The 56,765-nt window shown below is 72.0% G+C and carries 53 protein-coding genes; 26 read left to right on the forward strand and 27 right to left on the reverse strand.

Annotated elements, in window-relative coordinates; genetic code table 11:
- Positions 1–428 precede the first annotated feature (428 nt).
- From FL583_RS41075 to FL583_RS22930, 4 genes are all read left to right on the forward strand, one after another.
- Positions 429–1,208 carry a pseudouridine synthase gene (locus FL583_RS41075; RefSeq protein WP_240746774.1) on the forward strand — a complete coding sequence of 260 codons (780 nt, stop codon included), beginning with the start codon at positions 429–431 and terminating at the stop codon, positions 1,206–1,208.
- On the forward strand, positions 1,208–1,570 hold the full coding sequence (aroH, locus tag FL583_RS22920; RefSeq protein ID WP_142706857.1) for a chorismate mutase: 363 nt from the start codon (positions 1,208–1,210) through the stop codon (positions 1,568–1,570). Before FL583_RS41075 ends, aroH begins: the two co-directional genes overlap by 1 nt.
- On the forward strand, positions 1,567–2,259 hold the full coding sequence (locus FL583_RS22925; protein ID WP_142706858.1) for a TVP38/TMEM64 family protein: 693 nt from the start codon (positions 1,567–1,569) through the stop codon (positions 2,257–2,259). Before aroH ends, FL583_RS22925 begins: the two co-directional genes overlap by 4 nt.
- 116 nt (positions 2,260–2,375) lie before the next feature.
- Positions 2,376–3,017: a class I SAM-dependent methyltransferase gene (locus tag FL583_RS22930; RefSeq protein ID WP_205752371.1), complete on the forward strand. Its 642-nt coding sequence runs from the start codon at positions 2,376–2,378 to the stop codon at positions 3,015–3,017.
- 9 nt (positions 3,018–3,026) lie between these two features.
- On the opposite strand, the gene FL583_RS22935 is transcribed toward FL583_RS22930, so the two are convergent.
- Both FL583_RS22935 and FL583_RS22940 read right to left on the reverse strand, forming a co-directional pair.
- Entirely contained in the window at positions 3,027–4,064 is a 1,038-nt protein-coding gene (locus FL583_RS22935) for an alpha/beta fold hydrolase (protein ID WP_142706860.1), read from the reverse strand.
- On the reverse strand, positions 4,061–4,525 hold the full coding sequence (locus FL583_RS22940; protein WP_142706861.1) for an NUDIX hydrolase: 465 nt from the start codon (positions 4,523–4,525) through the stop codon (positions 4,061–4,063). Before FL583_RS22940 ends, FL583_RS22935 begins: the two co-directional genes overlap by 4 nt.
- A 174-nt stretch (positions 4,526–4,699) precedes the next feature.
- Here FL583_RS22940 and FL583_RS22945 point away from each other — a divergent pair, with 174 nt between their 5' ends.
- The 5 genes from FL583_RS22945 to arfA are packed head-to-tail and all read left to right on the forward strand — an operon-like array spanning position 4,700 to position 10,352.
- Positions 4,700–5,695 carry a LacI family DNA-binding transcriptional regulator gene (locus tag FL583_RS22945; RefSeq protein WP_142706862.1) on the forward strand — a complete coding sequence of 332 codons (996 nt, stop codon included), beginning with the start codon at positions 4,700–4,702 and terminating at the stop codon, positions 5,693–5,695.
- 18 nt (positions 5,696–5,713) lie between these two features.
- On the forward strand, positions 5,714–7,045 hold the full coding sequence (locus FL583_RS22950) for an extracellular solute-binding protein (protein ID WP_142706864.1): 1,332 nt from the start codon (positions 5,714–5,716) through the stop codon (positions 7,043–7,045).
- A 12-nt stretch (positions 7,046–7,057) separates the two neighbouring features.
- Complete coding sequence (locus FL583_RS22955) at positions 7,058–7,960, forward strand: carbohydrate ABC transporter permease (RefSeq protein WP_142706865.1); 903 nt, start codon at positions 7,058–7,060, stop codon at positions 7,958–7,960.
- A 2-nt stretch (positions 7,961–7,962) separates the two neighbouring features.
- On the forward strand, positions 7,963–8,841 hold the full coding sequence (locus FL583_RS22960; RefSeq protein ID WP_142706866.1) for a carbohydrate ABC transporter permease: 879 nt from the start codon (positions 7,963–7,965) through the stop codon (positions 8,839–8,841).
- Entirely contained in the window at positions 8,838–10,352 is a 1,515-nt protein-coding gene (gene arfA / locus FL583_RS22965; RefSeq protein WP_142706867.1) for an arabinosylfuranosidase ArfA, read from the forward strand. The genes FL583_RS22960 and arfA overlap by 4 nt, the downstream gene beginning before the upstream one ends.
- An 87-nt stretch (positions 10,353–10,439) precedes the next feature.
- Here arfA and FL583_RS22970 read toward each other — a convergent pair whose 3' ends face one another.
- The gene (locus FL583_RS22970; protein ID WP_142706868.1) at positions 10,440–11,177 is read right to left on the reverse strand and encodes a hypothetical protein; all 738 of its coding nucleotides are present in this window, start codon (positions 11,175–11,177) and stop codon (positions 10,440–10,442) included.
- A gap of 459 nt (positions 11,178–11,636) precedes the next feature.
- On the opposite strand from FL583_RS22970, the gene FL583_RS22975 reads away from it, so the two are divergent.
- On the forward strand, positions 11,637–12,155 hold the full coding sequence (locus FL583_RS22975) for a hypothetical protein (RefSeq protein WP_142706869.1): 519 nt from the start codon (positions 11,637–11,639) through the stop codon (positions 12,153–12,155).
- Here FL583_RS22975 and FL583_RS22980 read toward each other — a convergent pair.
- The 5 genes from FL583_RS22980 to FL583_RS23000 all read right to left on the reverse strand — a co-directional run bounded on the left by FL583_RS22980 (position 12,152) and on the right by FL583_RS23000 (position 18,142).
- Complete coding sequence (locus tag FL583_RS22980; RefSeq protein WP_142706870.1) at positions 12,152–13,465, reverse strand: AAA domain-containing protein; 1,314 nt, start codon at positions 13,463–13,465, stop codon at positions 12,152–12,154. The two genes, FL583_RS22975 and FL583_RS22980, sit on opposite strands and share 4 nt — an antisense overlap.
- On the reverse strand, positions 13,462–14,856 hold the full coding sequence (locus FL583_RS22985; RefSeq protein WP_205752372.1) for a hypothetical protein: 1,395 nt from the start codon (positions 14,854–14,856) through the stop codon (positions 13,462–13,464). The genes FL583_RS22980 and FL583_RS22985 overlap by 4 nt, the downstream gene beginning before the upstream one ends.
- 26 nt (positions 14,857–14,882) lie before the next feature.
- Positions 14,883–15,977: a hypothetical protein gene (locus FL583_RS22990; RefSeq protein ID WP_142706872.1), complete on the reverse strand. Its 1,095-nt coding sequence runs from the start codon at positions 15,975–15,977 to the stop codon at positions 14,883–14,885.
- Positions 15,977–16,804, reverse strand: coding sequence for a hypothetical protein (locus FL583_RS22995; protein WP_142706873.1), 828 nt, complete (start codon positions 16,802–16,804; stop codon positions 15,977–15,979). Before FL583_RS22995 ends, FL583_RS22990 begins: the two co-directional genes overlap by 1 nt.
- Positions 16,805–17,569: 765 nt before the next feature.
- Entirely contained in the window at positions 17,570–18,142 is a 573-nt protein-coding gene (locus tag FL583_RS23000) for a TetR/AcrR family transcriptional regulator (protein WP_142706874.1), read from the reverse strand.
- A gap of 84 nt (positions 18,143–18,226) precedes the next feature.
- Here FL583_RS23000 and FL583_RS23005 point away from each other — a divergent pair, with 84 nt between their 5' ends.
- The 6 genes from FL583_RS23005 (at position 18,227) to FL583_RS23030 (ending at position 25,993) form a co-directional block, all read left to right on the forward strand.
- Positions 18,227–19,189, forward strand: a complete 963-nt coding sequence (locus FL583_RS23005; protein ID WP_142706875.1) for an aldo/keto reductase — start codon at positions 18,227–18,229, stop codon at positions 19,187–19,189.
- Between the two features lie 356 nt (positions 19,190–19,545).
- On the forward strand, positions 19,546–20,265 hold the full coding sequence (cmk, locus tag FL583_RS23010) for a (d)CMP kinase (RefSeq protein WP_240746775.1): 720 nt from the start codon (positions 19,546–19,548) through the stop codon (positions 20,263–20,265).
- Positions 20,262–21,683: a ribosome biogenesis GTPase Der gene (der, locus tag FL583_RS23015; RefSeq protein WP_142706877.1), complete on the forward strand. Its 1,422-nt coding sequence runs from the start codon at positions 20,262–20,264 to the stop codon at positions 21,681–21,683. The genes cmk and der overlap by 4 nt, the downstream gene beginning before the upstream one ends.
- Positions 21,680–22,276 carry a sulfite oxidase-like oxidoreductase gene (locus FL583_RS23020; protein ID WP_142706878.1) on the forward strand — a complete coding sequence of 199 codons (597 nt, stop codon included), beginning with the start codon at positions 21,680–21,682 and terminating at the stop codon, positions 22,274–22,276. The genes der and FL583_RS23020 overlap by 4 nt, the downstream gene beginning before the upstream one ends.
- A 1-nt stretch (position 22,277) precedes the next feature.
- Positions 22,278–23,000, forward strand: coding sequence for a ferredoxin reductase (locus tag FL583_RS23025; RefSeq protein ID WP_142706879.1), 723 nt, complete (start codon positions 22,278–22,280; stop codon positions 22,998–23,000).
- Between the two features lie 29 nt (positions 23,001–23,029).
- On the forward strand, positions 23,030–25,993 hold the full coding sequence (locus FL583_RS23030; RefSeq protein WP_142706880.1) for a glycosyltransferase family protein: 2,964 nt from the start codon (positions 23,030–23,032) through the stop codon (positions 25,991–25,993).
- A gap of 14 nt (positions 25,994–26,007) precedes the next feature.
- Here FL583_RS23030 and FL583_RS23035 read toward each other — a convergent pair whose 3' ends face one another.
- The 6 genes from FL583_RS23035 to FL583_RS23060 form a co-directional block, all read right to left on the reverse strand.
- A complete protein-coding gene (locus FL583_RS23035; RefSeq protein WP_142706881.1) occupies positions 26,008–27,408 on the reverse strand; it encodes an SCO2521 family protein in 1,401 nt (466 codons plus the stop codon).
- Positions 27,409–27,421: 13 nt separating this feature from the next.
- Entirely contained in the window at positions 27,422–28,387 is a 966-nt protein-coding gene (locus FL583_RS23040) for an SCO2522 family protein (protein ID WP_142706882.1), read from the reverse strand.
- A 69-nt stretch (positions 28,388–28,456) separates the two neighbouring features.
- Positions 28,457–29,167, reverse strand: a complete 711-nt coding sequence (locus FL583_RS23045) for a GNAT family N-acetyltransferase (protein ID WP_142706883.1) — start codon at positions 29,165–29,167, stop codon at positions 28,457–28,459.
- Complete coding sequence (locus FL583_RS23050; protein WP_142706884.1) at positions 29,164–30,501, reverse strand: NtaA/DmoA family FMN-dependent monooxygenase; 1,338 nt, start codon at positions 30,499–30,501, stop codon at positions 29,164–29,166. The genes FL583_RS23045 and FL583_RS23050 overlap by 4 nt, the downstream gene beginning before the upstream one ends.
- Positions 30,498–31,658, reverse strand: coding sequence for an LLM class flavin-dependent oxidoreductase (locus tag FL583_RS23055; protein WP_205752373.1), 1,161 nt, complete (start codon positions 31,656–31,658; stop codon positions 30,498–30,500). Before FL583_RS23055 ends, FL583_RS23050 begins: the two co-directional genes overlap by 4 nt.
- 79 nt (positions 31,659–31,737) lie before the next feature.
- A complete protein-coding gene (locus FL583_RS23060; RefSeq protein WP_142706886.1) occupies positions 31,738–32,928 on the reverse strand; it encodes a monooxygenase in 1,191 nt (396 codons plus the stop codon).
- Positions 32,929–33,036: 108 nt separating this feature from the next.
- Between FL583_RS23060 and FL583_RS23065 the strand changes: the two genes are divergently transcribed.
- Positions 33,037–33,447, forward strand: coding sequence for a hypothetical protein (locus FL583_RS23065; protein ID WP_142706887.1), 411 nt, complete (start codon positions 33,037–33,039; stop codon positions 33,445–33,447).
- Here FL583_RS23065 and FL583_RS23070 read toward each other — a convergent pair.
- A complete protein-coding gene (locus FL583_RS23070; protein ID WP_142706888.1) occupies positions 33,444–34,460 on the reverse strand; it encodes a medium chain dehydrogenase/reductase family protein in 1,017 nt (338 codons plus the stop codon). The two genes, FL583_RS23065 and FL583_RS23070, sit on opposite strands and share 4 nt — an antisense overlap.
- 119 nt (positions 34,461–34,579) lie before the next feature.
- Between FL583_RS23070 and FL583_RS23075 the strand changes: the two genes are divergently transcribed.
- On the forward strand, positions 34,580–35,755 hold the full coding sequence (locus tag FL583_RS23075; protein ID WP_240746776.1) for a serine hydrolase domain-containing protein: 1,176 nt from the start codon (positions 34,580–34,582) through the stop codon (positions 35,753–35,755).
- Here FL583_RS23075 and FL583_RS23080 read toward each other — a convergent pair.
- Complete coding sequence (locus FL583_RS23080) at positions 35,737–36,900, reverse strand: MFS transporter (RefSeq protein WP_205752374.1); 1,164 nt, start codon at positions 36,898–36,900, stop codon at positions 35,737–35,739. The two genes, FL583_RS23075 and FL583_RS23080, sit on opposite strands and share 19 nt — an antisense overlap.
- Positions 36,901–36,955: 55 nt before the next feature.
- On the opposite strand from FL583_RS23080, the gene FL583_RS23085 reads away from it, so the two are divergent.
- The gene (locus FL583_RS23085; RefSeq protein ID WP_142706890.1) at positions 36,956–37,693 is read left to right on the forward strand and encodes a hypothetical protein; all 738 of its coding nucleotides are present in this window, start codon (positions 36,956–36,958) and stop codon (positions 37,691–37,693) included.
- A gap of 58 nt (positions 37,694–37,751) precedes the next feature.
- Here the strand turns inward: FL583_RS23085 and FL583_RS23090 are convergent, their stop codons facing one another.
- From FL583_RS23090 to FL583_RS23105, 4 genes are all read right to left on the reverse strand, one after another.
- A complete protein-coding gene (locus FL583_RS23090) occupies positions 37,752–38,531 on the reverse strand; it encodes an LLM class F420-dependent oxidoreductase (RefSeq protein ID WP_142706891.1) in 780 nt (259 codons plus the stop codon).
- A 51-nt stretch (positions 38,532–38,582) separates the two neighbouring features.
- On the reverse strand, positions 38,583–39,041 hold the full coding sequence (locus FL583_RS23095; protein WP_142706892.1) for a hypothetical protein: 459 nt from the start codon (positions 39,039–39,041) through the stop codon (positions 38,583–38,585).
- Between the two features lie 186 nt (positions 39,042–39,227).
- Positions 39,228–40,169: an NADP-dependent oxidoreductase gene (locus FL583_RS23100; protein ID WP_142706893.1), complete on the reverse strand. Its 942-nt coding sequence runs from the start codon at positions 40,167–40,169 to the stop codon at positions 39,228–39,230.
- 249 nt (positions 40,170–40,418) lie between these two features.
- Complete coding sequence (locus tag FL583_RS23105) at positions 40,419–41,165, reverse strand: ArsR/SmtB family transcription factor (RefSeq protein WP_205752375.1); 747 nt, start codon at positions 41,163–41,165, stop codon at positions 40,419–40,421.
- A gap of 67 nt (positions 41,166–41,232) precedes the next feature.
- Here FL583_RS23105 and FL583_RS23110 point away from each other — a divergent pair, with 67 nt between their 5' ends.
- Positions 41,233–42,456, forward strand: coding sequence for an MFS transporter (locus FL583_RS23110; RefSeq protein WP_170323829.1), 1,224 nt, complete (start codon positions 41,233–41,235; stop codon positions 42,454–42,456).
- On the opposite strand, the gene FL583_RS23115 is transcribed toward FL583_RS23110, so the two are convergent.
- Both FL583_RS23115 and FL583_RS23120 read right to left on the reverse strand, forming a co-directional pair.
- Positions 42,380–43,015: a response regulator transcription factor gene (locus tag FL583_RS23115; protein ID WP_240746780.1), complete on the reverse strand. Its 636-nt coding sequence runs from the start codon at positions 43,013–43,015 to the stop codon at positions 42,380–42,382. The genes FL583_RS23110 and FL583_RS23115 overlap by 77 nt on opposite strands.
- Entirely contained in the window at positions 43,015–44,922 is a 1,908-nt protein-coding gene (locus FL583_RS23120; RefSeq protein ID WP_142706896.1) for an ATP-binding protein, read from the reverse strand. The genes FL583_RS23115 and FL583_RS23120 overlap by 1 nt, the downstream gene beginning before the upstream one ends.
- 130 nt (positions 44,923–45,052) lie before the next feature.
- Here FL583_RS23120 and FL583_RS23125 point away from each other — a divergent pair, with 130 nt between their 5' ends.
- The gene (locus FL583_RS23125) at positions 45,053–45,607 is read left to right on the forward strand and encodes a hypothetical protein (RefSeq protein ID WP_142706897.1); all 555 of its coding nucleotides are present in this window, start codon (positions 45,053–45,055) and stop codon (positions 45,605–45,607) included.
- Here FL583_RS23125 and FL583_RS23130 read toward each other — a convergent pair.
- The 4 genes from FL583_RS23130 to FL583_RS23145 all read right to left on the reverse strand — a co-directional run bounded on the left by FL583_RS23130 (position 45,574) and on the right by FL583_RS23145 (position 48,413).
- Positions 45,574–46,728, reverse strand: a complete 1,155-nt coding sequence (locus FL583_RS23130) for a S8 family peptidase (RefSeq protein ID WP_142706898.1) — start codon at positions 46,726–46,728, stop codon at positions 45,574–45,576. The two genes, FL583_RS23125 and FL583_RS23130, sit on opposite strands and share 34 nt — an antisense overlap.
- Before the next feature lie 19 nt (positions 46,729–46,747).
- Complete coding sequence (locus FL583_RS23135; RefSeq protein ID WP_142706899.1) at positions 46,748–47,461, reverse strand: GAF and ANTAR domain-containing protein; 714 nt, start codon at positions 47,459–47,461, stop codon at positions 46,748–46,750.
- A 14-nt stretch (positions 47,462–47,475) separates the two neighbouring features.
- The gene (locus FL583_RS23140) at positions 47,476–47,766 is read right to left on the reverse strand and encodes an STAS domain-containing protein (protein WP_205752376.1); all 291 of its coding nucleotides are present in this window, start codon (positions 47,764–47,766) and stop codon (positions 47,476–47,478) included.
- Between the two features lie 92 nt (positions 47,767–47,858).
- A complete protein-coding gene (locus FL583_RS23145; RefSeq protein WP_142706901.1) occupies positions 47,859–48,413 on the reverse strand; it encodes a GNAT family N-acetyltransferase in 555 nt (184 codons plus the stop codon).
- A 150-nt stretch (positions 48,414–48,563) separates the two neighbouring features.
- Between FL583_RS23145 and FL583_RS23150 the strand changes: the two genes are divergently transcribed.
- From FL583_RS23150 to FL583_RS23160, 3 genes are read left to right on the forward strand one after another with little or no spacing between them, the layout of a single operon-like run.
- Positions 48,564–48,989 carry a CBS domain-containing protein gene (locus tag FL583_RS23150; RefSeq protein WP_205752377.1) on the forward strand — a complete coding sequence of 142 codons (426 nt, stop codon included), beginning with the start codon at positions 48,564–48,566 and terminating at the stop codon, positions 48,987–48,989.
- Positions 48,989–52,780, forward strand: coding sequence for an FHA domain-containing protein (locus FL583_RS23155; RefSeq protein WP_142706903.1), 3,792 nt, complete (start codon positions 48,989–48,991; stop codon positions 52,778–52,780). Before FL583_RS23150 ends, FL583_RS23155 begins: the two co-directional genes overlap by 1 nt.
- Positions 52,781–52,785: 5 nt before the next feature.
- Positions 52,786–53,652, forward strand: coding sequence for an RNA polymerase sigma-70 factor (locus tag FL583_RS23160; protein WP_142706904.1), 867 nt, complete (start codon positions 52,786–52,788; stop codon positions 53,650–53,652).
- Between the two features lie 184 nt (positions 53,653–53,836).
- Here the strand turns inward: FL583_RS23160 and FL583_RS23165 are convergent, their stop codons facing one another.
- Complete coding sequence (locus tag FL583_RS23165; protein WP_142706905.1) at positions 53,837–54,868, reverse strand: lysylphosphatidylglycerol synthase transmembrane domain-containing protein; 1,032 nt, start codon at positions 54,866–54,868, stop codon at positions 53,837–53,839.
- 150 nt (positions 54,869–55,018) lie between these two features.
- On the opposite strand from FL583_RS23165, the gene FL583_RS23170 reads away from it, so the two are divergent.
- Positions 55,019–56,029, forward strand: coding sequence for a hypothetical protein (locus FL583_RS23170; RefSeq protein WP_205752378.1), 1,011 nt, complete (start codon positions 55,019–55,021; stop codon positions 56,027–56,029).
- A 41-nt stretch (positions 56,030–56,070) separates the two neighbouring features.
- Entirely contained in the window at positions 56,071–56,754 is a 684-nt protein-coding gene (locus FL583_RS23175) for a TetR/AcrR family transcriptional regulator (RefSeq protein WP_142706906.1), read from the forward strand.
- The last annotated feature ends 11 nt before the right edge of the window (positions 56,755–56,765 follow it).

Genomic DNA, 56,765 nt, shown 5'->3' on the forward strand with positions numbered 1-56,765 from the left:
GCGAAGGCGCCGGCCGCTGGTCCGCCGCGCGGAGCGGTGACGGCGCCGGCCGGAGCGGCGGCGCTCGGGGCGGCGACCGTCTGCGGGCGGCCGGTGGTGGCCGGGACGGTGGTGGCCGCGGTGGCTCGTCGCGGGATGGCGACGGCGGCGGCCGCGGTGGCGCGCCCCGCACCGGAGGCTCCGGCGGTGCGTCGCGCGGCGGTGGCGCATCGCGCGGCGGTGGCGCATCGCGCGGCGGCGTTTCGGGCGGCGGTTCGCGCGGAGGAGGAACCGGCGCTTCGCGGTCGGGCGGGACCCGCGGTGCTGACCAGTCGCGGCGCAGTGCCTCCTCGGAGCCGCTGGGCCGCGACGGGGCACCCGCCCCGCGGCGGGCGTCGCGCACCGTCGGCTACGGGAAATCCGCTACGGACGACCGTCCGTATCAGGACGTGTGGGAAGAAGAAGAGGGCGACCCGAACTGGGCCGCCAAGCTCGACGAGCCCAAGGAAGGCGAGCGCCTGCAGAAGGTGCTGGCGGCCGCGGGCATCGGGTCCCGCCGGGCCTGCGAGGACCTGATCGAGCAGGGGCGGGTCAGCGTCGACGGCAAGGTCGTCACCGTGCAGGGCAAGCGGGTCGACCCGCTGACCGCGGTGATCCACGTCGACGGCCAGCGGGTCATCGTCGACGACCGCATGGTCTACATGGCGTTCAACAAGCCGACCGGCGTGCTCTCGACGATGAGCGACGACAAGGGCCGGCTGAACATCGGCGACTACGTGCAGGACCGCGAGGTGCGCGTGTTCCACGTCGGGCGCCTGGACGCCGAGTCCGAGGGCCTGCTGCTGCTCACGAACGACGGTGCGCTCGCCCACCGGCTCACCCACCCGTCGTACGGCGTGCTGAAGACGTACCTGGCCGAGGTGCCCGGCCCGATGCACAGCGACGTGAAGAAGCGCCTGCTGGAGGGCGTCGAGCTCGAGGACGGGCCGGTCAAGGTCGACGACTTCCGGGTCGTCGACAACCTGCCGGGCCGGCTGCTCGTCGAGGTCACGATCCACGAGGGGCGCAAGCACGTCGTCCGGCGGCTGCTGGAGGAGGTCGGGCACCCGGTGAGCCGGCTGGTCCGGACCGCGATCGGGCCGATCCAGCTGGCCAACATCAAGCCGGGCAAGGCCCGGCACCTCAGCCAGGCCGAAATCGGCCAGCTGCACTCGCAGGTCGGGCTCTAGTGGCGGTCAGGGCCCTGCGGGGGGCGATCCAGATCGACGAGAACTCGCGGGACGCGATCCTGGAGGGCACGACCGAGCTGATCAACGCGGTCATGGACCGCAACACGATCACGACCGACGACCTCATCAGCGTCATCTTCACCGCGACGCCCGACCTCGACGCCGAGTTCCCGGCCTACGCCGCGCGGCAGCTCGGGTTCACCGACGTCCCGCTGCTGTGCACGACCGAGATCGGGGTGCCCGGGGCGATGCCGCGGGTGCTGCGGTTGATGGCCCACGCCGAGATCGACCGGCCCCGGTCGGAGCTGCACCACTGCTACCTGCGGGGCGCCGCCGCGTTGCGGAGGGACCTGCCTCAGTGACCTCCCCGGCCATCCGGGCGGTGACGCTCGGCGTTCTGCTGCTGGTTCTCGTGGGGTTCCTGCTCACCTACGGTGTGCCTGAGCCGTCCGCGTTGCGGTCCTTCGTGGCCGACGCCGGGCCGTGGACGCCGATCGGGGTGGCCGCGGTGGCGGTGGTCACGTCGGTGGCGATGGCGCCCCGCGGGGTGCCCGCGCTGCTGGCCGGGTTGCTGTTGCCGCCGGTGGTCGCGGTGGGGGCGGCGCTGTGCGGGATCGTGGTCGGGGCGTCGGTGGCGTTCCTGCTCGGGCGGTGGCTCGGGCGGCCGTATCTGTCCGGGCGGACGGCGGCGGCCGGGCCGGACGCGCGGCTGGCCCGCTTGCAGGCGTGGCTCGATCGGGACGGGACCCGGGCCGTGGTGTACGCGCGGATCCTGCCGGTGTTTCCGTTCGGGTTGCTGAACTATCTGTTCGGGGCGACGACCGTGCGGATGGTGCCGTTCGTGTTCGGGACGGCGGCGGCGATCGTGCCCAGTACGACGGCGTACGTGCTGGTGGGGGCGTCGGCGTCGGATCCCGGGTCGCCGGCGTTCTTCTTCTCGGTGGGGTTGGTGGCGTTGGTCGGGGCGCTGGGGCTGGCGCACGCGTGGTGGGCGCGCCGCCGCGCGCGAGCGACGCCCGAGGCGCAGCTCGCGCTCACCGCCGCCGAGTAGCGGCGGGGTGGCCGGGATCGGCCATTGGGGTGGATGGCCGGTTGTGGCGATGCGGTGGGGGCCCGCGAGTTCTTACAACTGAGGGGTCAGGAAGTCCGACCTCGCAGGAGAGCATGATGTTGGTCAATCGGGTGTTTGCGGCGATCTACGATCCGTTCCTCGCGCTGGGCGAGCGGCGGAGCATGGGGCAGCAGCGGGCCGGGCTGCTCGCCGCGGCCAAGGGCGACGTCCTGGAGATCGGGGCGGGCACCGGCCTCAATCTGCGCCACTACCCGGACACCGTGAACGCGCTGACGGTATCCGAGCCGGACGCCGCGATGCGAGCCGTGCTCCAGCGCCGCGTCGCCGGGATCGCGACGCCGTTCGCGGTGACCGTGTCGCCCGCACCGGCCGAAGCGCTGCCCTTTCCCGACGGCGTGTTCGACGTCGTCGTGTCGACGCTGGTGCTGTGCACGGCGGGCGACCCGGCCGCGTCCCTGGACGAGGTCCGGCGGGTGCTGCGGCCGGGCGGCCGGCTGTTGCTGATCGAGCACGTGCGGGGCGCGGACGGGTCGAGGCTGGCCCGCCGTCAGCGGCGGCTCGCCCGGCCGTGGCGGGCGTTCGCCGGCGGCTGCCGGTGCGATCAGGACACGGTCCGGTTCCTGTCCGACGCCGGGTTCAGCGTCGCCTCCCTGCGGACGGAGTCGTGGGCCGGGATGCCGGCGATCGTGTCGCCGCTGGTGGTCGGGTCGATCGGCGACGACGTATGGGCGTGTTAGAACGGCCTGCTAGATCAGGCCTAGGCGGATGCCGGTGGCGGCGGCCGCGGCCCGGGACGGCTGGTCGAGCTTGCGCCGGATGTTCGCGACGTGCCGATGCACGGTGTGCGCGCTCAGCACGAGCTCGGAGGCGATCTCGGCGTCGTTGAAGCCGCGCGCCACCAGCCGCAGAACCTCCCGCTCCCGCTCGGTGAGCACCCCGGTCTCGACGGCGGCCTCGGGCGGAGCATCGGCGCCCAGGAACGGGAGCAGCGCGTCCAGGACCGGAGCCGGATCCCCCAGCCAGGGCGGGTGGACGTTGCCGTCCAGCGGCACCAGGCGCGCCCCCGCGATCCCGGCCGCCACCTCGCGGCCCAGTGCGAACGGGATCGCCCGGTCGTCCCGCCGGTGCAGCACCAGCGTCGGCGCCTCGATCGACCCCAGCACCCCGCGAATGTCGACGTCGTACACGGCCGCCAGCACCGCCGCCGCTGTCTCGGCGTCGGCCGCCGACCGCTGCAGCCGGACGAAGTCCTCCCGCACCGACGCGGGCTCACCCGGCATCCAGACGTCGGCCAGCACCCGCGACCCCGCGCCCCAGTGCGCCCGGATCGTCGCCAGGATCGCCTCCCGCAGTGCGTCCGGCGCGGTGCGGGCGCCCTCGGCGTATCCGCCGAACACGGCCAGCCGGCTCACCCGGCCGGGATGCGCGGCCGCGTAGCCGAGCGCCGCACCGGCGCCGATCGAGAACCCGAACAGCGCGGTCGTCTCGAGCCCGAGCCCGTCGATCAACGCCGACAACACCGCGGTGTCGTGCGCGACGCTCGGCGCCACCGCCCCGACCAGCTCCGGACGATCGGACAGCCCGCACCCGAGCCGGTCGTACCGGACCACCCGGTGCGTGCGGGCCAGCGCGCCCAGGAACGTCCGGTACTCCGGCGACTCCCAGTCGAGCTCGAGATGGCTGATCCACGGCGTCGGCAGGACGAGCGGCGGCCCGCTGCCGACCTCGGCGTACGCGATCCGACCGCCGGGGACGGCGACGAACCCGATCCGTTGGTCGGTCACTCCAGCGCCTCCGCGAGCCGGTCGAGGAACGCCCGCTGGCCCTTGATCAGTTTCTCCCGGGCGGTGTCCAGATCGAACCACTCGACCCGGTCGAGCTCCGGGAACTCCTGCATCCGCCCGGAGCGCGGTGGCCACTCGGTCGTGAACGTGCCCGGCACGACGTCGTCGGGGGAGAGGTCACCCTCGATCGCCCAGACCGTCACGGTCTTGCCGCCGGACTGCTTCACGTCGCCGAGCGGCAGCAGCGCGCCGTCCGGGGCCGGCAGCCCGAGCTCCTCGGTGAACTCGCGCCGGGCCGCGGCCTCGGCCGTCTCGGACTCGTCGTACTCGCCCTTCGGCACCGACCAGGCGGCCTCGTCCTTGCGGGCCCAGAACGGGCCGCCCATGTGCCCGAGCAGCACCTCCGGCCGATCCCCGGAGACCCGGTAGACCAACAAACCCGCACTACGCCTCGCCGCCATGCCCGAACGCTAGCCCGTAACCGGCCCCCGCACCGGACGACCACGTGGCGGACCCGGCCCCCATCGCCGGTGAAAGTGATCCTTGACACGCTGCCCGCGGAAGTCCCATATTGCCTTACGCGAACGTTCGCCTAACCGTTGTGAACGCTCACATGTGCGGAATGAGGTGACCCCGTGTACGTCTCACTCAAAGACGTCGCCGAGCGCGCCGGGGTCAGCTTCCAGACCGCCAGCAAGGTGCTCAACGGCAACTCCGCGGTCGTCTCCGCGGCCACCCGTCAGCGGATCCTCGACGCCGCCCGCGAACTCGGCTACGTCCCGAACGCGCTGGCCCGCGGCCTCGTCCGCCGCGACTCGCTCACCGTCGGCATCCTGGCCGACGACTTCTCCGACGTCGCGCTCTCCCGGTTCGTCGTCGCGGCCCAGCAGGCGATCGAACGGCAGGGCCACGCCGCGCTGGTGACCACGACCGGCCAGTCGAGCCAGGCCCCGCTGCGCACCCTGCAGGAGCACCGCGTCAGCGGCGTCCTCGTCATCGCCCCGAGCCTCGAGGAGGACGACGGCATCGGCGAGTACCTCCGCGGGCCGCTGCCGGCCGTGACGCTCAACCACATCCCGGGCGGCGGCGTCCCCGCCGTCGGATCCGACCACCGGCAGACCGGCGTGCTCGCCGCCGAACACCTGCTGGCCCTCGGCCATCGGACGGTCGGCACGGTCACCGGTCCGACCGGCCGGCGGGTCGTCGTCAGCCGCCTCGACGGCTTCCGGACGACGCTCGCCGCCGCCGGCGTCGAGCTTCCCGCCCACCGGATCCACCCGTCCGGCTGGGAGGCCAGCGATGCCGCCGCGGCCACCCATCACCTGCTGGACGCCGATCCCGGCGTCACCGCGATCTTCGTGCACAACGACAACATGGCGTTCGGGGTGCTGTCCGCGCTCCGGGCCCGCGGGGTCGGCGTGCCCGACCAGCTCTCGGTCGTCGGCTGTGACGACGCCCCGCTGGCCGAGTTCGCGGCCCCTCCGCTGACGACGGTCCGGGTGCCGTTCGAGGAGACCGGCGCTCGCGCCGCCGAGCTGCTCCTGACCCGGATCCGCGGCGAACCCATCGAGCGCAAGAACCTGCTCCCGGTCGAACTCGTCGTCCGCGAATCCACTGCCCCACCTGCCTGACCTCCGGGAAGGACAAAGATGACCTCTCCGCCACGTTTCTCCCGACGAACGTTGTTAGGTGGCGCCGCCGGTATCGGAGCTCTGGCCGCGCTCAGCGGCTGCGGCTCGGTACTCGACGGGCTGTCGACCGCCGGCGAATCCGCCGACACGCTCCAGTACTGGGACCTGTTCGGCGGCGGGGACGGCGTCCGCATGCAGTCGATGCTGGACACCTACCGGAAGCAGAACCCCGGCATCACGCTGAAGGGGACCACGTTCAACTGGGGAAACCCGTACTACACGAAGCTGTCGCTGGCGACGGTCGGGAACAAGCCGCCGGACGTGGCCGTCGCCCACCTGACCCGGGCCAAGTCGATGGTCGAGGGTGACCTGCTGCAGGAGCTGACGCCGGACGCGCTGGAGCGGGCCGGCCTGTCGGCCGACAAGTTCAACAGCAAGGTCTGGCAGGCCGGTCTGGTCGACGGCAAGTCGTACGTGATCCCCCTCGACACGCACCCGTTCGTGATGTTCTACAACACCGAGATCTGCAAGAAGGCCGGCCTGCTCGGCGCGGACGGCCTGCTCACGCCGTTCAAGGGCGAAGCCGCGTTCCTGGACGCGATGAAGAAGGCCAAGGCCGCGAGCGGCGGGTACGCGGGCGCGATCGCGCTCGGCTCCGAGGTCGTCACCGCCTGGCGCGCGTTCCAGTCGCTCTACTCCCAGCTCGGCGGGCAGGTCCTGGCCGACAACGGCACGAAGGTCGTCCTCGACGACGAGAAGGCGTTACGGACGCTGACGTTCCTGCGGTCGCTCACCAAGAGCGGCCTGTTCCCGGAGGCGACCGACTACCAGGGCTCGATCGCCGACTTCGCGGCCGGCCGGACCGCGTTCCTCTTCCAGGGCGAATGGGAGATCACGACGTTCCAGACGGCCAAGACGCCGTTCTCGATGACGCTGTTCCCGCACGTGTTCGATGAAGGCCCGTACGCGGTGCAGGCCGACTCGCACACGCTCGTCGTCCCCAAGAGCCCCAAGCTGACGCCGGCCCGGCTCGACCGGGCGCTGGCGTTCGTCCGCAACCTGCTCGACCAGAGCAAGACCTGGGCCGAGGGAGGCCACGTCCCGGCCTGGCTGCCGTACCGCGACAGCGCCGAGTACAAGGCCCTGCAGCCGCAGGCCCAGTACGCGGCGGCGGCCGACAGCGCGGCCTACGACCCGGCGGGCTGGTACTCCGGTTCCGGGTCGAACTTCGAGACCGTCACCGGCTCCGCGGTCGGCGCCACGATGGCGGGCCTCACCGAGCCGAGGCAGGCGCTGGACGACATGCGCACCAAGCTCGACAACCTCGCCGCCACCGCGTCGCCGATCTGACCGGAGTCAACGATGACCACACCCTCGGTGCGGCCCGGCCGCGCCCCCGGGCAGGGGCGTTCCGCCGCTGCCTTCCTCGCCCCGTTCCTCCTCCTGTACGTCCTGTTCATCGTCGGGCCGGCCCTCTACGGCCTGCTGATGAGCTTCTTCGACACGTCGATGGTGAAGGCCGGTCTGTCGACCTTCGCCGGTCTGCAGAACTATGTGGACGCGTTGGGCAGCTCGGATTTCTGGTCCTCGCTGTGGCACACGGTGTGGTTCACGATCCTGACCACCCCGCCGCTGGTGATCATCGCGCTGGCGCTGGCCCTGCTCGCGAACCGGGTCGGCCGCGGCCAGTGGTTCTACCGGCTGGCGTTCTTCCTGCCCTACGTGCTGCCGTCCGCGGTCGTCGCGCTGATCTTCATGTGGATCCTGTCGCCCGGCATCGGGCTGCTGGACACCTCGCTGGGCAAGATCGGCATCACCCCGCCGAACTGGCTCGGTGACGAGAACTGGGCGATGCCCGCGCTGGCGTTCACCACGGTCTGGTGGACGATCGGCTTCAACTTCGTGCTCTACCTGGCCGGTCTGCAGGAGATCCCGCGCGACCTGTACGAGGCGGCCGCGCTGGACGGCGCCACCCCGTGGCAGCAGATCCGGCACGTGACGATCCCGCTGCTCGGCCGCACGACCACGCTGGTGGCGGTGCTGCAGGTCATCGCGTCGCTGAAGGTGTTCGACCAGATGTACATCATGACGTCCGGCGGACCGAACTACTCCACCCGCTCGCTGCTCGAATACGTCTACGACGAGAGCTTCACGAACTACCGGGTCGGCTATTCGTCCGCGGTCTCGATGTTGTTCTTCGTCGTCGTGCTCGCGGTGTCGGTGGTCTGGTTCCGGCTCGTCCGCTCGCAGCAGAAGGAGGTCTGATCATGGCTACCGACACGCTGGCGCCTCCGCTGCGAGCCCGGGTGGTCACCGTGGAGACCGTCGATCGGCGGGTCACGATCTTCAACCGCATCTGCGTCGGGGTGCTGATCGCGTTCGCGCTGCTGTGGCTGGTCCCGATCCTGTGGGCGCTGGACACCGCGCTGAAACCGAACGCCGAGACCGTCAACACCACCTGGTGGATCGAGAACCCGACGTTCGCGGCCTTCGGCCGCGTCTTCACCGACACCGACATGCTGCGGTGGTGGGCGTCGACGTTCATCGCGTCGGCGTTGTCGACGGTGCTGACCGTGATCACCGCGAGCCTGGCCGCGTTCGCGCTGTCGCGGATGCGGTTCCGGTACCGCAACCTGGTGTTCTGGTTCATCCTGGCCGGGATCATGGTGCCGTCGCAGGTGCTGATGGTGCCGCAGTTCCGCGAGTTCCAGTCCCTCGGCCTGCTGAACACGTTCTGGGCCGTCGCGCTGCCGCAGGCGCCCACCGCTATCGCGGTGTTCATCTTCAAGCAGTTCTTCGACGGGTTGCCCGCCGACCTGGAGGAAGCGGCCCGCGTCGACGGGGCGTCGTTCTTCCGGATCTACCGGCAGATCGTGTTGCCGCTGTCCCGGCCGGCCGTCGCGGCGGTCGCGATCTTCTCGTTCGTGTGGGCCTGGAACAGCCTGCTGTGGCCGCTGCTGGTGCTGACCAACCCGGACCTGATGACGATCCCGGTGGGGCTGGCGACCGTGCAGGGCGCGTTCGGCATCCGGTACGCCGACACGATGGCGACCGCGGTGTTGGGCGCGGTGCCGCTGGTCGCGCTGTTCCTGCTGTTCCAGCGCAACATCGTCGAGGGCATCGCCGGGACGGGGATCAAGGGATGATCAGGGCGTCGCTGGCGCTGGACCCGGCGTTCACGGTCGGGGACGTCGATCCGCGGTTGTTCGGGTCGTTCGTCGAGCACATGGGCCGGTGTGTGTACACCGGCATCTACGAGCCGGGTCATCCCACTGCTTCTGATGCGGGCTTTCGGGGAGACGTGCTCGACCTGGCCCGGGAGCTCGGGGTGCCGCTGATCCGGTACCCCGGGGGGAACTTCGTGTCGGGGTACAAGTGGGAGGACGGCATCGGGCCGTCGGCCGACCGGCCGACCCGGCTCGACCTGGCCTGGCGGTCGCTCGAGACCAACCAGGTCGGCGTCGACGAGTTCGTGCCCTGGGCGTCCGGCCTCGGGGCCGAGACGATGATGGCGGTCAACCTGGGCACGCGGGGGATCGACGCGGCCCGGGACCTGATCGAGTACTGCAACATCCCGGGCGGCACGTACTGGTCGGATCTGCGCCGGAAGAACGGTGCTCTGTCTCCCTACGGGATCCGCACGTGGTGTCTCGGGAACGAGATGGACGGGCCCTGGCAGATCGGCCACAAGACCGCGTACGAGTACGGGCGGCTGGCGTCGGAGACCGCGAAGGCGATGCGGCTGGTCGACCCGTCGATCGAGCTGGTCGCGTGCGGGAGCTCGAACTCGTCGATGCCGACGTTCGGGTCCTGGGAGGCGACGGTCCTGGGGGAGGCGTACGACCAGGTCGACTACGTCTCGATGCACGCGTACTACGAGCAGCGCGGCGACGACCGGGACAGCTTCCTCGCGGCCAGCGTCGACATGGACCGCTTCATCGACGCGGTGGTCGCGACCGCCGACCACGTCCGGGCGGTGAAACGGCGCTCGAAGCGCGTCGACATCTCGTTCGACGAGTGGAACGTCTGGTACCTCAAGAAGTTCGCCGGCGAGGCGTCGCTGTCGATCACCGAGGCGCCGGCGCTGATCGAGGACGTCTACTCGGTGACCGATGCCGTCGTCGTCGGGAACATGCTGATCAGCCTGCTCAAGCACGCCGACCGGGTGAAGATCGGGTGCCAGGCCCAGCTGGTGAACGTGATCGCCCCGATCAGGACGACGCCCGGCGGGCCGGCCTGGAAGCAGTCGACGTTCCACCCGTTCGCGCTGACCTCTCGCTACGGGCGGGGGACCGTGCTGCGGGTCGAGCAGCGGTCGCCGCTCTACGAGACGAAGTGGCTGGGGGAGGTGCCCCTGCTCGACGCGGTCGCGGTCCAGGGCGAAGACGGCGTCTCGATCTTCGCGGTGAATCGCTCCCAGACCGAGCCGATGGTGGTGGACGTCGACCTGCGGGCCTGGCCGGGCTACCGGGTCGAGTCCCACACCGCGATCGCCGACGACGACCCGGACGCGGTGAACACGGCCGAGGACCCGGAGAGGGTGGTGCCGAAGTCGCTGAAGGTTCCTGACGTCGACGGCGGCCGCGTGGCGTTGGAGCTCCCGCCGTTGTCGTGGAACCTCGTCCGGCTGGGTCGATCAGGATCGGCGAGCCACTGATCGGCACTATCTGGTCTTGGTGGCCCCGCAGGGGTCACCAAGACCAGATGTGCCGTCACCACGCTCAGAATGGTGGACCGCTGGAGATCATGCTCGCTCGAGCGACCGAACGATCTCGTCAACGGTCCGGTCATCACCTTGTTTTCGCACGCACCCCGCGACGATCGCCATGATCAGGTAACCGAGAAGCGAGCGCTCTTCGACTTCGTCGATGACGCGCGGACGCCGATCGACCAGCTGACGCAGCGCTACGCCTTCCGCTGCGGCGGTCAACATATCGGCGAATCTCTCCATGGGGACGTCGGATCGCAGATGGCAGTTGTGTAGATCGAGCAGATGCTGGTAGACGTCTGTCCAGGATGAACCAATGACGTCATACAGTTCTTGGATCGCCTCGTGCAGCGCTGGCTCCTGTTGTGCGAGCACTGCGGCGATGATCTGAACTCTGAAATACAGATTGTTGCGGGCGGCGCGTAGATCCTTCAATGCGATGTCGTGCATCAGCGCCGGTAGATCGGGGTAGCCAGACACCTGCTGAAGCATCGATTCCTGCTGGACGATGTTCGCGTGCCAATTGCCCTTCCACAGCGCGTAAGACAGAAGGTCTTCGACGAAGTGATCGTGGGCCGGCCATCGCTCGCGCAGCGCGCCCATTCCCGATCGCGGCCGCTTGCCGGTCTTCATCTCTGCGACGACGGCGCGCTGAGAGAGCCACGGCAGGAGGCTGTGCGGTTCACGGCTTTCCGCGTTACCGGGGCCCATCTGTATTGCATCCACGCGTTTCGCGAGCAGTCGCAAGCCTGCGTCGAGGAATTCTCTAGTCACGTCGTCGCGGGCTAAGCGGCGTCGACTTTCGGCATGGGCTCGTTGGCTGTTGGCCGTGACCCGCCGAAGGATTACTGACCAATCCTCCGGTTCGAGCGCGCGCTCTCCCCTTGTCCAAAAATTGTTTCTCGTCACCGGATCCCCCGACGCCACAGTAGAGCCCCCCGACTCCTCGTGTTCAGCGAAGAACGGATGGTAACAGTCGCTGCACTGCCACACTCATGCACGCAGGAGTGTGCGCTAGGGCGAAAATCTCGTTTTGTGGCTCTTGTCCCCTCGCAGGCGCGCGGTCTCAGATGTAAGTACGCGTGCGCGACCCCTGTTTGGGGGCAAATTCCTGATTGGCTTGACACGCCAAATGCTCAGCCGTCGCAGGAGTGAACAAGACCAGTGGAACGTAACCCATCGACACGTTCAAGGAGCGTCGCTCGCACCACTCTGTACTGGACGGTCGCCGGCGTGGTCATTGCCGCGGCCGCGGCTGCCTGGGCCGTCTTCGTCGCGAACGACGCGGAGCCGGACTCGCCGTGCAGCATCACCGTGAGCGGACACAACGAGGGACCCATCAACGCGAACTGTGAGGAGTTCACAGACGAGGTGAGTAGCGGCACCCTGAGGGAAGCGCGTGACGCCGCTAGAAAGTACGCCGACGTGCCGCCGCCGCGCAGTGGGCCGTCGCCCTTCCTCATCGCCGGCGCGCCCCATGGACTCAAGGTGAGGACGTCCGGGACCGTCGACGGAGTACAGATCGGTGCAGTCATCAACCAATCGGTCGTCTGGGGTGAGTGCCAGACTCGCACCGATTTCGACCCTGACCGGACAGACAACACCGGCGCGGCCTGGCTTCGCATCAAATGGGGCACGAACCAGCCGAACGCTCAGGTCGGCTTCTCGGAACCGTCGGGCAAGTACTCCGGATGGGTCTACATGGGCTTCACGGTGCCGGCAGGCCACAACGGAGCAGTCCGGTCCTGCTAACCGCGGACGCGGTGGTTTTCCAGGTGGGCCATCATCGTCTGGTTGGCGGCCCATCCGTCCGGGAACTTCACCGGATCACCGAGGTGCACCGGGGCGCTCGACGGGTGGGCATCCAGCAGATCGCGGATGCCCGCCCGGGCCACCACCACACAGGCCTGCCGGTGCCGGGACGCCAGCACGCACAAGCGGCCCGCCTCCAAATGGAACGCGGTCGCGTCGCGGCGGCCCGAGAGCGGGTGCAGGAAGACCGTCACCTCGTACTCGCGGCCCTGCAGCCGGTTCGCGGTGTCGACGGTGACCGGCACCGGTCCCAGCGCCGCTCGGATCGCGGCCACCTGGTCGCGGTGGGCGGCACCGACCGCGATCCGGTCCGGGCCGACCGGCCCCGACGACGAACCCGACCGGGCCACGGCTCCGCGCTGCAACAGGCGCGTCGTCACGTCCGCTACCGCCTGGACCGCCGAGGCGTCGGTCCTCATCGTGTGCCTCGCCGGCAATTCCAACAGACCCCAGCCCGACTCGGCGGCCACCGCGAGCACCTCGTCGGCCGGCGTCCGCCCCAAGGCCGAGGCGGCGAACGTCAGTTCGCGCTCGCCCGGGCCGGTGCCGGTGCGGAACCCGGTGTACGGGTAGAACGCCGACGCGACCACGTCCTGGGCCGAGTACGGCAGCCGCCACGACACCGGCAGGCGGTGGACCGGCACCGACGGGTTGTTGCGGAGCAGCACCGAGACCGCGCTCTGCATCGGGTCCCAGAGCAGGCCCCGCCAGCGATCGTTCTCCACGGTGGAGAACGGGTCGAGCTGCCCTGGATCGCCGACGAACAGCGCCCGCTCGAACCGCGGAGCCAGCGTGAGCAGCGCGTCCGAGCGCATCTGGTAGGCCTCGTCGACGATCGCCCAGGGCCAGGTCCGATCGCGGACGTGCGCCCACTTGGCCGCGGTCGCGATCGTCACCAGCGGGTCGCCGAGGTCCGGCAGCCCACTCCCGACCACCACGTTGGCCAACGCGCCCAGCCGAGCGGGCGCGACGAACCCGGCTCGCGACAGCCGGCCGATCCGCGCCTCCGGCCGGATCACCGCGAGGTCCGGCGCCAGCCGCAGGATCAGATCGTCCACCTGCTCGTTCGTCTGCGCGACGATCATCAGCGGCTGTCCGCTCCCGGCCAGCTCCAGCGCCGCCCGCACCACGAGCGTCGACTTCCCGGCCCCCGGCGGCGAGTCCACGACCACCCCGCGATGCTCGCCAGAAAGCAGGTCGGCCAGGATCGCCGCGGTCACCGACGCCGCCGCCACCGCGGGGGCCGTCATTCCCAGTCCTCCCCGGCGTCCAAATCAGACGGCACGTACGGCGTCGGCGGGCCGCCGTGCGTCCACGGGGTCTCGTCCGCGCTCGGCAGCGCCGGTCCGCGGATCGCCGACGCCAGCACGCTGCTGTACGTGATCGGCTCGCCCGGCGACGGAAGCACGCCCGGGGCCGGCGTCTTCCCCCGCCCGAATCCCTTGTCGAGCTCGACCGTGACCAGGTCCGAGGTCACGTCGAGCACGGTGCCGCTCTGCTTGGGCCGGCTCGGCGCGCCCACCTGCGTCCCGACCGGCAGGTGCACCGGGTCCGACGACTGCACCAGCACGAGCGGCCGGGTCACCAGGTTCCCCTTGTCGTTGGTGATCCGCCGGGTCGCGTCCACCGACAACACGGTTCCGGCGAACGCCTCTCCGGTGACCCGGTACTGGGCCATCACCAGCGGATCGTCGAACGAGCGGGCCACGTCGTACGACGCCTGGGCCCGCTCCAGCTGGGCCAGCCGCCGGGCCGCGGCCACCGCGCCGTCCCGGCGCGCCTGAGGGAGGCCGTCCTCGGCCAGGTACGTCCAGAACCCCGCGTACGCGTCACAGTCCGACGCCCAGCGCGATGCCACCGACGCGCCGGCGGGTAGCGCCGACAGCGTGGCCAGAGCCCGGAACATCAGCCCCCACGTGGGCTCCAACTGCGAGGCCAGCGCCCGCTCCAGCGCCGAGACCGAGCCGCCGCGGATCAGCGGGCCGAGGACCTCGTTGTCGAAGGTCGGGTCGGTCGCCGGGCCGGCTGGCGGCCAGCGCAGCGGGTCCTCGGCCGCGCGGGCGGCGGCCGCCCCACTGACCCCGGGCGGGGGTTCGATCCACCCCATCAGAGCAGCCAGGTTGTTGTCCTCGAACGCGCTCTGGCCGGTCGCCCAGTGCAGGGTCAGTGCCTCGGTGGCGGCCAGCGCCGACGACGAGCCCGGGTGCTCGGACCGCTCGGCGAACCAGGTCAGCCAGCGGCCCAGCACCGGCACCGACGGGTCCACCGGGTACGGACCGGTCGCCCGCCGGAACCGCGTCGAGCGGCCCAGCAGTCGCACGAACGCGAGACCGGCCCGGTTGGGCACCAGCACCTGCGGGGAGTCGGCGGCGAACGGCCCGTCGTCGGACGACGACACCGGGAACGACGCCAGGTAGTCGAGAAAGACCCGCGCCAACCGGGCCGCGAACTCGAACCGCAGGGCTCGGTCCCGGGGCTGCGGCACGATCAGCAGCTCGGGCTCGTCCACCGACGTGCCGACCATCGCGGCCAGCGGCGCGTTCGCCTCACCGGCCAGCGACAGGGGCACGAACACCAGCGGGCGCGACGACAGATGGACGTGAGCGACGGTCGCGATCGGTTGCGCGACTCCCGCCTCCACCGCGCGCGCTTTGGCGTAAGCGCTTATCACGGGACCGGCGCCAGAACCACTGGACGGACGGTTCGCCGCAGAGCGTCGTCATAGATACGGGCGGACGACCGGAGGACCTCAGCGGTCTCGGCTTCCTCGGGCGGGACGGGGTGATCGCCGTGGGCGATCCGCAGGGCCTCAGCCACCGTCTCGACGCCGCCGAGCTGCTCGCGGACGCTCGTGCCGAGCGCATCGGTGCACCCCGCGGACTCCTCGCGGCAGAAGAAGCCGAGCTCGCAACTGGACAGACAGCCGGGCGCGTAGCGCGCCTCCAGCGGCCCGAGCGCGGCGGCGAGGTCGGCCGGGGGCTGGGCCGGGTCGAGGGTCAGGCCCGGGGGCAGCAGGTCGAGCAGCGCCTCGACCCGGGTCAGGCGGCTGAGCTGGTGATCGAGGATGATCAGCTGCTTGCGGACGTCGACCTTGGTCGCGACCGGACGGTTGGAGAAATTCTCCGGGCAGACCAGCACGACGTCGGGGGAGACCGCGTCGTCGCCGCGGCCGAGCAGCCGCCGCAGCGCGAGCACGTAGACCGCGGACTGGATCGCCGCCGCCGCGACCTTGCCCGGGTCGGCCTGCCCGTCGATCACCGCGAACGACTTGATCTCGACGACGTGGAACACGCCGTCGTGCTGGAACGCCACCAGATCGGGCTCGAGGTACACGTTCTGCCCGGCCACCGCGAGGCGGAGCAGCGGGTGGTCGAAGAGCGTCTCGGCGCCCCGGGTCAGCTTCTGGGCCGAGTACGCGTGCCGGATCTCCTGGCTGTCGTCGCCGCCGACGTCCTCCAGGTTCGTGTAGGCCGCCTCGGCGAGGTCGAGCCCGAGCGTCTCCCGCAGCAGTCGCAGCAGTTCGGCGCACCCGTCGGCCTTCACCTGGGCCTCGAACGCGTTGCCGCGGGTGATCGCGAACGACGACTGTCCGAACGGCGCCGGGAACCCGATCGTGCGGGCGAGCGCGTCCTTGTCGACGCCCGCGCTGTCGAGGATCGCCCGGCGCGCGCAGCCGGGGTTCGTGGTGAGCGCGGCGATCGTGCGGGCGTTGTGGCGCTTCGGCGCGGTGTTGCCGCGGAGCTGGGCGAGGCGTTGGTCCATCAGGTTCCGGTTCTTCCCCGTACGGTCTGCAGTCGGCTGCCGAACAGTTGCTGGACGTCGTCGAGCTGGGCCCGGGCCCGGGCCGCGCCGTCCTCGCGGTGGACCCCGTCGGCGTCGCAGTGGATCTGCCGCTCGGCCTCGGCGGCCCGGGCGACCGCGGCCGGATCCTGCTTGGCGCCCGGGATGTTCGCGGCGAAGCGCCAGAGCAGCCGGGTGGCGGCCGGGCCGGGGTCGGGGATGCGCTGCAACTGCTCGGCCAGGTGGATGGCCGCGGTGAGGAAGTCGACGCGCGGGCTGAGCGGCCCGATGATGCGGGTCGCCATCGGCCAGGTCGAGATCGCCAGCAGGCCGCGGGAGGGCGCGAGCAGGTCGTGGGTGAGGGCCGCGCAGAGGTAGTACGGACGCGCGTGCGGCGCCGAGCGGTAGGAGCGCTCCTCGTCCCGCCGTAGCGACGTCAGCCTCGCCGACGGCACCTCGCCGCCGGAGAACGCCTCGTGCACGGCCACGATCAGCCGCGGTGCGGCCGGCGCCCCGAGCAGCGCCAGCGCCTGGTGCACCTGTTCCCGGAGCGGAAGCAGCGGTGGTGCGCCGCCGTCGTCGTCTTTGCCGTCAATGCCTACGCCCGGCGCGGGGGCGCCGATGGGCATGTTGGCGTCCGGGGTCTGGTCTTGGAGGTCTTCGAGGGCGTCGTCCCAGGCCGCCTCGGCGGCGCGGAGGTCGGCGCGGAGGGTGCGGGCGGTCGCGCGGTCGCCGCGCACGACGGCGCGACGCACTTCGGAGCGGAGCTCGTCGATGCGCCGCTCGAGTGCCTCGGCGGACTCTCCCACGTCGGCACCGTAACGGCTTCCAGTGATCTCCAGCAATAGCCAGGGTTTGCCGGTGTGTCGAGTAACGAGTGGTGGCCACTGAAGAGACGTCAGTGGTGCGACTTCCCAACTTCTCCAGCAGATTCCAGTATTGAGGGGCGTCGGTGCACTGGAGGGGCGTGCACCGCCGCCCTACTCCGTGCGTCGCCGATTCTCGCGCCCGCCGTAGACCCCGGGTCGCGGTCCCCGGGTCGCGGATCCGGCGCCGGCCGCGTCGGACGAGGTGGCCGCGTTCGTGGTGGGCGGGCTGGAGCAGGACTGAAGGAGGGCTGGGGCCCTCGGCAGGTCCAAGGCAGGCCGGCCGAGGGTTCGTCGACCGGCCGTAGATGTGCGGTGTCCCACGACACGGTCTCAGTCCTTGTTCGTGCAGACCCGGGGGCGGCTGCGCTGCGAGCTGAGCCCGCGCCCGCGCGCCGGCGGTCGATGCGCAAGCCCCGCGCCCGGGCCCGCGCCGAGACCGCGAAGCAAAGCCGCTGATCGCGCGGTCCCGGGTCAGGGAGAACGCGACCTGATCCCAGCAAAGACGGCAGGTCGGCGATCGGGACGATCGCCGGTTCGAAGGTGCCATCGCGAATTGCCGCTGTGGTGGCCCACTGGGTCGTCAGCAACCCGCCCGGTCCGACGAGTTCCACGCCCTCGGCCCGCGCGGTGTCCATCATGTCCTGGTCCCCCCGCCAAGCCGCCTGTGCTCGGCGGGTCAGACCGGGCCGGAGCGGTGGCCCCGCACTACCTCGCAGCCGGAAAGAGGCGCTCCACTGCGGCGACGATCGCCGCCCGCCGTGCGGCGAGGAACTGCGACCGCTCGTCCGCGGGAACGGCGGCGATCAGGTCGGGCTGGTTGGCCCAGGCCATCGCGATCTCGTTGACCAGCATCAGCGCGTCGATCGGCTGGAGAGCGCCGGTGAACTGCCCGGTGCCGCCGAGCTGCTCGAGCTTGTAGGCGACCGCGCGCCGGAGCGGGTCGTCCGCCGGGATGCCGCTCCGCTCGAGCCGGCCCCAGCCGATGATGCGGGCATGCTCCGGGTGGGCCTGGTAGTAGTCGTGCACCCGGCCGGCGTAGGCGGGCAGGTCGTCCGGGTCCATCCGGGTGGCGTCGGCGACGGCCGCCAGCACGTCGCCGGAGACCTCACGGTACAGCGCCTCCTTGCTGCTGAAGTACGCGTAGACGCGTTCCTTGCTGGTGCGGGCGGCCTTGGCGATCCGGTCGACGCGGGCGCCGGCGATGCCGAAGTCGGCGAACTCGGCGGTGGCGGCCTTGACGACGCGGTCGCGCGTCGAGTCTTCGGCCCGGGGAGTCACGGAGGCAGGCTACCGAACCGGTCGGTTTGGCTGTAGCGTCGGCAGGGTCAAACCAAACGGTTCGGTTCGGAGCTAGGGGTAGTAATGGAGAGCAGGACACTCGGCAGCCAGGGTCTGACCGTCTCGGCCCTCGGCTACGGCGCAATGGGCTTCAAGCTGGCCTACGGTCCGAACGGCGACCAGGACGGCGTCGCCACGATCCGGCGCGCGCACGAGCTCGGCGTCACGTTCTTCGACACCGCCGAGCTCTACGGCTGGGGGGAGAACGAGAAGCTGGTGGGCGCGGCGCTCGCGCCGATCCGCGACGAGGTCGTGATCGCGACGAAGTTCGGCTTCACCCGGTCGTTCGGGTTCGACAGCCGGCCCGCGCACATCCGGGAGGTCGTCGAGAACAGCCTGCGCTACCTCGGCGTCGACACGATCGACGTGCTGTACCAGCACCGGGTCGACCCGGACGTGCCGATCGAGGACGTCGCCGGGACCGTCAAGGAGTTCATCGACGCCGGGAAGGTCCGGTACTTCGGGCTCAGCGAGGCCGGGCCGGAGACCCTGCGCCGGGCGCACGCCGTGCATCCGGTCTCGGTGCTGCAGACCGAGTACTCGCTGTTCGAGCGGGACGTCGAGGCGCTGTTCCCGGTGCTCGACGAGCTGGGGATCGGGTTCGTCGCGTACTCCCCGCTGGGCCGGGGGTTCAGCACCGGCAGTGCGCGCCCGGCCGGCGAGTACGACGCGTCGGACATGCGGAACACCGACCCGCGCTGGCAGCCCGGTAACTACGAGAAGAACCTCGAGGCGGTGCGGGCCCTGTCCGAGCTCGCGTCCTCGAAGGGCGCGACGGTCTCGCAGCTGGCGCTGGCCTGGCTGCTGACCCGGGGCGAGCACGTTGTGCCGATCCCGGGCACGCGCAGCGCGTCGCGGGTCGAGGAGAACGTGGGGGCGGTGTCGCTGGAACTCGGCCAGGCCGACCTGGCCCGCATCCAGGAGATCCTGCCGACCGGCGGCTACGGAGCCCGCTACGCCGGAACCGCCACCCCCACCTGGGTCTGATCCCGCAGGGGTTCGGTTTGCTGCGGTTGTAAGAGTCACCGCTCCAAGGCGCGACCTGGAGCAAAGCCATCAGCTCGGCGTAGGAGGGAAGCGCGTCGGCCGGTAAGGCGATGAGCTGATCGAGCGCTTCGCCGTCTGTCTCGACTTCGTACACCTACAGGCCCAGGCGAGACCGGGTGACGGCCCAGGATTCGGTGGGGAGGTCTGATAACGACCGGGCCGGCCGGGCGTGGCCGGGCGGTCGGGCGGGCTGCGTCGGTTCGGAGGTTGGGGTTGTAGCGGGCATGATAGGAGGGGCGTCGAGGGACGACAGCTCTGCGCCACCTGAAGTTCATGGCGCACGAGGAGGTCAGGCGTTGAGTACACCCGCCGAGGCGGCACACCCGGCTGCGGGATTCCGGGGCGTGATAGCCGTCGACGGCCCCTCCGGATCGGGTAAATCCAGCGTCTGCCGTGCCGTCGCCCGGCGGCTCGGACTGCGTTACCTCGACACGGGCGCGATGTACCGGGCCGTGACCTGGGCCGCGATCGACCGGGGCCTCGACCTCGACGACCAGCCCGCGGTCGCCGCGCTCAGTCGTGGATTGACCCTGGGCATCTCCACCGACCCGGCCGCCCCCGGCATCGCCGTCGACGGGGTCGACGTCGACGGGCCGATCCGGACGCCGAAGATCTCCGAGTCGGTCAGCGCGATCGCGACGAACCTCGACGTCCGCGCGGACCTGATCGCCCGGCAGCGGGCGATCATCGCCGACGACGGCGGCATCGTCGCCGAGGGGCGGGACATCACGACGGTCGTCGCGCCCGACGCCGACGTGCGCCTCCTGCTCACCGCCGACGAGAACGCCCGGATCGCCCGGCGGGCCCGCGAGCTGCACGGCACGGCCGACCAGGAAGCCCTGAAAGCCACGCACGCCCAGATCGCCACCCGCGACGCCCGCGACTCGACCGTCGTCGATTTCCTGGTGGCGGCCGACGGAGTGGTCACGCTCGACACGTCGGCATTGACGTTCGAGCAGGTGGTCTCGACGGTCCTGCAGATCGTCGACGAGCAGGCCGGAGCGCGGGTCCGATGACCGAGAGCAACTGGACCGCGATCGCCGACGAATACGAGATCACCGACGCCGAGCTCGCCGCGCTCGACGACGACGGAGACGGCGACGAGGGCGCGCCGGTCTCCCTCCCGGTGCTGGCCGTCGTCGGACGGCCCAACGTCGGCAAATCGACGCTGGTCAACCGCATCCTCGGCCGCCGCGAGGCGGTCGTGCAGGACGTTCCCGGCGTGACCAGGGACCGGGTCGCGTACGACGCGAACTGGAACGGCAGGCGCTTCACGCTGGTCGACACCGGCGGCTGGGAGCCCGACGCCCAGGGCCGCGCGGCCGCGATCGCGAACCAGGCCCGCTACGCGATGTCGGTCGCCGACGCCGTGCTGCTGGTCGTCGACGCCCGGGTGGGCATCACCGACACCGACGCGGCCGTGGCCCGCGTGCTCCAGCGCGGCGGCAAGCCGGTCGTCGTCGCGGCCAACAAGGTCGACGACACGAAGGGCGAGGCCGACGTGGCCGAGCTCTGGCGGCTGGGCCTGGGCGAGCCCTGGCCGGTCTCGGCCCTGCACGGACGCGGCTCCGGTGACCTGCTCGACAAGGTGCTCGAGGTGCTGCCCGAGGCCCCGGCCGAGGGTCGGTTCGGCACCGGCGGGCCGCGACGGGTCGCGCTCGTCGGGCGGCCCAACGTCGGCAAGTCGAGCCTGCTCAACGCGCTGACCAAGGAAGACCGCGCGGTCGTCGACTCGGTCGCCGGCACCACGGTCGACCCGGTCGACAGTTTGGTCGAGCTGGGCGACGAGGTCTGGCGGTTCGTGGACACGGCCGGCCTGCGCAAGAAGGTCACGTTCTCCAGTGGCGCCGAGTACTACGCGAGCCTGCGCACGGCCGCGGCGATCGAGGCCGCCGAGGTCGCGGTCGTCCTGCTCGACGCCAGCGAGCCGCTCTCCGAGCAGGACCAGCGCGTCATCACCGGCGTCGTGGAGGCCGGTCGGGCGCTGGTGATCGCGTTCAACAAGTGGGACCTGATGGACGAGGACCGCCGGGAGCTGCTCGATCGGGAGATCGACCGCGACCTGCAGCGGGTCCGCTGGGCCCCGCGGATCAACGTCTCGGCCCGCACCCGGCGCGCGGTCGACAAGCTCGCGCCGATGCTGCACACCGCGCTGGAGGGCTGGGAGCAGCGCATCCCGACCGGCCGGCTCAACTCGTGGATGTCCGAGCTGGTCGCGGCCCACCCGCACCCGGTGCGCGGCGGCAAGCAGACGCGTATCTTGTTCGCGACCCAGGCCGGCAGCAAGCCGCCCCGGTTCGTGCTGTTCACCACCGGCCCCGTCGATGTGGCCTATCAGCGGTACATCGAGCGGCGCCTTCGGGAAGACTTCGGCTTCGTCGGCACGCCGATTCAGATCTCGGTCCGTATCAAGGAGAAACGGAAGCGACGATGAGCGTCATCTCTCCCGGTTTCACCGGCCGCCGCAGACACGACCGGGACCTTCCCCCGGGCCAGTACCTCACCGACGGGTTCCCCGTCCTCACCTACGGCCCGACCCCGAAGGTCGACCTGGCCGAGTGGAACTTCGGCATCGTCACCGAGACCGGTGCGACGCACGGGTGGGGCTGGGAAGCGCTGCAGGCGCTCCCGCACGAGACCCCGCACGTCGACATCCACTGCGTCACGAAGTGGTCGAAGCTCGACACGGACTGGGAGGGCGTGTCGCTGGACACGCTGTTCGAGAACGTCGAGACCGAGGCCGAGTACGCGAAGATCTACTCCTACGGCGGGTACACCACGAACCTGCCGCTCGAGGACCTGCTCGACGGCAAGGCCTGGATCGCGTTCGGCTTCGACGGCGAGCCGCTCGAGGCCGAGCACGGCGGCCCGGCCCGGCTGCTCGTCCCGCACCTGTACTTCTGGAAGAGCGCGAAGTGGGTGCGGGGCATCCAGCTCCTCACCGAGGACGAGCCGGGCTTCTGGGAGGAGAACGGCTACCACAACTACGGCGACCCGTGGCGCGAGCAGCGCTACCAGGGGGACTGAGGTGGTTCGGAGGCTGGCCTGGCAGGTCGGCACGGTCGCGTCGGTGCGCGAGGAGACGGCTACCGCGCGGACCCTCGTCCTCGACGTCCCGGACTGGCCCGGGCACCTGGCCGGCCAGCACCTCGACGTCCGCCTGACCGCACCGGACGGGTACTCGACCGAGAGGTCGTACTCGATCGCCTCGGCGACCGCCGAGGGGCGGGTCGAGATCACCGTGCAGGTGGTGGCCGACGGCGAGGTCTCGCCGTACCTGGCCCAGGTCCTGTCGGTCGGGGACCCGCTGGAGCTGCGCGGGCCGGTCGGTGGCTACTTCGTCTGGCGTCCGGCCGACACCCAGCCGGTGCAGCTGATCGCCGGTGGGTCGGGGATCGTCCCGCTGATGGCGATGGCCCGTACCCGGGCTCAGGTCGGCAGCTCCGTCCCGTTCCGGTTGCTGTACTCGGTCCGCAGCCCCGCCGAGGCGATCTACGCCGACGAACTCGCGAAGCTCGGCCTCGAGGTCACCTACGCCTACACCCGGCGGACGCCGCCGGACTGGCCGACGCCGGCCGGCCGGGTGAACGCCGCGTTGCTGGCCGACGTCACTTTCCCGGCGGACGCCACCCCGCGGACGTACGTGTGCGGGCCGACGCCGTTCGTCGAGACCGTCGCTGACCTGCTGGTTGACGCGGGGTACGACCCGGCGGCCATCCGAACGGAGCGGTTCGGTCCCACGGGAGGATGAGTGCGTGGGGATGGTAGCGTCGCGCCCCGATGAGCGCGACGCAGGAACTCACGGACCAGGCGCCCGAGGTGGCTGACGAGCCCTCGCCGAAGGCGCGGCGCTGGTGGAGACGGCGTCCCGACGCGCTGAGCGCTGTCGTCGTGTTCGCGATCGCGCTGTTCGCGCTGGCCGGCATCGGGTCGCCGCTCTGGGGCCAGACGTCGATGACCGAGACCGGCCTGCTCGGGCGGGTCAGCCCGTACACCGACACGACGTTCCTCAATACCCCGCGGCAGACGCTCGACCTGGGTGACACGGTCGACGCGGCGATCCCGAACGCGGCGCTGTTCGGGGACGCGATCCGGGACGGCGAGTGGCCGTCCTGGAACCCGTACGTCCTCGGCGGCGGGACGCTCGGCGGCACGCCGAACGCGGGCATGGCCTCGCCGGTCGCGGTGCCGTTCTGGTTCCTGCCGGCCTGGCTCGCGCCCACGTACATGCTGGTGCTCGAGCTGATCGTGGCGATCGGCGGCACGTACCTGTTCCTGCGCCGGCTCCGGCTGGGCAAGCCGGCCGCGCTGCTCGGTGGGCTGGCGTTCGCGACCAGCGCGTTCATGGTCGTGTGGCTGAACTGGCCGCAGACCCGGGTCGCCGCGTTCATCCCGGCGCTGTTCTGGTCGCTGGAAATGGTCGTGCAGAACCGGCGGATCCGGGACATGGCGCTGGTCGCGCTGTCGGTGGCGGCCATGCTGCTCGGTGGGTTCCCGGCGGTGACCGGGTACGCGCTGGGAACGGGTGCGCTGTACGTGCTCGCCCGGTCGGGCTGGGGGCGTCGGGCGTTCGCGACCTGGGTGCGGGCTTTCGTCGCGGTGGGCGCGGGGGCCGCGCTGGTCGCGATCCAGCTGGGGCCGTGGGTGTCGGTCATGTCGACGGTGCTCGTGCGCGGCCGCGCCCAGACGCCCGACCAGCACATTCCGACGCAGGTCCTGCTGACGTCGATCGCGCCGTACGTGTTCGGCACGGTTCGTCCCGGGCAGGGGCCGGCCTGGTACGAGGCCCGGATCTTCCTGGAGGAGGTCTCGTACGTCGGGGCCGGCGTCGCGGTGCTGGCGGTCGTGGCGGTGGCACTGGCCCGGTCCGGACGGGCGACGCTGCCCCGGGGCGTCTGGTGGTTCTTCGTCGTGCTGACCGGCGCCTGGGGCGTCGTCATCTATCTGGGTGGACCTCCGCTGGAGATCCTGCAGAAGCTTCCGTACCTGTTCTCGGACAACGCGGTGGAGCGGGCGCGGAGCATCCTGGGGTTCCTGATCGCGGTGCTGGCGGCGGTGGGGTTCCAGGTTCTGCTGGACCGTTCTCGCTCGTATCGGCCGCTGGCCGACCGTCGGCGTCTCGTGTGGGGCGTCCTCGTGTGGGGCGGGGTGGCCGTCGCCGGGGCCGGGCTGTACTTCATGGCCCGGCGCTTCGCGCTGGTGCACGACGCCGGGTGGGGCTTCCCCGGTGGTGGGCCGCACCTGGGCTGGCTCAACCGGGAGCTGGCGATCGGGCTGATGTTCGTCGCGGTCGCGATGGGGGCCGCGTTCTGGCTGTGGTTCTTCCCGCGCCCGGCCCTGCTGCGCTTCGCGGCCGCGGCGCTGCTGCCGTTGCTGGTCGCCGGGCAGGGCGCGCTCTGGGTGCACAACTACTGGCCGCGCACCGACCCGAAGGACTTCTATCCGGTCACCGACGTCCACCGGTACCTGTCGGCGAACCTGGGGCACGAGCGGTTCTGGGGCTCGAACGGCGCCGTGCTCGGCGGGGTCCACCAGGTCGACGAGCTGCGTGGGCTGCAGGGGCACTCGTTCATCGAGACCCGGTTCGCCGAGATGCTCGACAAGCTGCCCGGGTACCAGTTCAGCGCGCCGCCGAAGCCGGCCACGTTCCTCTGGCCGCAGCCGCTGAACGACGGCACGTCGCCGACCAGCCCGCTGCTCGACCGGCTGTCGATCGCCGAGTACGTGACCCCGCCGACCCAGATCCCGTACGGCCCGCAGAAGGTCGACGTCGGAGACGGGTCGACCTACACGCTGGCCCCCGGGAAGCCGGTGACCGTGCCGGTGCCGGTGACCGGGGCGTTCCGGGGGATCGGGATCACACCGACCGGCCCGGGGATCACCGGGACGCTGCACCGGCACATCACGGTGACCGTGCGGGACGCGACCGGGCGGGTCGTAGCCTCGGCGACCCGGCTGGATCGCTACCTGACCGCGGGGAAGCAGTTCTACGTGCCGCTGGCCGGTGAGGACGTGGCCGCGGGGACTTCGCTCACCGCTTCCGTCTCCCTCGACCACGGCCCGGCGATTCCGCTGCTGGCTCGGGCCGGCGCCCCGGCGATCTCGGTCGTCTCCAGCACGAACGACGGGCTCAAGCTCGTCTTCGACGGTGACTCGGAGATCTACCAGCGCACGACCGCGCTCCCGCGGGCCCGGTGGGCGTCGAGCACGGTCGTGGAGCCGTCCGGTCCGAAGCGCCTGGACCTGCTGGCCAGCGGCACGCTGGCCGCGGACGCGGTCGTTCTGGACGCCCCCGGCCCGGCCGCCGACGGCAAGCCGGCCGACGTCCGCTGGGACGTCGACGGCTACGACGAGTTCAAGCTCTCGGTCGACGCGGCCGGGGCCGGTTATCTGGTGCTGGCGGACGCGATCCAGCCGACGTGGCAGGTCACTGTGGACGGTGAGAGGGCCGACCTGGTGCGGGCCGATCATGGGCTGGCGGCCGTGCACGTACCGGCGGGGAAGCATGTCGTCGATTTTCGGTACGGGCCGAAGTATGCGGATCTGGGGGCGTGGGTCAGCGGGATCACGCTGGCGATCGTGATCGGGGCGGTGGCGATCGAGTGGTGGTACCTCCGCCGCCGACGCTCGGCCGGGCCGGCCGAGGAGGCCACGGCCCCCGAGGCCCCGCCGGCCGCCGCGCCGTCTGGGGCCGTCGACGACCCGCTGCCGGCACCGGGCAGTGGGCCGGACGCGCCCCACTAGCGGGACTCGCCTGCTCAGAGGAGTTCGCGGAGCGCTTCCCGAAGCTGCTGGAAGTCGGCGTCGAACGATTGTGACCCGATCGGTAGTCCGGCCTTCGCGGCCAGCTTGGCGATGTCAGCGGGAAAATCGCGCGCCCTGGGCATCCGGGCGTTGTTATCGAGAATCGGGATGATCGGGAACCCCGCGTCGAGACCCTGCCGAATCTCCGACCGGACGACGCTGTCGTCCTCGGCGAGCCAGGCGATCCCGGCACCGTCGGCCGCGGGTGTCCAGGTAGGCCCGATCACGACCAGCATCACGACCGACTCCGCGATGGCGTCCCGTATCGCTTCTTCGAAGTCGGCGCCCGGCTTCACGCCCTTGACGGCGTAGAAGACCCGGAAGCCCGGCAACTCGGCATTGATCCGTTCGAACAGCAGGCGAGGAAGGTGGCTGCGGTCGGCGGTGCGGTACGAGATGAAGATGCGAGGTCGCCCATCCGCCGGCGCGTCGGGGGCCGGAACCGGCACCCGGGGCAGGTCGCTGTAGCGGGCGTCGAGTTCGCGGATTCGGGTGACCTGTGCGTTCCACTGCCGGGTCAGGCCGACCGTCCGTTCCAGGCCCTCCCAGTACGGTTGAACCGTCGAGTCACCGTGCGCAGCGGGCATCCACAGATGGAGCAGGCGATCAGTGACCGGGCGGAGGCGGGAGCTTGCCGCGCTGTCGTCCGCTGAGGCGAAGCCGCTGGTGTCGATCGCCCGCAGCAACGTACTCAGCAACCAGTCGTGGAGGGCGAGGTCTTCGCAGAACCCGACGGCCGCGTCCGCATCGAGATCCGTCCCGCTCAGCGACAGCGTCCGGAGACCGTCCGCGTCGATGTTGAACGCGATCCGTCCCGGTGCGACGCCGGGCTCGTCCTGGCGCAACACCCAGCGGAGGGACGAGCGCGGGGCACGGAACGGCGTCGGCCCGGTCAGGCCCGGTGCGTTCGTGACGCTTTCCAGTAAGCGACGATTTATCGCCGGGAAGTCGGGTGAGCGGACATCGCTCGTCAACCACGACTCGGCGAGGTCGGGCCACTTGGCCGCGCCGAGCAGCTCGAGGGTGCCGGGCCGGCTGAGGTAGTAGGACCACGGCCGGCGGCGGCTACTCTCGCCTTCTCGTAGCACCGCGAAGGTCGACGACTGCAGGATCTGTCCGCCGGTGATCAGCGCGTGGGTGAGCGCCGTACCCACACCGCGCGGGCCCGCCCCCCGGCGCACCGGCAGACGTGCGTCGAGCCCGGTGGACAGGTCCGGCGACACGGCGCGGTTGATCGGGCGGGTGGTCACGGCCACGTCGTCCCCGGGCCGGAGCGCGAGGAGCCGCACCGCTGCCGCTGCCGACACCGGAGGTGAGGGCAGCAACGCCGTCTCGACTTCGCCGACGATCAGCACCCGCGGCCCCCGACTAGAAACCCGAGTCGAGAACGTAGTTGATCCGGCCGGTGACCTCGGCCGTCAGCGAGATCCCCTCCGCGCTGCTGCGCTGCACGATCTGCTGCTGCACCGCGGTGTCGATGCTGATCTGGCCGAGGATCATCCGCGCGGCCACACCGACGGTTTCCGTGCGTGCGTTCAGCACGCTGAGCGTCCGGTAGGCGGCGAACGGAGCAGCGGAGGAGTTGAGCTGCACGATCGGCGGCAGGTCCGGCCAATCGTCCGGCAGTGGCTGCTCGACGTCGACGGGCACCGCGATCGGGGCGCCGTTGTTGCGGAGAAGTCCGAGGCGGAGCAATTGCCACACCGCGGTGAGAAATGCGAGTGACCAGAGCCGTTGTCCCGAGGGCTCGTCCCGCCAGAGTTCCACGTCGAGGAAGATCGAATGGTCCCTGGCGGTGGTCTGCCTCGGCGGCACCCACTCCCGGGGAGCGGCGGGCATCGCGTCGGCGAAATCCGTGGCCGATCGCTGGCCGTTGCTCAGCCACCCGGACCAGTCGACGGGCGGCCGGGATCCGGTGGTGTCGAACAGCGGCTCCGGAACCAGCCGAGCCCTGACCAGCTCCGCGACGTCGACGCCGTCGGCCCGGACGCACGCCGACTGGCGAGCGACGTAGTCGATCTGCAGTCCCACGCTCTCGGCGGCGCCGATCAGCTCCGGCAACACCTCGGCCGGGCCATGGGGTGGATTCCCGAAATAGTCGTCCAGCACCACACAGGTGCTCCACCGCGGCCGGCCGCGCGTGTCGTCGCCGTAGACCCGGCGGGCCGTCTCAGCCCACGGCGCGGCGCGCGCGAATCGGTCACTCAGGTATCGAGGGCCTTTGAGCAGATCGTCGAAGTCGAGGTAGGCGAGCTGAACGGAGAGATGCGACAGCGGCACCGCGGCCACCCTCCGGCGACCGGTCGTCTCGCCGAACGTGGTCTCGACCGCCATGCGCTACCTCGCTGGTATGGACGCCCGGACAGTGCCTTCGATCGCCATTATCGCCGCGGTGGCCAGCGCTCAGGACGGGGGTGTGCGGACCGAGCTGAAGAGCGTCATCTTTCGGAGGGTGAAGCCCAGCTTCTCGTAGAGCGCTATCGCCCCCGTGTTCGTCGCGGCCGCGTGCAGGAACGGGACCTCGCCGCGGGAGCGGATCTCGTGGGCTATCGCTCGTACCAGGCGCCCGGCCAGCCCCTGGCCCTGGTGGCCCGGTGCCGTGCACACCGCGCTGATCTCGGTGTGCCCGGGCGGATGCATGCGCTCACCGGCCATCGCGACCAGGGCGCCGTCCCGGCGGATGCCCAGGTACGTGCCGAGCTCGATCGTCCGCTGCTCGAACGGGCCCGGCCGGGTGCGTGCGACCAGGTCCAGCATCTCCGGCACGTCGGCCGCGGTCAGCCGGACCGCCTCCGGGTCGGGCTCCGCGTCGACCGACTCGTCGATCATCTGGACGCCGGGCAGCGACCACTCGACCGTGAACCCCTCGGGCGGGGTCGCCTCCAGCGCGGCCAGCGGGAACACCGCGTCCGGGCCGGCCAGCGTCAGCAGATCGGCCCAGGCCTGGGGAGTCGTGTCGCCGAGGACGCCGAACGGCGAGACGTCCGGCTGGTAGCGGGCGGCCAGCCCGCTGATCAGCGCGAACTCGCGGTGGGCGCCGGTCAGCGACGCCCACGCGGGGTTGTCCAGCGGATGCGACGAAACGGCGGAAACAGGATCCCCGAGAAGACTCACCTGGAGAAGCCTAGACCGAGGTGTTCCCGCAACGTCGTGCCCTCGTACTCGGTGCGGAACACGCCCCGCTCCTGCAGCAGCGGCACGACCGTGTCGGCGAACTCGTCGAGGCCGCCGGGCGTGATGTGCGGGACGAGGATGAACCCGTCGCTGGCGTCGGCCTGCACGAGCGTGTTGATCTGCTCGGCGATCGTCGCGGCCGACCCGATGAAGTTCTGCCTGCCGGTCACCTCGATGATCACCTCCCGCATCGAGAGGTTCTTCTCGGCCGCCAGAGCCCGCCACTGGTTGGCCACCGCGATCGGGTCTCGGTTCATCCGGACGCTCGCGCGTCCCTTCGAGATCGTGCTCTCGCCGACGATCGGGTCGACGTCGGGCAGCGGGCCGTCCGGGTCGTAGCCGGACAGGTCGCGGTTCCAGAGCTGCTCGGCGAACTTGATCGCGGTCGCGCCGCTGACCTGCTGGCGGCGCACGACCGCGGCCTTCTCCTGGGCGTCGGCGTCCGTGTCACCGAGGACGAACGTCGCCGCCGGGAGCACGACGAGCTGGTCGTGCCGCCGCCCGTACTTGGCCAGCCGGCCCTTGACGTCGGCGTAGAACGCCTGGCCGGCCTCGAGAGTGCCGTGCCGGCTGAAGATCGCGTCGGCGGTGGCCGCGGCGAACTCTCGTCCCTCGTCCGAATCGCCGGCTTGCAGGATCACCGGACGACCCTGCGGGGAGCGGGGGACGTTGAACCGGCCGGAGATGTCGAACTGCTCGCCCCGGTGCCGGAAGGCACCGGCGGCCGGGTTGCCGAGGAAGACACCGGAAGACTTGTCGGCGACGATCTCGTCGCCGCGCCAGGAATCGAACAGCTCGGCCGCGGTGCTGAGAAATTCGCGCGCCCGCGAGTACCGCGCGGACTCCGGCAGGAACCCGCCGCGGCGGAAGTTCTCGCCGGTGAACGCGTCCCAGGACGTGACGACGTTCCACCCGGCCCGCCCGGCCGACAGGTGATCGAGCGACGCGAACTGGCGCGCGACCTCGTACGGCTCGTTGAACGTCGAGTTGATCGTGCCGGTCAGGCCGAGCCGGTCGGTGACCGCGGCCAGCGCGGCGAGCACCGTGAACGTGTCGGGGCGGCCGACGACGTCGAGGTCGTAGATCTGGCCGCCCTGCTCGCGCAGGCGCAGGCCCTCGGCCAGGAAGAAGAAGTCGAACTTGGCCCGCTCGGCGGTCTGGGCCAGGTGGACGAACGACGAGAACTCGATGTGGCTGCCGCCGGCCGGGTCGCTCCAGACCGTGGTGTTGTTGACGCCGGGGAAGTGGGCGGCCAGATGGACCTGCTTCGTCATGACGCCGCCTTTGCGTAGCGATTGGCGGGGCGGGCCAGGCCGAGCCGCCCGCGCAGGGTGCCGGCCTCGTACTGCGTCCGGAAGGCGTCCCGGCGTTGAAGTTCGGGAACGAGGCCGCGGGTGATCGCGGTGAGGTCGGTAGGAACGGACCCGGGCCGGAGACGGAAGCCGGTGAGGCCGGCGCGCTGCCAGTCGAGCAGCAGGTCGGCGAGGCCGGCCGGGGTGCCGGTGAAGACGTGGGCGTCGGACGTGAACTCGGCGCGCTCGTCGAGCCGGGCCTTCCGCTCCGCGGCGTCGTCCCCGAGGAAGACCACCAGATCGCCGAAGACGTGCAGCGGCTCCGACGCCCGGCCGGCCGCCTCCTGCTCGGCCCGGATCTCGTCGATGATCGCGCGGGCCGACTCGGCGTCGGTCGGGGTGACGTAGACGACGTCGGCGCTGCGGGCGCCGAGCCGGTAGGGGATCGTCGCGTGCGCGAGCGCGGTCACCAGCGGCTGGCCCTGCGGCGGACGCGGGGTGATCGACGGGCCCTTGACGCTGAAGAACCGGCCCTCGAAGTCGATGTAGTGCAGCTTCTCGCGGTCGACGAACCGGCCGGTGGCGGCGTCGCGGATCTCGGCGTCGTCCTCCCAGGAGTCCCAGAGCCTGCGGAGCACCTCGACGTAGTCGGCGGCCTCGTCGAACAGGTCGCGGAAGGCCTCCACGTCGCCGTCGAATGGCGGGATCGTGCGCCGGCCGAAGTGCGCGGCCTCGTGGGCGCGGGCCGAGACCTGGACCCGCACCCCGGCGCGGCCGGTGCTGACGTAGTCGAGCGTCGCGATCGCCTTGGAGAGGTGGAACGGCTCGGTATGGGTGACGGTCGCGGTCGGGACCAGGCCGACGTGCCGGGTGAGCGGCGCGACCCGGGCCGCGATCAGGACCGCGTCGAGGCGGCCGCGGACCTCGTCGACCCGGTCGTCGGGCGGGCCGAACCCGGACGTCTGCAGGCCGACCGCGTCCTCGATCGTGACGAAGTCCAGCAGGCCGGCCTCGGCCTCGCGAACCTGGTCGACCCAGTAGCCGGCGGTGAAGAGTTCGGTGGGGCGCGCGTCGGGTTCACGCCAGGCCGCGGGGTGCCACCCCGCACCGTCCAACGCGACCGCTAAGTGCAGGGGCAACGAAGACCTCCTCGGCGCGGGAGTACCTGCCCCCGACACTAACCGCGGATTCCGCCCTCGTCCAATTCCTATCGGTTAACTAGGCTTTGGCGGGGGCCCAGATGACGACGCCGAGGCACATCTCGTCGGCGGTGCCGTCGCCCCAGACGACGTAGCGGGGCTTCAGCCCCTTCAGTGCCGGGAGCTTCTGCCGGAGCGTCGCGTCGTGGGTGCAGGTCACCCGCAGGGTGTCGCCCGGTTTGACGACGGCCGGTCGCGCCAGCGGGCGCGCGGCCTGGTTGTCGAAGTCGTACTGGGGGACGTCGAGCAGCGTCTTCGCGTTCGGGGTGCCTGGGTTGAGGTCGACGCGGATCGACTTGCCGAGCAGGTGCATGTGCCCGGCGACCGCGTAGATCGTCCCGGCGCTGTTCACCCGGTGGTCGCAGTGCTGGGTCGGGTTGGGGACCGGGGTCCGGCCGCCATTGCAGATCGCGTTCAGGCCCGCGACGGTTCCGCCGGCGTCGCCGCCGAACCGGTGGATGACGTCGAGGACGGCCTTCTCGCGGTCGCAGAGGTTGCCGTTCTCGCCGGGTGGGCAGGCGAGCTCGATCGGCGCGGTGAGCAGCCGGGTCTGCAGCTTGATCAGCGGGGTCTTCGCGTCGGCCAGCCGGAGCCGGATGCTCGAGCGGTCGGTACCCGCGGGCTGGCCCCCGGTCGCCAGCAGGCTGTAGTGCACCTGCATGACGAGCTGGCTGCCGGCGTCGAGCGGGTAGCCGGTGCCGGTGGTGGTGAGGCTCTCGCCCGCGCCCGGGGCCCAGGCCGCGACCCAGGCGCCGCCGCCGGCCAGCTGGGCGCCGGGGTCGTTGCCGCCGATGCCAGTGCCGCCGAAGCAGCGCCAGCCCTCGCCGGGTTCGGCGTCGTCCAGCTGTCGCGCCTCGGCGACCTGGCCCGGTTGGATCCGGTAGAAGATCGCGTGGTGGACGATGTCGGCGTTCTCGGGCAGGAACTGGCTGCCGGTGAGGTACGCGGGCGACGTCAGGCCGGGGTCGACGAGGAAGCAGCGGTACTCGTCGGTGCCGCCGCCGGTCGGCTGCGGGGTGTAGGGCGACGTCATCGTCAGCGCCTCGAAGTGCTCGCCGGTGCGGAGCGGCGACGGCGGCGGGGCCGAGGCGGTCGAGTGGTGCGTGGGTGTCGCCGGGGCGTCGGCGGTGCTCGCGGCGGACTGCGGCTCGCTGCACGCGCTGACCAGGAGCAGCAGTGCGGCCAGGGCGCCGATGACCCGGTGTTTCATCTCGGTGACGGTACTCGCCAGTACCGGCGTCGACCGCGTGAATCGGGGAATCCGACTCGCCGGGAAGATCCGCGCGACCTGACACAATCTAAGGTGGAATGGGTGGCGATGAGCGACAAGACCCGATTCACCGAGCGTGGCGTCGAGGAGTTCCTCACCGGGCCCGAGATCGTCTCGACGTTCACCTGGGGGAACACCCCGCAGTTGCTGCATGTCGGGCTGACCGACCTGTACTCCGGCGGCATGCACGGCGGCAAGCTCGCCACCGTGTCGACGGTCTGGCTGCCCGCGAACCGGGCGATGGGCGACAACATCGCCGAGTTCGAGACGCTCGTCAGCGGCCTGGCCGAGCACCACGACGATCTGTCGCGGATCTACCGGTGGCGCAGCCGGGCCGAGGCCGAGGTCGGTCACGGCTCGGTCGTCGAGTCGACGCGGGACCAGCTGATGGCCGCCCACTCGTACGTCGAGATCCACATCGTCGACCGCGACCACCGGTACCGGGTCGAGAACATCTAGGGCACGAGGACGACCTTGCCGGTCACCGTCCCGGATTCGGCGAGCTTCAGGGCGTCGGCCGCGTTCCGGAGGGGGAGCCGGGCCGCGACCTGAGCGGTGATCGCACCCTCGGCGAGCAGCTGGAGGACCTGGCCGAGGTCCTCCCGGAGGCGGGCCTGGAAGACCGCGCGGCGCAGTCGGCGGCCGGACCAGATGTTGTAGAACGTCGCGCGGTGGCCGTTCGGCAGGACGTTCCACCAGGCGAGCTTGGCGATCAGCCGCAGCACCGGCAGCTGCGAGTTGCCGGGGTCGTTCTTGGTCGCGGCCGAGCCGTACGAGACGAGCGTGCCGCCCCGGCCGAGCAGGCGGTAGGAGTCGGTGAGGCCGGGGCCGCCGACGTGGTCGAACACCGCATCGACGCCGTCGGGGGCCAGCTCGCGCACCCGCGCCGGGACGTCGCCGCGGTAGTCGATCGGCTCGGCGCCGAGCTTCTCGATCGCCGCCTGGTTGCGCGCCGACCCGGTGCCGAGCACGCGGATCCCGGCGTGCCGGGCCAGCTGGACGAGCGTCGAGCCGACCCCGCCGTTCGCGCCGTGCACGAGGATCGTGCCGCCGCGACGGACGCGGGCCCGGCGGTGCAGCATCTGCCAGGCCGTGATGCCGTTGACGACGACGGTCTCGGCGTCGGCCGGGTCGATGCCCGCGGGCACGCCGACCAGGTCGCCGGCGTCGACGATCGCGTCGGTGGCCCAGCCGCCGGTCTTCGTGAGCACGGCGACGCGGCGGCCTTTCTGGGTCGGGTCGACGCCGGGGCCGGTCTCGGCGACGGTACCGACCAGGTCGTAGCCCGGGGTGAACGGGAACGGCGGCTGGTCGTAGTACTTGCCCCGGCGCATCTGCTGTTCGGCGAACGAGACGCCGGACGCTTCGACGGAGACCCGGACCTGGTTCGGGCCGGGGGTGGGGGTGGGGCGCTGCTGGACGAGCAGGCCGTCGGGCTCGACGATCCCGGGCAGTACGACGTGGGTCATCATGTTCTGCTCCTGCGCAGGTGTGGTTGACCACTCACTGTTTTAACGAGAGTGATTGAACACTCACACCTGGGACCTGTCAAATGGGGCAGGATGCTCGTACGGGCGCACTGGGAGGAACCATGGGATTCGAGCGGATCGATCGTCACTTCGCCCAGTACGTCGACGACGGGCGGTTACCGGGCTGGTCGGTCCTGGTCAGCCGGGGTGGCGAGGTCGTGCACGCGTCCACCTACGGGCTCCGGGACGTCGAGGCCGGCGCGCCGGTCGAGGACGACACGCTGTTCCGCATCTACTCGATGACCAAGCCGGTCACGGCGGTGGCCGCGCTCATGCTCTACGAGGAGGGCGCGTTCGAGCTCACCGACGCGATCTCGACGTACCTGCCGGCGTTCCGGGACATGCAGGTGCTGGCCGGCGGCACCGCGGCCCGCCCGAAGCTCGTCCCCGCGACCGAGCCGATCCGGATCTGGCACCTGCTCACCCACACCGCCGGCCTCACCTACGGCTTCCACCACGTCGACGTCCTCGACGAGATCTACCGCAACGCGGGCTTCGAGTGGGGCACGCCCGCGGGACTCGACCTGGCCGGCTGCGTCGACGCCTGGGCCGCGCTGCCGCTGGCCTTCGAGCCCGGCACCGAGTGGAACTACTCGGTCGCCACCGACGTCCTCGGGCGCCTCGTCGAGGTGGTCTCCAAGCAGTCGCTCGACGCGTTCTTCGCCGAGCGGATCTTCGGCCCGCTCGGGATGACCGACACCGGGTTCCAGGCGCTGGACGCCGGCCGGCTGGCCGCGCTGTACACCCCGGACGGGCGCACCGGAAAAGCCGTGCGCAGCGACCGGATGGGACGGGCGATTCTCGCCGAGCCGCGCTACCTCTCCGGTGGCGGCGGGCTCGTCTCCACCCGGTCGGACTACCACCGCTTCGCGCGGATGCTGCTCGGCCGGGGTTCGCTCGACGGCGTCCGTCTGCTGGGCGACCGGACCGTGCGCTTCATGGCGTCCAACCACCTGCCCGGCGGGGCCGACCTCGCGGCCTTCGGCCGCCCGCTGTTCGCCGAGACCTCGTTCGCCGGCGTCGGCTTCGGGCTCGGCGTCTCCGTCCTCCTCGACCCGATCACGACGCGGACGCTCGGCAGCGCCGGCGAATTCGGGTGGGGAGGAGCGGCGAGCACCGCGTTCTGGGTCGACCCGGCGGAGGAGCTGGTGGTCGTGTTCCTCACGCAGCTGCTGCCGTCGAGCACGTATCCGATCCGGAGCCAGTTGCGTCAGCTCGTCTACTCGGCGCTGGAGTAGGCGCGGGTACGGGCGCGGCCGACGGCCGCGGCGACTCCCAGCGGCACGGTGATGGCGGCGGCGATCGCGAAGATCGCGCGGTACTGGCCGTTCCCGGCCGGGGCGGCGGCGAGGAGGGCGGCGATCGCGCTGCCCAGGAACAGCGAGGCGGCGAACAGCGAGATGACCGTCGCCCGGGCCGACGGCAGGACCTCGGTGGCCCAGGTCTGCATCGTCGAGTGGAGCCAGGCCCAGGCGAGCCCGAGCATGAACGCGGTCACGACCGCGACCGCCGGTACCTGGCTCACCGCCACCACCACGCAGGCGACGCCGGCCCCGGCCGCGCCGAGGGCGGGGAGTTGCCAACGGCCGAGCCGGGACGAGAGCGCTCCGGCGAGCCGGGCGAACAGCAGCACTGAGAGCCCGTAGACGCCGTTGACCGAGCCGGCCAGCGCGGTGCCGACGCCGGTCGCCTCGACCGCGGCCGGGAGCAGGGTCAGGACGCCGAGCAGGACGAAGCCGTCGCCGAACGCGAGCAGGAGCACCAGCCAGGTCACGCGGGACCGGGTGACCGCGCGGATCGCGGTGCGGAACCGCTGGTCGCGGCGGCTCACCCCGGGCGGTGGGACTCTCTTCAGGACGATCACCAGCAGGAGTGCAGCGGCGCTGGTGATCAGGAACGTGACCCGCCAGCTCGCGAGTTGCGCGATCACGCCCGCCGACGAGGCGCCCAGGGCCATGCCGACCGCGCTGCCGGACATGAAGTTCGTGATCTCGCGCTGGCGGTCCTCGGTGGGGACGGTGTCGCCCAGGTACACCAGCCCGGCCGGGATTGCCGCGCTGAAGCACGCGCCGGCCAGTCCGCGGGCCGCGGCCAGCGCGACCGGACCGTCGACCAGGGCCGAGACCCCGGTCGCGATCGACGCGACGACCAGCGCGCCACGCATCGTCCGGACGAGACCGACGCGGTCGGAGACGACGCCCCAGACCGGCTGCATGAGCCCGTAGGCGAGGAAGTAGAGGCTGGCGGCCTGGACGACCGGGGCGAGAGTGGAGCCGATGTCCCGGGCGATCGCGACCAGCATGGCCGGCATCGCGAATCGATCGAACGTGCTCACCAACGCCATGACCTGCAGTGACCGACGCGCCGTCAGGAAGCCACGCACCTGACGACCGTATGCTGTCGGTGGCTCTTTCCGGCCCGGGATCTGGTGATCGCGAATGAGTACCGAGGATGGTCTGCGAACCGTTGCTCTGGTCGGCGCGTGTGCGGCTTTCGTCGTCGTGCCGAATGTCGGGTCCGATGAGCGGACCGAACGGTACGACACGGTGATCACGCCGCCGGACTACGCGTTCGCGGTGTGGGCGCCGATCTTCGCCGGATGCGTCCTCTCGACGGTGGGGCAGGCGCTGCCGGGCGGGCAGGCGGTGAGCCGGGCGACCGGGTGGCCGCTGGCCGGCGCGTACGCGCTGAACGCGGCCTGGTCGCTGGCCGCCCAGACCGACCGCTTCGCCGCGACGCCGGTCCTGTTGCCGGTGGCCGCGGGCTTGGCGTTGGTCGCGCACGCGCGTCAGCAGGGTCTCCCGGCCGCGCGGGGGTTGGCCGGAGTGACGCCGGTCAGTACCGGCCTGCTGGCCGGCTGGACCACGCTGGCGAGTGTGGTGAACGTCGCCGCGGGCGCGAACCTCGCCGGGGCGTCGGCGGGCTCGCCGCGGACGGTGGCCCGCTCGGCCGCCGCCCTGGTCGCGGTGAGCGGCGCCGTCGCGGTCGGGGTCGCGACGAGCCGACGCGGGGCATTGTCGCTGGCGGCGGCGGCCGGGTGGGGGCTGATCACGTTGGCGCTGACTCCCGGGCGCCCCCGTAGCGTCCGCTGGAGCGCGGCCGCCGGCGCGTCGGCCGTCGGAATGGGTGCACTGGTCGCGCGGAGACGGAGACCCGTCTCGGCGTTCGCTGCGTAGCAGCCGCCGCTGGGCGGCGGGGGGAGGTGGCGCCCGGGAGTCCCCGGGCGCCGGTGGGTCAGGCGTTGACTTCGTCGCGCCAGGCCACCCAGTCCCGCAGGGCCGAGAGGTCGTAGTCGGGCCCGCCGACACCGATCGTGAACAGCGAGACGCCCAGGTCGCGCAGCTGCGGACCGACCTCGGACGGCTTGCCCTCCACGGCCGACGAAATTTCGATCTCGGCCGGGTCGCGCCCGACGTCGGCGCAGTGCTGGCGCAGGATGCCGATCTTGCGCTCGATCGTCGGGACGTCGCCGAAGCTGTGCCAGATGTGGGCGTGCTTCGCGACCAGCCGCAGCGTCTTCTTCTCGCCACCGCCGCCGATCAGCACCGGGATGTCGCGGGTCGGCGCCGGGTTCAGCTTCGCGAACCGGGACTCGATCCGCGGCAGCGCCTCGGCCAGATCGTCGAGGCGCCCGCCGGCGGTACCGAACTCGTAGCCGTACTCGTCGTAGTCTTTCTCGAACCACCCCGAGCCGATGCCGAGAATGAGCCGGCCATTGCTGATGTGGTCGACGGTCCTGGCCATGTCGGCGAGCAACTCGGGATTGCGGTAGCTGTTGCAGGTGACCAGCGCGCCGATCTCGACGCGGGAGGTCTGCTCGGCCCAGGCCGCGAGCATCGTCCAGCACTCGAAGTGCTTGCCTTCGGGCTCGCCGTAGAGCGGGTAGAAGTGGTCCCAGTTGAACAGGATGTCGGCGCCGATCTCCTCGGCCTCGGCCGCGGTGCGACGGATGGTTTCGTAGTCAGCATGCTGGGGCTGGAGCTGCAGCCCCACACGGACGCGCCTGGTGCTCATGGCCCGAGCCTAAACGGACGATCATCGCCCGCTCGGGAGGCACCGAGCGTTTCAGCGACCGCACTCCGCGAGCGCGATACGGACCTGCTGGTTGACCGACACGAGATCGAGGTCGGAGCTGGACAGATAGGCCTGCCTGGTGGTGCGGGCCAGCGCGCGGTACTGCTCGTCGGACCGGGCGGCGGCCGCGCTGAGCTCGCTGGCCCGGTTGAGCTTGGTTCCGTCGGACAGGGTGAAGTTGCCGGCGGAGAATTCCGGCAGTCCGCGGAGAATCGTGCAGGCGTCGGCGACGTCCTTGGCCGGGCCGTCGGCCGGCCGGCCGAGCAGGGAGCCGCCGAGCCAGACGCTCCCGACGAGGAAGGCGCCGCACACGAGACCGACGAGCGCGGCGGCGAGCAGGCGCCGCCGGGGGCGCTGCTCGGTAGGTGGCGGTGGGGCTGCGGGCCACTCGATCGGCCGCAGGGAGTAGGTCTCGACCGGAGCGATCTCCGTCGTTTGGAGGCTGGTCATCACCGTGCTCCTCTCGTCGACGGTTGAGTGTTCATACGTTGCCCAGAATAGGAATACTCCGGTGACGAATTTAGCCCCGACCTCTGCTAATTAATGTTCCCTTAAGCATCTCGCATTCGAATTCTGTCGTCCGGAGACAGGAAGTTTGAATGAGGTTCAAAACACCATTCAAGGACATTCGGGCGTTTATTCGAAGCGGAGAACCAGGCGTCCGCGGGTGCCTCCGGCCTCCAGGCGGTGGTGGGCCTCGGCGGCCCGGTCGGCCGGGTACGTGTCGGCCACCCGCAGGGTGACCGCGCCCTGTTCGACGAGTTCGCGCAGGCCGTCGAGCCGCTCCAGGTCCTCGGCGTACTTCCGGACGATCACCGGCCGGACCCGCAGCCCCCGCTGCCCGTCCCCGGCATAGCCCCGGACGGTGGTCACGACCCCGCCGTCGCGCACCGCCGGGAGTGCGGCGGCGTCCAGGAGCGCGCCGTCGGCCAGCCCGTCGACCCCGTCGGGGTACTGCTCGCGGATCCGTTCCGCGACGTCGTCTCCTCGTTGGACGACGACGTCCGCGCCGAGGTCGCGGACCAGTGCTTCGTCCGACGGCGAGGCGTCGGCGACGACCGTGAGCCCGTGCGCCTTGGCCAGCTGGATCACGTAGCCGCCGAACGCCCCGGCCGCGCCGGTCACGGCGAGCACCTGACCGGGGCCCAGCTCCATGAGGTCGAGCGCCTGGCGGGCGGTCAGCCCGTTCATCGGGAGCGTCGCCGCCTCGACGTCGCTCGCGCCGGCCGGTACGCGGGTCGCCGAGCGCTCGGGCAGCACCAGGTCCTCGCGGTAGCCGCCGTGTGCGCCGGACGGGACGACGATGCCCATCACGCGCGTCCCCGGTGTGAGGTCGTCGCGGACGCCGTCGCCGATCTCGGTGACGACGCCGGCGACGTCCATGCCGGGCACGTCGGCGCCGTCGGCCGGGTGGCCGGTGGTCGAGCGTAGGCCCGCGCGAATGCCGGTGTCGGTAGGGTTCACGGCCGCGGCGGTCACCCGCACCCTTACCTGCCCGGGGCCCAGTGGCTCGGCCCGCAGATCGAGCACCCGCAGGACGTCCGGCCCGCCGTATTCGGTCACTCCGATAGCACGCATATCTCGACTATTACGCCCCTCCGCCGCCAACCGCACCGCCGGGATCCCGGCCCCGCCCGCTCCGCTGCGCGCCGCGAAGCGCGCCCGCACGGCCCCTATGTCGGGCGGCAGTGGAGGCGCATGCAGCGCGGCGCGAGACTCGGGCGCTTGGGTGTGGGGATCTGAGCGCGGTTCGGCACACAGTTACGGCGTGGTTGCCGCCGGGAAGCCGGGGCACTCCGGATCCAGGTTGGACAGTGGCCGCGGGCGTCAGCGATCGGTTCCGGTCAGGGGCAACGACTCGCCGGTCGCGGGCGAAGGATCGGTCAGAGCGTGGCACGGGCCGGGGCAGCCCAGCCAAGCCAGCACCTCGCCCCAGCCCGACGGGCCAACCTCCACGTGCCGCCCCGCGCCACGCACCAGCCATCGCCGGCCTACCAGCGCGTCCAGCAGCGCGGCCGGGAGCGCCCCGGCCAGGTGCGGGCGGCGCTCGGTCCAGTCGAGGCACTCGCGCACCAGCGGGCGGCGGGCGCGCTGCAGAGCGTCCAGAGGGATGTGCAGTTCGGCGAGGCGGGCCGCCGCCCGGGGCGGAACCGAATTGTCGGCGGCCACCACACCGTGGTCGACCAGCGCGTCGCGCAGCCGGACGCCGGCGCGGCCGGCCAGGTGGTCGTAGCAGGTGCGCGCGGCGGCCAGCCGTCGCGCGGCGGTGCTCTGCTTGAGGCTCCGGACCGGCACCGGCGGGGCGATGAGCGCGAGCGACTCCACGGCGAGCGCGACCTCGGGCCGGGCGATCCGGTGGTAGCGGTGCCGTCCCTGGGCGACGACCTCGACGTAGCCGGCCTCGACCAGCTGCTTCAGGTGCGCGCTGGCGGCCGGGCGGCCGATCCCGGCCGCGCGGGCGAGCGCGCCGGCCGGGTGGGCGCGGCCGTCGAGCAGCAGGGTCAGCATCGCCGACCGCGACGGGTCGGCCAGCAGACGCGCGGCGAAGGCCACGTCGACGTCGGCGATCGTCATGGGGTCGACGGTAGTGCGCGGACGGTTCGGCCGGGACCGAACGATCGCCGCCCTAGCGTCGCTCGACGTGAACCGTGCCTATCACTGCCTGTTCTGGTCGCAGGCCTGCGTCGAGCTGGGCGAGCAGTTGCTGATCGTGGCGCTGGTCTGGGCCGCGCTCCGATCGCCGGGCGGCGGTTTCGTCGGCGTGGTGCTGGCCGCGTGGGCGCTGCCGCGCGGGGTGTTGTTGCTGGTCGGGGGAGCGCTGAGCGACCGGTACGACCGGCGGGCGCTGTCGGTGGGCGTGGGGTGCGGGCTGACCGGGGTCGCGGGGGCGCTGGCCGTCGTGACCCGGACCGACGTTCGGTGGGCCTGGCTCGTCGCGGCGGCGCTGTTCGGGGTGCTGGACGCGGTGCGGCTGCCGGTCGCGGCCGGGGTGCTGCCGAGCGTGGTGCCGCGGGAGCGGCTCGCGGAGGCGAACCGGTGGGTCGGGATGCGGGAGTGGGCCGCGCTCGCGGCCGGCCCGGCCGCCGGGGGTGCGCTGGTGGCCGCGGTCGGCTCGTCGGCGGCGATCGCGGTGGTGGCGCTGCTCTACGCGCTCAGTGTGCTCGTGCTGGTGCCGGTCGGCCCGCTCCCACCCGCCGCCCCGGAGACGGCCGGGTTGCTGGCTGAGCTCCGGGACGGGGTGCGGTTCGTGGGTGGGCACCGGGAGCTGCGGACTCTGCTGGCCATGTTCGCGGTCGCGAACCTGTTCGTGCTGGGCCTCCTCGGCGTCACCGTGCCGGTCTTCGCGACGACCGTCCTGCACGGCGGCCCGGCCACCCTCGGCCTGCTCTCGGCCTCGTTCGGCACCGGGCTGGTCCTCGGCACCCTGGCCTCGACCCGGCTTCCGGAAGCACTCCGCACCCCCGCGGCCACGATGACGCTGTTCGCGGCCAGTGACGCGCTGCTGGCCTCGGTGGGCCACGCCGCCACCGCCCTCACCGCCGCCGTGCTGTACGGCGCCAGCGGATTCGCCGCCGGGCCGGCGTCGACGTTCTACCGGACGCTGCTGCAGACGCTGCCGCCCGCGGCCTACCTCGGCCGGGTCAGCGGCATCGCCCGCACGCTCTCGTTCGGCCTCGAACCGCTCTCCGCCGCCGGGGCCGGTGCACTCACCGCACGCGCCTCGGCGTCCGTCGTGCTGGTCGTGGGCGGCGCGGTAGCGACGCTGGCCGACCTGACCGGCGCGGTGGTCACGCGCGTAGGAACGTCAGGACCGCGCGCACGCGACGATGTTCCCGGTCGTCGGGCGCCAGGCCGAGCTTCGTGAAGATCGCGCCGATGTGCGACTCCACGGTCTTCACCGACAGGTGCAGCTCGTCGGCGACGGCCGCATTCGAGAGCCCCTGGGCCATGAACCCGAGCACGGCCCGCTCGCGCGCGGTCAGCTCGTCGAGCGGGTCCTCCTCGCGACGGCGCCGGACCAGCCGGGTCACGAGCTCGGGATCGATCACGGTCTCGCCGTGCCCGATCCGCCGGACGTCGCCGGCGAACGTCGTCAGGTCCGCGACGCGGTCCTTGAGCAGGTACCCGACCCCGCCGTCGAACTGGGTGATCAGCCGCAGCGCGTGGTGCACCTCGACGTACTGGGACAGCAGCAACAGCCCGACCTGCGGGGCGATCGTCCGGATCGCCGCCGCCGTGTCGATCCCCTCGGCCGAGAACCCCGGCGGCATCCGCAGGTCGATCACGGCCACGTCCGGCGGGTCCCGGCGCACGAGCGCGAGCAGCCCGTCGGAGTCCGACGCCTGGCCGGTGACCGTGAAGCCGGTCTCGGCCAGGATCCGGGCGACGCCCTCGCGCAGCAGCATCGAGTCGTCGGCGAGCATCACCCGCACGCGATCACCGCCCCGAGCCGGGTTCCCCGCACACCACTGTCGACCTGCAGCCGCGCCCCGAGCGTCGCCAGCCGGTCGGCCAGCCCCTCGAGCCCGCTCCCGGCCCGCACGACGGCGCCGCCTCCTCCGTCGTCCGCGATCTCGACCGTGAGACCGGCGTCGGTGAGCTCGACCCGGACGTGGACCACCGTCGCCCCGGAATGCTTGGCCGCGTTGGTCAGCCCCTCGCTGACCACGAAGTAGGCCGTCGCCTCGACCTCGGGCGGAAGCCGTCGCCCGACGTCGACCGCGACCCGGACCGGCACCGCGGACCGGTCGGCGAGGTAGCCGACCGCGGCCTCGATCCCGTCCTGGGTCAGTACCGCGGGGTGCAGGCCGCGAGCCATCTCCCGGAGCTCCGCGGTCGCCGCGAGCAACTGGCCGCGGGCGGCCTCGGCCCGGCCGGTCAGTTCCGCGTCCCCGGACTCCTCGGCCAGCCGGACCAGCCGGCCGAGCTCCAGCGAGGCCGTCACCAGGTGCTGCTGCGCGCCGTCGTGCAGGTCCCGCTCCAGCCGCCGCCGGGCCGCGTCGCCTGCGGCGACCAGCCGTTGAGCGGTTCCCTGCAGCTCGAGGATCAGCCCGGCCTGCGCGGCCAGCTCGCCGACGAGGCGGCTCTCGGCGCCCGAGAGCGCCTTCCGGACGCTGAGGACGCCCCGGAACCGGCCGTCGTGCACGATCTGGACGCCGACGAGCTCGGCCGCCGTGCGGACGCCGACCGGTAAGGCCCCGTCGGGCCAGGCCGCAACCGCACGCAGCTCGTCGGCGGGACCGGCCCAGATCACGACCTCGCCGGCCCCGACGCCGTCCGCGACGGTCAGGCAGATGCCGTCCAGCGGACGCCCGGCCGGGGCCGCGAGGTGCGCGGAGAGCCGGCCGAGGGCCTCGTACGCGGTGGCCCGGTGCCCGTACACGAGGCGGTCGGCGAGCCGTTGCACCCGCCGTCGCAGCGGCTCGAACGCGACCGCGATCGCGGCCGTCGCCAGCAGCGACAACAGGGTTCCGTAGCCGTGGACCAGTCGGCCGGCGCCGGTCACGACGACGGCGTAGCCCAGCGTGATGATCCCGGCCATCACCGCGAACACGAACGCCTTGTTGATGACCGGGTCGAGGTCGTAGAGCCGGTACTGGAGGATCGCCGCCCCGGCGGCCGCCGCCACCAGCGGCACCGTGAGGACGCCCGGCAGCGGGGAACCCCAGATCGCGATGCCGACGGCCAGCACCAGCAGTGACGCGGCGGCGGCGAACACGAGCAGCCGGAGCTGACGTTTCTCGTCGTCACCGGCCCGGCGCAGCCGGACGATCACGCAGACGACCCAGGCGAGCTGGAACAGCGGGTACGCGATCGGGCGGGCGACCTGGTAGAACGCCGTGGCGGTCGGTTCGCCAGGCAGGGCGAGCGGGTGGACCAGGCCGGTGCGCTCGTACTCCACCGGCCACAGCGCCGACACCGCGGACAGCACCGCGCCGGCTGCGCCGAGGACGACGACGACCGGCCGCCAGCCCGGCGACGGCAGACGTCCGGTCGGAAAGCACATCACGGTGACGCCGATCAGCACCATGACCAGCGGCAACGGCCAGACGCCGAGCCAGCCGACCCAGGCGGAACCGTCTCCGCCGGCCAGGCCGTACTCGCGGGCGGCGAACATCCCGGCGTGGGCGGCGCCGGTGGCCACGAACAGCCAGCCCTCCCGCACCGCGGGCCGGCGCGCGACGACGTAGAGCCCGACCGCGCCGAACGAGGCCGCGATCAGCCCGTTGTGCAAGTTGCCGAGGTGCGGGCCGAGCACGAACCCGGTGGCGAGCAGCGAGGTCAGGACCGCGCCGATGGCGGCGATTCGGGCCCGTCCGGTGCTCGGCATGTCGGCATCGTCGCATCGCGGCGGCGATTGCGAATCGGGGCTGGCCCTGAGGTGTGCGAGGGGCGGCCCCGATGTCTTTCCCGGTCGCGGTGAGGAGGGTGGCGGGCAACCGGATGGAGGAGGGGTATCGATGAGGGATCGAGTCGTTCTGGTGGCCGGCCCGGTGATCTACCTGGGGGCCGATCTGGTCTACGCACTGCGGGGGTGGGATTCGCCGGCCGCCGGGGTGCTGCACGTGCTCGGGGCCACCGCGTACGCCGTGCTGGTGTTCACGGCGGTGGGCTGGTTCCGCGGGCCGCTCGCGGTGGTGCTATTGGTCGTCGGGGCGCTGGGCGCGGCCGGGAACATCGGGTACGGCTTCAACACGATCCACGTCTCGCTCGGCGACACCGACCTCAACGACGCGAGCGGCGCGGCCGTGCTGATCAAGGTGCTGGGGCTGTGCTTCCCGTTGTCGCTGCTGCTGATCGCGGGCGGGTTGCGGTGGCAGCGGATCGGCCCCGGGTGGGTCGCGGTGGCCGTGGCGGTCGCCGCGGTCGGGTGGCCGGTCGCGCACATCGCGAACGTGGGCTGGCTGGCGATCGTCGTGAACGTGGTGCTGGTGGCCGCGTTCGGCGCCCTGGCCTTTCCGGGCGCCGACGCGGCTCGCCGTCAGGACGCCAGGATGTCCAGCGTCGCTCCGTAGCCGTCAGCGGTGGGTCGCCCGGCCAGCAGGGTGGCCAGCGACTCCCGCGGGGTGACGCCGTGCTCGGCGCACCCGGCCGCGACCGCGGCCGCGACCTGCGGAGCCGCGAACGACGTGCCGGTCCAGGACGCCCAGGGGTCGGCGCCGAACGTCGCCGGTCGGCCGCCCTCGATCGCGCGGTGACCCTCGACGAACGTCGAGACGACGTCCTCGGCCCGGGCCGAGCACAGCACCCAGCCGCCCCGGTTCGACCACGCCGACGGGGTCCGGTCGCGCGTGAGGCCGGCGACCGCGGCCACGTCCGGGAACGCGGCCGGCCAGCACGGACGGTCCTCGCCGTCGTTGCCGGCGGCCGCGACCACCAGCGTCTGCGGGTGACGTTCGGCCAGCAGCTCCAGTGCGGCCTCGAACGCGATCGGGGGCTCGTCGCCGATCGTGCGGGTGCCCAGCGACAGGTTGAGTACGTCGGCGCCGTCGTCGGCGGCCCGGAGCATCGCCGCGGCGACCCGGGCGTCGCTGCCCGCCCCGTCCGCGTCCATCACCCGGTAGGCGCGGACGGTCGCCGACGGGGCGACCTGCTGGACGATCCCGGCGACGAACGTGCCGTGCCCGGTGCCGGCCGCGAGCGTGCCGGTGGGTTCGACGTTGTCGGCGTCGGCCAGGCCCGCGAGCCACCCGTCGCCGCGCGGCCGGGCGTCCGCGCCGGTGTCGAGGACCGCCACCACGCACGAACCCGCGCCCGACCGCTCGAACGGACGGCCGGCCTCGGCCGGCCGTGGCCCGTCCAGGGCCTTGATGTACCCGGCCATCGGAGCGACGTGGTGCGCGGTCACCGGCACGCCCCCCTCCCGGGCCTCGTGCAGGAGCCCGGCGAGGTCGGCGAGCAACGCCGGACCGGCGAGACGGACGACCCGGCCGGCCAGGCCGGGCACCGGCTCGGCCCGCAACCCGTGCGCGACGGCGAACCGCCGGGCCGCGGGCAGATCACCGCGACGGACCAGCACCTCACCGGCGACGACGAGCACCGACGAACCACGGCCGTCGGGGAGTACGACGAACGGTGACGAGCGCGTCACCCGGGGAACAGCGGAAGGAGCCACCAACTCGAGGGTGGGAGTCATGCCGCCAGGGTCCCACCGATCAGCGGCGGCTCCAGGGCAGTTCGCCGGTTTCGACCACTTGCTGGGCCACCTCCCGCAGCTTGACGTTCAGATGCTGGGACGCCTCCCGCAGCAGCGTGAAACCGTCGTCCGCGGGGACCTTGCGCTGCGCCATCAGCACGCCGATGGCCTGGTCGATGACCGTGCGGGAGCGGATCGCCTCCCGGAGCTGCTCGGCCAGGTCACGGTGGCGGAAGAACGCGGCGGCGACCTGGCTGGCCTGTCCGGCGTGGCTGGCCAGCACCTGGGCCAGCGCGACGGCCTCACCGGTGAACGCGTCGGGATCGCGCGAGTACAGGTTCAGCGCGCCGAAGTTCACACCCTCGGAGTGCAGCGGGAGCGACACCACGCTCCGGGCGCCGAACGCCACCGCCCGTTCGACGTAGGCCGGCCAGCGGCCCTCGGTCGCCAGGTCGCGGACGCGGAACAGGTTGCCGGTGCGGGTCGCGTCCAGGCACGGGCCCTCACGTTCGGCGAACTGCATCTCGTCGAGTTCCCTTGACCACTCGTCGCTGAACGCGACGGCGGCCGGACGCCCGTCCTGCAGGGCGGTGATCGACGCGGCCTCCGCGCCCGGCACGATCCGGGCCGCGATGCGGGTGACTTCCTGCAGCGTGCTGATCAGGTCGGTCTGGGAGAGAACCAGACCGCTGAGCGCCATGAGCTCCCGCAGCTGCTCGTCCGAGAGTTCCATGCGGTTATTTTGCTCTATGCCGCACCGCCCGGCTCGATGGCGAACAGCCGGTCGTCGCCGGTGGCCGTCAGCACCCGGCGGACCAGCGGCGACGGGCAGCGCAGGAGCAGGTCGGCGGCCGCGGCCCGGGCCAGCACCAGCGCCCGGATCCCGGCCGAGTTGATGAACCGGACCCCGGCCAGGTCGAGCACGACCAGGCCCGGGTCCACCGCGCGCACGACCCGTTCCACCAGCGCGGGGAGATGGGGAGCGGTCTCGTGGTCGAGGTCGCCCTCGATCCGGATCGACGGATACGGGGCACACACCGAGAGAGTCAACGAAAGTGCGGACACTGGTCCCCTCGCAACAACCCGAGGCTCTGGTCCGAACCGGTACCAACTTTATCCGGTCGCGGCCGTTACTGCCGCATGATCCAGATCGGAAGCGGATCGGCGAGGGTCCGGACGACCTCCCAGCCGGCCCGCCGGTAGAACTCGACGTTCGACTCCGTGCTGGTCTCCAGCACGGCGGGCAGCCCGTCGGCGGCCGCGCGGCTCAGCCCGGCCCCCATGACCGCGCGCCCCCAGCCCCGGCCGGCGCGATCGGGCCGGGTGCCCAGCACCCCGAGGTACCAGAACGGCCCCGACGGCAGGCCGCCGTGCACCGCCTCGTCGTAGGCCCGCATCCGGGCCAGCGCGTCCGCGGGCAGTTCCGGTTCCGCCGTCTCCGAGGCACCGCCGGGGGGCTCCCAGATCGCGGTCGCCGCCCCGCTCTCGATCGTCCAGATCGTGGACCGGCCGACCCGCTTGTCGAAGAGGTGGCCGAAGAACGCGGCCGCCCGCGCCGGGTAACTCGACTCGTCCGGGAACAGGTAGCGCAGCACGGGGTCGCGCTGGAACGCGGCGACCAGCGACGTGACGACGTCGGCACGGTCGCGCGGGGTGGCGACGGACAGGTCGGGGACTGGATTCATGCCCTCCATCGTGCGCAATCCCCTAGTGCTGGCACTGAGTCGCCCCACCCGAACGGGCCCTTGCCCGAAACGACCGCTGACCTCACGCTGGATCGGCCACACGCGACGAGTCCGGTCGTCCCAGGGGGATACATGCTGGTGCAGGACGTCATGACCAGATTTCCGGCGTGTATTCACCTGGGGGCCGATATCCGCCGAGCGGCCGAATTGGTGAGCATTTCGCAAGTCAGCGAGCTGATGGTGCTCGACCACGACGACGAGTTCGTCGGCGCCCTGTCCGAGGGCGATCTGATCCGCGCGATCCTGCCGACCTGGGACGAGAGCCTGCGCGCGGGCGGCTCGCTGAACGACGCGTTCGGCGACCTCGCCCGGAAGGCCCGCGACCTGGCCGGGCGCCCGATCGATCCGCTCGTCGTGCGGAACGCGATCACGCTCCGGCCGACCGACGAGGTGGCCAGGGCGGCCGTGGTCATGACCGAGAAGCAGATCCGCCGGCTGCCGGTCGTCGACGGGCGCAAGCTCGAGGGCACGGTCGCCCGGGCCGACATCTGCCGCGCCGTCATCTACTACGCCTGATGGCCCGCGTAGAGCTGGTGGTGACCAACCGGCGGACGGGCGCGGTCACCGAGCACACCGGCGAACTCCCGCTGACGATCGGCCGGGACGCGGCGCTCAGCGCGGTCGCGCTCGACGACCGCTCGGTCTCCCGCCGCCACGCCCGCCTCGAACTCGACGGCATCGACCTCGTCGTCGTCGATCTGAAGAGCTCGAACGGGACGTTCGTCGACGGCGAGCGGGTCGAACGGCGGGTGCTGCGCGGGACCGACCACCTGCGGGTCGGCAACAGCGACGTGGCCTGGACACTCACGGTCGAGGACGAGTCCGACCGGACGATCATCGGCGACATGACGATCCTGGCGCCGTTCCGGGTGCCGTCCCGGGCGACGACCGGCCCGGTGCGGGTGATCTCCCCGGCCCGCCAGGTCGTCGAGAAGGCCGAGGCCTACAACCGGCAGCACGGCCACGAGCTCGACGGATTCCTCTCGATCGAGCACGGCTTCCTGCCGGTCGAGCCCCCGCTGCTCGCGCTGCCGCCCTCCCACCAGGCCTGGGACGCGCTCGTCGACCGGCTGCCCGACCTCTACGCGAACCTCGGTATGCGCCGCGAGTTCGACCGGCTGCCGGTGCTCGACGCGTCGGCCGAGGCGCTGCCCGACCGGTACGTGCTGCGGGCGTCGGCGATGCTCGGCGTGTTCGCGCACGCCTACCAGTACGTCCAGACCGACCCGCCGGCCACGCTGCCGCCGAGCATCCTCGAGCCCTGGCGGCAGGTGTCGCGCCGGCTGGGCAAGGACGTGCCGTCGGTCTCCTACATCGACCTGTTCTTCTACAACTGGAGGCTCCGCGATCCGGCCGGCCCGCGCCGCCTGGACAACCTCGAGCTGCTCGTCCCGGCCTGGCGCAACCGGGCCGAGAAGATCTTCTACCTGGTCACGACCGAGTTCGCGATGGAGCTGACCCCGCTGCTCGACGCGATGCTGCGGGCCCAGGACGCGGTGCTGGTGGAAGACCGGGACGCGCTCACCGCCGCGCTGCTCGTCATGCTCGAGCGGCTGCAGCACGTCACGCAGGAGATCTACCCGCAGATCGACCCGAACCCGCTGTCGTCGAACCACCTCGACCTGGTGCTCTGGGCCAAGACCGTCGGGACGTCCGGGGTGCCGATCTTCGACGGGGCGCCGAGCCCGGCCGGCACCGCGCAGCCGCAGATCCACGCGCTCGACGCGTTCTTCGGCCGCGCGTCCTACGCCACCACGGTCGGGCAGCAGAGCCTCTCGCTGCGCAAACAGATGCCCCGGCACTGGCGCGAGCTGATCGACGCGCTCGGCCAGGTCTCGGTGCGCCAGTTCGTCGAGAAAGACCGTGCGCTGCGTGGCCTGTACGCGGCCGTGCTCGACTCGTACCTCGGCGACCGGGGCTGGATGGGGCTGCACCGGATCAAGGCGTACGGGTTCCTCGAGGTCGCGTTCAAGGTCGGCCGGTCGGTCACCACCGGCGCGAAGTTCACCGGGCTGTTCCGCGACAAGACCTGGGAGGCGATCGACGCCGAGCTGGCCGAGGTCCGCGACGAGCGCTGGCCGGCCGCCAACCAGCAGGTCTACACCGGACGGGTGCGGCGCGGGATCACGACGACCGACCCGGACTCGTCGGCCTGGACGACGCACCTGCGGCTCGACGTGGCCGGCCAGGGCATCCGTCACCGCCCCGGCGACCGGCTCGGCGTCCTGCCCGAGAACGACGACGCGCTGGTCCGGGCCACCTTGCGGGCGCTGCGGGCCACCGGCGACGAGCTCGTCCCGCTGACTGCCGACTGGCAGGAGGCGATCCGGTTCCGGGCCGGGCACGAGGACGGCGCCGAGGTGCTGCCGCTGAAGACCCTGCTGACGTTCGGCCGGATCCGCCCGGTCGGCCGGACCACCGCGAAGCGTCTGCTCGGGTTCTCGGCCGCCGGGGCGCTCGACCGGATCGTGTCGGCCCGGATGGAAGACCAGTGGGAGCTGTGGGACCTGCTCGACCTGGTCCGCTCGGCCGGGTACGACGTGACCCGGCTGTGGTCGGCGGGCGCCGACGAAGCCGAGAGCATCGGCCGGATCGTGCCGCCCGAAGTGTTCCGGCTGTACTCGATCGCGTCCGCGGCCGACGGCCCGGCCGAGAGCATCGACCTGGTGGTCGGCGGGCTCACCTACGACACCCCGCGCACCACGTACTCGTACGAGCGGCAGCGGGCCGGCAGCGCGTCGCACTTCCTGCGCCGGATGACCACCGAGGTGCGCTACCGCGACAAGCCGCTGTCGCTGACGATCGTGCCCACGCCGAGGTTCCGGCTCCCGGCCGACCCGGCCACACCGGTCGTGATGTTCGCGGCCGGCTCGGGCATCGCGCCGTTCCACGGCTTCGCCGCGGCCCGCTCCGGCGGTCCGGGCGCGAACACGCTGTTCCTGGGCCTGCGCCGGCCCGAGGATTTCGTCGACCCGTCGGTGTTCGAACGCCTCGCGGCCGAGGGACGGCTCGAGCTGTACGCCGCGTTCTCCCAGGCCGACAAACGGCTGCGGTTCGACGTCGGCAAGTACGTGGTGGAGGACGGGACGCGGCAGCGCGTCGACCGGTTGATCTCCGAGCAGGCCGACGGCCTGCGGGCCGCGGCCGGTGACGGCGGGCACCTGTACGTCTGCGGGAGCGCCGGCTTCGCCGGGTCGGTCCTGGCCGCGCTGAAGAACGTCGGTCTGGACGTCCGGCAGCTGATCGCCGAGGGACGCCTCGGGCTGGACATCTTCACCACCTACCGCGGGCACGCGCAGCAGGGCAGGCAGTACGACATCTCCGCGCTGATCGACCGGAACAGCCCTTCCGCGGGGTATTGGATGGTGGTCAGCGGCAAGGTCTACGACGTCTCGGAGTTCATCCACCAGCACGTCGGTGGGCCGCAGATCATCCGGCACTACGTCGGGATGGATGCGACCAGCGCGTACCAGGGCGTGCTGCACCACGTGAACTCGGAGGTCGACGCGCAGCTGAGCCTGTACGAGCTCGGGCACATGCGCCGGCTGTCGTTCGGCGACCGGTGGGGGGTCGTGCTCACCGCCGAGGGCCTGCGTTTCGAGCGGCTGGAGAACCTGTTCACGGCCTGGGTCCGGTACGTGTACCTGGTCGTCGCGATGGAGAACGCGCTGGCCAACGACTACGGGTTCGCGTCGGCCGAGGCGACCGCGGGCCAGCGCGGGCCGACGCCGTTCTCGCTGCAGTTCCTGGTCGAGGCGCACCGCCGGTTCCTGGGCAGCTACCTCGACGGGCTGTTCGACGACGACCTGGCCGCGCTCTGGCGGGCCACGGTCGGGTTCTGCGCGCCGTCGACCGACGTGCGGGGGCTCGGGCTCACGCTCGAGACGCTCCGCGACCAGCCGGCCTACCGGCTGGCCCGGGAGTCGGTGACGTACCTGCGCGGGCTGCTGACCGGTGACCTGAGCGCGTCCGACCGGCATCGCATCGAGGGGCTGGCCAAGGGCTACGCCGAGGCCGACCAGGCCGTGCTGCGGGCGCTGAAGGCCGCGTTGCGCGACGGGATCCTCGCGTTCGAGCAGCACGAGGCCGCGGTCGTCGAGCGGGCGTCGGACCGGCTGCTGGGGGCGATCCGGGGCGCGGTCGACGCGGTCGGCGAGTACTACCGGCGGGTGGCCGCGCTGACCGAGCGGCACGGTCTGACGCTCTCGTCGTTGCCGCCGGGGCTGGTCGAGGAGCCGATCCCCGAGGACCGGGGAATTCCGGGCCACGGGACGCCTGTCACGATCCCGCCGGAGCCGGTGTCCTAGGGGGCATGACCACCGACGCGTTCGTCGCCCACCGGAGCCTGCTGTTCACGGTCGCCTACGAGATGCTCGGCTCGGCCGCCGACGCCGAGGACGTCGTGCAGGAGACCTGGCTGCGGTGGGCGTCTTCGTCCGCCGATGTCCGTGACCCGCGGTCCTACCTGGTGCGGATCGTCACCCGGCAGGCGCTCAACCGGCTGCGGACGCTGGCCCGGCGGCGCGAGGACTACGTGGGGGAGTGGCTCCCCGAGCCGCTGCTGACCAGCCCCGACGTCGCCGACGACGTCGAGTTGGCGGAGAGCGTCTCGGTGGCGATGCTGACCGTGCTCGAGACGCTGGGCGCGGTCGAGCGGGCGGTGTTCGTCCTGCGCGAGGTGTTCGACACCTCGTACGACGAGATCGCCGAGGCGGTCGGGAGGACGCCCGCCGCCGTGCGCCAGATCGCCCACCGCGCCCGCGATCACGTGGCCGCGCGCCGTCCGCGGGTGCGGGTCAGCCGGGCCGAGCAGGACGCGGTCGTCGAGCGGTTCCTGGCCGCCGTCCGCGGCGGCGACCTGCAGGAATTGCTGGACGTCCTGGCTCCGGACGTCGTGGTCGTGGCCGACGGCGGCGGCGTGGTCACCGCGGCGCGTCATCCGGTGGTGGGAGCCGAGCGGGCGGCCGCGTTCCTGGCCATGCTGCCGAAGGTGGCGGACGACTTCGCGGTCGCGGCGACCGTGGTGAACGGTGGGCCGGCGATCCGGATCGATCTGAACGGGGCGCTCGATGCGGTGGCGAGCCTGGTGATCGAGGGCGGCCGGATCACCCACGTGTACGCGGTCCGCAACCCGGCGAAACTGTCCCGCCTGACGGAAGAATCCCACCTCAGTCGCTGAGCCCCGCGCGGCCACCGCCCGCGCCGCGGCGCGGATTGACGCGAAACCGGCTCTTCGCGGGGCCGCGGAAGGCCCGCTTTCCCGTCATTCCGCGGTCGCGGTCGCGGCCGTCCGCGCACCTCGCGGCCAGGCCGGGCGTCCGCTGGACGGCATCGGCCCTACCGGTCCGCGCCCCGCGGCGCGATCAATTTCCCGACGGTAGGGGCTCGGTCGGGCGGGGGGTCAGGTCGGTGGGTAGGCGTTGCTTGCGGCGGATCAGGAGCCAGACGATCCAGCCCGCCGTGATGATGAACCCGAGGCTGATGATCCGGTAGAGCACCACGGCCGCGATCGCCGAGCTCGTCGTCAGCCCCCCGGCGACCAGGCCGACGATCAGCGCACCGTCCACGACCCCCAGGTTCCCCGGCACGAGCGGAATGCTCGCCGCCGCCATGCCCGCGCAGTAGGCCAGGATCAGGTGCGCGGCCGTGATGTCGGGCGCCCCCACGGCCCGGCAGCACAGCCACAGGCAGAGCGCGTCCAGCAGCCAGTTCGCCAGCGCGAAGTACGACGCGACGGCCAGGTCGAGCGGACGGATCCGCACCGCGGTCAGCTCCCGCACCAGCCCGGTCACCCGCCCGTCCCCGTCGGCCGGCCGGTGACGCACCCGGCCGACGGCCGTCTCCAGCCCCCGCGCGACGGTCATCAGCCACTGCGGATGCCGCGCCATCGCGCGCACGGCGAGCGCCAGCGCGAGTCCGACGGCCAGGTACGTCACCAGCGTCGACCACCCGCCGCCGCTGCCGGCCAGGATCGCGCTCCCGGCGCCGATCACCACCAGGGCGACGCTCGACAGCACGCCGCTCAGCGCGATGCACCAGGACGCGGCCCCGGCCGTCGCCCCGTACCGACGCATCTGCTGGAAGTTGTAGCGGGTCGAGAACAGCGGGCCGCCGGGCAGGCTGACCGAGAGCGAGTGGGCCGCGAACGCCAGCGCGACGTGGCGCCCCAGGTGCACGGTCGTGCCGGCCGACCGGAGCAGCCGCCGCTGCATGCGCGCGTAGCCACCCATCGACACGAGCTCGGCCAGGACGGCGAGCGCGACCCAGCCCCAGTGCGGCGCGTGCAGCTGACTGAACGCCGACGCCAGCGACGGCCACCCGACGACGGCTTCGACGGCCACGATCGCCACGACGACGACCACCGGAACGGCCTTGCGGAGCACGGTCCGACTCACCTCCCTCCCGAATCAGATATTCGGGCACCAATGCAGCTTTGTAGCTTAAACGACTCCGATTTATCAACGCCTGTTGATTTCTAGTTCGGCCCCGTTCTACCGTGAAGCCGCCGAAATCCACAAGTGTTGAATTCCTGCGAGGAGACGGACATGGACACCGATCGGAAGACGCCGGCCTGGCTCGAAGCGGCCGGTCTCGTCGCCGGGCTGGCGGTCGTCGTCGGCCTGATGCTGCTGGCGTTCGGGCTGCCCGCGGTGAAGGGCGGCCCGCACGACGTCCCGCTCGGCGTCGTCGCGCCACCGGCGAACGTCGCCGCGGTGACCCAGGCGCTGGACGAGGCCGCCCCCGGCGGCTTCGACGTCCGGACCTACGGCGACGAGCAGGCGCTCCGGGCCGCGATCGAGGGCCGGGACGTGTACGGCGGCTTCGTGCTGTCGGGCCGTTCGATCCACGTGCTGACGGCCTCGGCGGCCGGGCCGGCGATCGCCCAGGGCATCACCGCGATCGGCACCGCGCTCGGCGCGCACAGCGGCGCCACCGTCACCCCGGCTGACGTCGTGCCGCTGCCCGCCGACGACCCGCGGGGGAGCGGTCTGGCCGCGGTCGGGCTGCCGCTGGTTCTCGGCGGGCTGCTGCCTGCTGTGCTGCTCACCAGGAGGTTCCCGGGTCGGCCGGTCGTGCGGGTGCTCGCCGCGCTGGCGTTCGCGGTGGTCGAGGGGCCGCTCGTCGCGTCGGTGCTGAACTGGTGGTTCGGGTCGATCGACGGGAACGTGCTGCCGGTCGCGGCCGGGCTGTCGTTCGGCATGGCGGCGGTGTCGCTGACCGTGCTCGGGCTCGAGTCGCTGCTCGGGGTCGCCGGGCTCGGGCTCGGCGGCGCGCTGTTCGTGCTGCTCGGGAACCCGCTGTCGGGGCTGGTGTCGGGGCCGGAGTTCCTCCCGGCCGGCTGGGGCACGTTCGGCCAGTTCCTGCCGCCCGGCGCCAGCGCCACGCTGCTGCGGGCCAACGCGTTCTTCGACGGGGCCGGCGCGGGCCGGGCCCTGCTCGTGCTGACCGGCTGGGTCGTCGGGGCGCTGCTGCTCAACGTCGTGGCCGGGCGGCGGGCCGTCCCCGACCGCTCGCCGGCCGAGGCGGCCGGCGACCCCGAACCCGCCCTGGCGTGAGGCCAGCCGGCCCCGAGCTCCGCCCGGGATACGCTCCGGAAATGGCAGAGCCGGCGGAACCCGAGGCGGCCGGGCTGGGGGCGGCCGGGCCCGAGGCGGCCGGGCCGCGGCCTCGGGGGCGGCGGCCGGGGTCGCCCGACACGCGGGCCGCTGTCCTCGCCGCGGCCCGGGCCGCGTTCGCCGAGCACGGCTACAAGAAGGCCACGATCCGCGGCATCGCCCGGTCCGCGGGCGTCGACCCGGCGCTGGTCATCCAGTACTTCACGAACAAGGAAGAGCTGTTCCGGGCGAGCCTCGAACTCGTGATCGGCCCGCGCGAGCACCTCGACGCGAGCTTCCGGGCCACCGAAGGCACGCTCGGCTTCCGGCTCGCGTCGTTCTACTTCGGGCTCTGGGAGACGCCGGGCGTCCGCGAGTCGCTGACCGCGATGGCGTTGAGCGCGGCCTCCGAACCGGAGGCCCAGCGGGCCGTGCGGGCGCTGATGTCGGGCCGGTTCATCGGCCCGATCGGCGCGGTCATCGGTGCCGAGGAGGCGGCCAGGAGGGTCCCGCTCTGCGCGACCCAGATGCTCGGCATGGCGTTCCTGCGGTACGTGCTGCCGACCGACCCGATGGCCAGCCTCCCGGTCGAGGACGTGATCCGCCTGGTCGCGCCGGTGCTCGACCGTTACCTCACCGACGACCTCGACGACTGCCTGAGCGCCCCCCTCGTCCCCCTCCGGTGATGCCGAAACGT

This window comes from Cryptosporangium phraense (genome assembly GCF_006912135.1).
Lineage (GTDB): Bacteria > Actinomycetota > Actinomycetes > Mycobacteriales > Cryptosporangiaceae > Cryptosporangium > Cryptosporangium phraense.

Coding starts and splice junctions, on each gene's coding strand:
- FL583_RS22930 (WP_205752371.1), top strand. CDS start 2,376: ATGTTGGTCAATCGGGTGTTTGCGGCGATCTACGATCCGTTCCTCGCG.
- FL583_RS22940 (WP_142706861.1), bottom strand. CDS start 4,525: ATGGCGGCGAGGCGTAGTGCGGGTTTGTTGGTCTACCGGGTCTCCGGG.
- FL583_RS22950 (WP_142706864.1), top strand. CDS start 5,714: ATGACCTCTCCGCCACGTTTCTCCCGACGAACGTTGTTAGGTGGCGCC.
- FL583_RS22955 (WP_142706865.1), top strand. CDS start 7,058: ATGACCACACCCTCGGTGCGGCCCGGCCGCGCCCCCGGGCAGGGGCGT.
- FL583_RS22960 (WP_142706866.1), top strand. CDS start 7,963: ATGGCTACCGACACGCTGGCGCCTCCGCTGCGAGCCCGGGTGGTCACC.
- arfA (WP_142706867.1), top strand. CDS start 8,838: ATGATCAGGGCGTCGCTGGCGCTGGACCCGGCGTTCACGGTCGGGGAC.
- FL583_RS22980 (WP_142706870.1), bottom strand. CDS start 13,465: ATGACGGCCCCCGCGGTGGCGGCGGCGTCGGTGACCGCGGCGATCCTG.
- FL583_RS22990 (WP_142706872.1), bottom strand. CDS start 15,977: ATGGACCAACGCCTCGCCCAGCTCCGCGGCAACACCGCGCCGAAGCGC.
- FL583_RS23005 (WP_142706875.1), top strand. CDS start 18,227: ATGGAGAGCAGGACACTCGGCAGCCAGGGTCTGACCGTCTCGGCCCTC.
- der (WP_142706877.1), top strand. CDS start 20,262: ATGACCGAGAGCAACTGGACCGCGATCGCCGACGAATACGAGATCACC.
- FL583_RS23020 (WP_142706878.1), top strand. CDS start 21,680: ATGAGCGTCATCTCTCCCGGTTTCACCGGCCGCCGCAGACACGACCGG.
- FL583_RS23030 (WP_142706880.1), top strand. CDS start 23,030: ATGAGCGCGACGCAGGAACTCACGGACCAGGCGCCCGAGGTGGCTGAC.
- FL583_RS23040 (WP_142706882.1), bottom strand. CDS start 28,387: ATGGCGGTCGAGACCACGTTCGGCGAGACGACCGGTCGCCGGAGGGTG.
- FL583_RS23050 (WP_142706884.1), bottom strand. CDS start 30,501: ATGACGAAGCAGGTCCATCTGGCCGCCCACTTCCCCGGCGTCAACAAC.
- FL583_RS23060 (WP_142706886.1), bottom strand. CDS start 32,928: ATGAAACACCGGGTCATCGGCGCCCTGGCCGCACTGCTGCTCCTGGTC.
- FL583_RS23065 (WP_142706887.1), top strand. CDS start 33,037: ATGAGCGACAAGACCCGATTCACCGAGCGTGGCGTCGAGGAGTTCCTC.
- FL583_RS23070 (WP_142706888.1), bottom strand. CDS start 34,460: ATGATGACCCACGTCGTACTGCCCGGGATCGTCGAGCCCGACGGCCTG.
- FL583_RS23075 (WP_240746776.1), top strand. CDS start 34,580: ATGGGATTCGAGCGGATCGATCGTCACTTCGCCCAGTACGTCGACGAC.
- FL583_RS23085 (WP_142706890.1), top strand. CDS start 36,956: ATGAGTACCGAGGATGGTCTGCGAACCGTTGCTCTGGTCGGCGCGTGT.
- FL583_RS23090 (WP_142706891.1), bottom strand. CDS start 38,531: ATGAGCACCAGGCGCGTCCGTGTGGGGCTGCAGCTCCAGCCCCAGCAT.
- FL583_RS23095 (WP_142706892.1), bottom strand. CDS start 39,041: ATGACCAGCCTCCAAACGACGGAGATCGCTCCGGTCGAGACCTACTCC.
- FL583_RS23100 (WP_142706893.1), bottom strand. CDS start 40,169: ATGCGTGCTATCGGAGTGACCGAATACGGCGGGCCGGACGTCCTGCGG.
- FL583_RS23105 (WP_205752375.1), bottom strand. CDS start 41,165: ATGACGATCGCCGACGTCGACGTGGCCTTCGCCGCGCGTCTGCTGGCC.
- FL583_RS23115 (WP_240746780.1), bottom strand. CDS start 43,015: ATGCTCGCCGACGACTCGATGCTGCTGCGCGAGGGCGTCGCCCGGATC.
- FL583_RS23120 (WP_142706896.1), bottom strand. CDS start 44,922: ATGCCGAGCACCGGACGGGCCCGAATCGCCGCCATCGGCGCGGTCCTG.
- FL583_RS23125 (WP_142706897.1), top strand. CDS start 45,053: ATGAGGGATCGAGTCGTTCTGGTGGCCGGCCCGGTGATCTACCTGGGG.
- FL583_RS23130 (WP_142706898.1), bottom strand. CDS start 46,728: ATGACTCCCACCCTCGAGTTGGTGGCTCCTTCCGCTGTTCCCCGGGTG.
- FL583_RS23135 (WP_142706899.1), bottom strand. CDS start 47,461: ATGGAACTCTCGGACGAGCAGCTGCGGGAGCTCATGGCGCTCAGCGGT.
- FL583_RS23145 (WP_142706901.1), bottom strand. CDS start 48,413: ATGAATCCAGTCCCCGACCTGTCCGTCGCCACCCCGCGCGACCGTGCC.
- FL583_RS23150 (WP_205752377.1), top strand. CDS start 48,564: ATGACCAGATTTCCGGCGTGTATTCACCTGGGGGCCGATATCCGCCGA.
- FL583_RS23155 (WP_142706903.1), top strand. CDS start 48,989: ATGGCCCGCGTAGAGCTGGTGGTGACCAACCGGCGGACGGGCGCGGTC.
- FL583_RS23160 (WP_142706904.1), top strand. CDS start 52,786: ATGACCACCGACGCGTTCGTCGCCCACCGGAGCCTGCTGTTCACGGTC.
- FL583_RS23170 (WP_205752378.1), top strand. CDS start 55,019: ATGGACACCGATCGGAAGACGCCGGCCTGGCTCGAAGCGGCCGGTCTC.
- FL583_RS23175 (WP_142706906.1), top strand. CDS start 56,071: ATGGCAGAGCCGGCGGAACCCGAGGCGGCCGGGCTGGGGGCGGCCGGG.